Origin of the sequence: Kitasatospora sp. NPDC004615 (assembly GCF_042873545.1) — a bacterium.
GTDB lineage: Bacteria > Actinomycetota > Actinomycetes > Streptomycetales > Streptomycetaceae > Kitasatospora.
Map to the genome: position 1 here is coordinate 329,564 of NZ_JBIALQ010000003.1, position 55,206 is coordinate 384,769.

52 protein-coding genes, 2 tRNA genes and 3 pseudogenes (1 of these 57 running past the window's edge) are annotated in these 55,206 nt (G+C 72.9%); 23 read left to right on the forward strand and 34 right to left on the reverse strand.

The window, feature by feature from the left end; genetic code table 11:
• Positions 1-543: the 5' end (the start) of a hypothetical protein gene (locus ACFYS8_RS12620; protein ID WP_387639656.1), read on the reverse strand. 1,257 nt of this gene lie to the left of the window's left edge; 543 of the gene's 1,800 nt are visible here — the first part of the coding sequence; its start codon is at positions 541-543; its stop codon lies beyond the left edge, outside the window.
• Between the two features lie 140 nt (positions 544-683).
• Here ACFYS8_RS12620 and ACFYS8_RS12625 point away from each other — a divergent pair, with 140 nt between their 5' ends.
• Positions 684-1,463, forward strand: coding sequence for a WXG100 family type VII secretion target (locus ACFYS8_RS12625; RefSeq protein WP_387639659.1), 780 nt, complete (start codon positions 684-686; stop codon positions 1,461-1,463).
• Between the two features lie 13 nt (positions 1,464-1,476).
• On the opposite strand, the gene ACFYS8_RS12630 is transcribed toward ACFYS8_RS12625, so the two are convergent.
• Together ACFYS8_RS12630 and ACFYS8_RS12635 are read right to left on the reverse strand one after the other, a co-directional pair.
• Positions 1,477-2,055 (reverse strand): SUKH-4 family immunity protein, encoded by a 579-nt coding sequence (locus ACFYS8_RS12630; RefSeq protein WP_387639661.1) that lies wholly within the window; start codon positions 2,053-2,055, stop codon positions 1,477-1,479.
• 58 nt (positions 2,056-2,113) lie between these two features.
• Entirely contained in the window at positions 2,114-3,094 is a 981-nt protein-coding gene (locus ACFYS8_RS12635) for a nucleic acid/nucleotide deaminase domain-containing protein (RefSeq protein WP_387639664.1), read from the reverse strand.
• Between the two features lie 125 nt (positions 3,095-3,219).
• Here ACFYS8_RS12635 and ACFYS8_RS12640 point away from each other — a divergent pair, with 125 nt between their 5' ends.
• From ACFYS8_RS12640 to ACFYS8_RS12660, 5 genes are all read left to right on the forward strand, one after another.
• Complete coding sequence (locus ACFYS8_RS12640; protein WP_387639666.1) at positions 3,220-4,083, forward strand: nucleic acid/nucleotide deaminase domain-containing protein; 864 nt, start codon at positions 3,220-3,222, stop codon at positions 4,081-4,083.
• Positions 4,084-4,127: 44 nt separating this feature from the next.
• A complete protein-coding gene (locus ACFYS8_RS12645) occupies positions 4,128-4,841 on the forward strand; it encodes a hypothetical protein (protein WP_387639668.1) in 714 nt (237 codons plus the stop codon).
• A gap of 125 nt (positions 4,842-4,966) precedes the next feature.
• Entirely contained in the window at positions 4,967-5,812 is an 846-nt protein-coding gene (locus ACFYS8_RS12650; protein WP_387639670.1) for a DUF3152 domain-containing protein, read from the forward strand.
• A complete protein-coding gene (locus tag ACFYS8_RS12655; protein ID WP_387639673.1) occupies positions 5,812-6,090 on the forward strand; it encodes an SUKH-4 family immunity protein in 279 nt (92 codons plus the stop codon). The genes ACFYS8_RS12650 and ACFYS8_RS12655 overlap by 1 nt, the downstream gene beginning before the upstream one ends.
• A 36-nt stretch (positions 6,091-6,126) precedes the next feature.
• Positions 6,127-6,489 (forward strand): hypothetical protein, encoded by a 363-nt coding sequence (locus ACFYS8_RS12660; RefSeq protein ID WP_387639675.1) that lies wholly within the window; start codon positions 6,127-6,129, stop codon positions 6,487-6,489.
• A gap of 16 nt (positions 6,490-6,505) precedes the next feature.
• On the opposite strand, the gene ACFYS8_RS12665 is transcribed toward ACFYS8_RS12660, so the two are convergent.
• The 4 genes from ACFYS8_RS12665 to purS all read right to left on the reverse strand — a co-directional run bounded on the left by ACFYS8_RS12665 (position 6,506) and on the right by purS (position 10,618).
• The gene (locus ACFYS8_RS12665; RefSeq protein ID WP_387639678.1) at positions 6,506-7,318 is read right to left on the reverse strand and encodes a sterol carrier family protein; all 813 of its coding nucleotides are present in this window, start codon (positions 7,316-7,318) and stop codon (positions 6,506-6,508) included.
• A gap of 74 nt (positions 7,319-7,392) precedes the next feature.
• A complete protein-coding gene (purL, locus tag ACFYS8_RS12670) occupies positions 7,393-9,648 on the reverse strand; it encodes a phosphoribosylformylglycinamidine synthase subunit PurL (RefSeq protein WP_387639680.1) in 2,256 nt (751 codons plus the stop codon).
• Entirely contained in the window at positions 9,648-10,325 is a 678-nt protein-coding gene (gene purQ / locus ACFYS8_RS12675; protein ID WP_387639683.1) for a phosphoribosylformylglycinamidine synthase subunit PurQ, read from the reverse strand. Before purQ ends, purL begins: the two co-directional genes overlap by 1 nt.
• Positions 10,322-10,618, reverse strand: a complete 297-nt coding sequence (purS, locus tag ACFYS8_RS12680; protein ID WP_387639685.1) for a phosphoribosylformylglycinamidine synthase subunit PurS — start codon at positions 10,616-10,618, stop codon at positions 10,322-10,324. The genes purQ and purS overlap by 4 nt, the downstream gene beginning before the upstream one ends.
• Before the next feature lie 416 nt (positions 10,619-11,034).
• On the opposite strand from purS, the gene ACFYS8_RS12685 reads away from it, so the two are divergent.
• The 7 genes from ACFYS8_RS12685 to ACFYS8_RS12715 all read left to right on the forward strand — a co-directional run bounded on the left by ACFYS8_RS12685 (position 11,035) and on the right by ACFYS8_RS12715 (position 15,566).
• A complete protein-coding gene (locus tag ACFYS8_RS12685; RefSeq protein ID WP_073807183.1) occupies positions 11,035-11,352 on the forward strand; it encodes an Lsr2 family protein in 318 nt (105 codons plus the stop codon).
• A gap of 152 nt (positions 11,353-11,504) precedes the next feature.
• A tRNA-Gly gene (locus tag ACFYS8_RS12690) sits at positions 11,505-11,577 on the forward strand.
• A 38-nt stretch (positions 11,578-11,615) separates the two neighbouring features.
• Positions 11,616-11,691: transfer RNA gene (locus tag ACFYS8_RS12695), tRNA-Gly, on the forward strand.
• A gap of 185 nt (positions 11,692-11,876) precedes the next feature.
• Positions 11,877-12,854, forward strand: coding sequence for an ABC transporter ATP-binding protein (locus tag ACFYS8_RS12700; RefSeq protein WP_387639688.1), 978 nt, complete (start codon positions 11,877-11,879; stop codon positions 12,852-12,854).
• Positions 12,851-13,654, forward strand: a complete 804-nt coding sequence (locus ACFYS8_RS12705; protein ID WP_387639691.1) for an ABC transporter permease — start codon at positions 12,851-12,853, stop codon at positions 13,652-13,654. Before ACFYS8_RS12700 ends, ACFYS8_RS12705 begins: the two co-directional genes overlap by 4 nt.
• Before the next feature lie 125 nt (positions 13,655-13,779).
• On the forward strand, positions 13,780-14,955 hold the full coding sequence (locus tag ACFYS8_RS12710) for a sensor histidine kinase (protein ID WP_387639693.1): 1,176 nt from the start codon (positions 13,780-13,782) through the stop codon (positions 14,953-14,955).
• On the forward strand, positions 14,952-15,566 hold the full coding sequence (locus ACFYS8_RS12715) for a response regulator (protein WP_387639696.1): 615 nt from the start codon (positions 14,952-14,954) through the stop codon (positions 15,564-15,566). The genes ACFYS8_RS12710 and ACFYS8_RS12715 overlap by 4 nt, the downstream gene beginning before the upstream one ends.
• A gap of 27 nt (positions 15,567-15,593) precedes the next feature.
• Here ACFYS8_RS12715 and ACFYS8_RS12720 read toward each other — a convergent pair whose 3' ends face one another.
• The 4 genes from ACFYS8_RS12720 to purD form a co-directional block, all read right to left on the reverse strand.
• Positions 15,594-16,493 carry a phosphoribosylaminoimidazolesuccinocarboxamide synthase gene (locus ACFYS8_RS12720; RefSeq protein ID WP_387639698.1) on the reverse strand — a complete coding sequence of 300 codons (900 nt, stop codon included), beginning with the start codon at positions 16,491-16,493 and terminating at the stop codon, positions 15,594-15,596.
• A gap of 93 nt (positions 16,494-16,586) precedes the next feature.
• Positions 16,587-18,131 carry a N,N-dimethylformamidase beta subunit family domain-containing protein gene (locus ACFYS8_RS12725; protein ID WP_387639701.1) on the reverse strand — a complete coding sequence of 515 codons (1,545 nt, stop codon included), beginning with the start codon at positions 18,129-18,131 and terminating at the stop codon, positions 16,587-16,589.
• Between the two features lie 151 nt (positions 18,132-18,282).
• Positions 18,283-19,773: a hypothetical protein gene (locus ACFYS8_RS12730; RefSeq protein WP_387639703.1), complete on the reverse strand. Its 1,491-nt coding sequence runs from the start codon at positions 19,771-19,773 to the stop codon at positions 18,283-18,285.
• Positions 19,774-20,204: 431 nt separating this feature from the next.
• Complete coding sequence (gene purD / locus ACFYS8_RS12735; protein ID WP_387639706.1) at positions 20,205-21,449, reverse strand: phosphoribosylamine--glycine ligase; 1,245 nt, start codon at positions 21,447-21,449, stop codon at positions 20,205-20,207.
• A gap of 429 nt (positions 21,450-21,878) precedes the next feature.
• On the opposite strand from purD, the gene ACFYS8_RS12740 reads away from it, so the two are divergent.
• The gene (locus ACFYS8_RS12740; RefSeq protein ID WP_387639709.1) at positions 21,879-22,664 is read left to right on the forward strand and encodes an SLATT domain-containing protein; all 786 of its coding nucleotides are present in this window, start codon (positions 21,879-21,881) and stop codon (positions 22,662-22,664) included.
• A gap of 126 nt (positions 22,665-22,790) precedes the next feature.
• On the opposite strand, the gene ACFYS8_RS12745 is transcribed toward ACFYS8_RS12740, so the two are convergent.
• From ACFYS8_RS12745 to ACFYS8_RS12755, 3 genes are all read right to left on the reverse strand, one after another.
• A complete protein-coding gene (locus ACFYS8_RS12745; protein WP_387639712.1) occupies positions 22,791-23,441 on the reverse strand; it encodes a hypothetical protein in 651 nt (216 codons plus the stop codon).
• 43 nt (positions 23,442-23,484) lie between these two features.
• The gene (locus ACFYS8_RS12750) at positions 23,485-24,381 is read right to left on the reverse strand and encodes a GntR family transcriptional regulator (protein ID WP_387639714.1); all 897 of its coding nucleotides are present in this window, start codon (positions 24,379-24,381) and stop codon (positions 23,485-23,487) included.
• Between the two features lie 118 nt (positions 24,382-24,499).
• A complete protein-coding gene (locus tag ACFYS8_RS12755) occupies positions 24,500-25,297 on the reverse strand; it encodes a carbon-nitrogen family hydrolase (protein WP_387639717.1) in 798 nt (265 codons plus the stop codon).
• A 159-nt stretch (positions 25,298-25,456) separates the two neighbouring features.
• On the opposite strand from ACFYS8_RS12755, the gene ACFYS8_RS12760 reads away from it, so the two are divergent.
• A complete protein-coding gene (locus ACFYS8_RS12760; protein WP_387639720.1) occupies positions 25,457-26,284 on the forward strand; it encodes a maleylpyruvate isomerase family mycothiol-dependent enzyme in 828 nt (275 codons plus the stop codon).
• A gap of 31 nt (positions 26,285-26,315) precedes the next feature.
• Here the strand turns inward: ACFYS8_RS12760 and ACFYS8_RS12765 are convergent, their stop codons facing one another.
• Positions 26,316-27,659, reverse strand: a complete 1,344-nt coding sequence (locus tag ACFYS8_RS12765) for an MFS transporter (RefSeq protein ID WP_387639723.1) — start codon at positions 27,657-27,659, stop codon at positions 26,316-26,318.
• A gap of 81 nt (positions 27,660-27,740) precedes the next feature.
• Positions 27,741-28,940 (reverse strand): M64 family metallopeptidase, encoded by a 1,200-nt coding sequence (locus ACFYS8_RS12770; RefSeq protein WP_387640700.1) that lies wholly within the window; start codon positions 28,938-28,940, stop codon positions 27,741-27,743.
• A 288-nt stretch (positions 28,941-29,228) separates the two neighbouring features.
• Here ACFYS8_RS12770 and ACFYS8_RS12775 point away from each other — a divergent pair, with 288 nt between their 5' ends.
• Positions 29,229-29,522, forward strand: coding sequence for a helix-turn-helix domain-containing protein (locus tag ACFYS8_RS12775; protein ID WP_387639725.1), 294 nt, complete (start codon positions 29,229-29,231; stop codon positions 29,520-29,522).
• Between the two features lie 61 nt (positions 29,523-29,583).
• Here ACFYS8_RS12775 and ACFYS8_RS12780 read toward each other — a convergent pair whose 3' ends face one another.
• The 3 genes from ACFYS8_RS12780 to pdhA are packed head-to-tail and all read right to left on the reverse strand — an operon-like array spanning position 29,584 to position 33,156.
• Complete coding sequence (locus tag ACFYS8_RS12780) at positions 29,584-31,020, reverse strand: dihydrolipoamide acetyltransferase family protein (RefSeq protein WP_387639727.1); 1,437 nt, start codon at positions 31,018-31,020, stop codon at positions 29,584-29,586.
• 13 nt (positions 31,021-31,033) lie between these two features.
• The gene (locus ACFYS8_RS12785; protein WP_387639730.1) at positions 31,034-32,008 is read right to left on the reverse strand and encodes an alpha-ketoacid dehydrogenase subunit beta; all 975 of its coding nucleotides are present in this window, start codon (positions 32,006-32,008) and stop codon (positions 31,034-31,036) included.
• Positions 32,008-33,156 carry a pyruvate dehydrogenase (acetyl-transferring) E1 component subunit alpha gene (gene pdhA, locus ACFYS8_RS12790; protein ID WP_387639732.1) on the reverse strand — a complete coding sequence of 383 codons (1,149 nt, stop codon included), beginning with the start codon at positions 33,154-33,156 and terminating at the stop codon, positions 32,008-32,010. The genes ACFYS8_RS12785 and pdhA overlap by 1 nt, the downstream gene beginning before the upstream one ends.
• A 311-nt stretch (positions 33,157-33,467) precedes the next feature.
• On the opposite strand from pdhA, the gene ACFYS8_RS12795 reads away from it, so the two are divergent.
• Together ACFYS8_RS12795 and ACFYS8_RS12800 are read left to right on the forward strand one after the other, a co-directional pair.
• Complete coding sequence (locus ACFYS8_RS12795) at positions 33,468-34,127, forward strand: response regulator (protein WP_387640703.1); 660 nt, start codon at positions 33,468-33,470, stop codon at positions 34,125-34,127.
• Positions 34,128-34,185: 58 nt separating this feature from the next.
• On the forward strand, positions 34,186-35,274 hold the full coding sequence (locus ACFYS8_RS12800; RefSeq protein WP_387639734.1) for a phosphotransferase enzyme family protein: 1,089 nt from the start codon (positions 34,186-34,188) through the stop codon (positions 35,272-35,274).
• Positions 35,275-35,296: 22 nt separating this feature from the next.
• Here the strand turns inward: ACFYS8_RS12800 and ACFYS8_RS12805 are convergent, their stop codons facing one another.
• From ACFYS8_RS12805 to ACFYS8_RS12825, 5 genes and pseudogenes are all read right to left on the reverse strand, one after another.
• Positions 35,297-36,970 carry a protein kinase gene (locus ACFYS8_RS12805; RefSeq protein ID WP_387639737.1) on the reverse strand — a complete coding sequence of 558 codons (1,674 nt, stop codon included), beginning with the start codon at positions 36,968-36,970 and terminating at the stop codon, positions 35,297-35,299.
• 201 nt (positions 36,971-37,171) lie between these two features.
• Positions 37,172-38,506, reverse strand: a pseudogene (locus tag ACFYS8_RS12810) (protein kinase); the annotation flags it as partial.
• A gap of 89 nt (positions 38,507-38,595) precedes the next feature.
• A complete protein-coding gene (locus ACFYS8_RS12815; RefSeq protein ID WP_387639740.1) occupies positions 38,596-39,207 on the reverse strand; it encodes a bacterial proteasome activator family protein in 612 nt (203 codons plus the stop codon).
• 88 nt (positions 39,208-39,295) lie between these two features.
• Positions 39,296-40,369 (reverse strand): hypothetical protein, encoded by a 1,074-nt coding sequence (locus ACFYS8_RS12820; RefSeq protein ID WP_387639743.1) that lies wholly within the window; start codon positions 40,367-40,369, stop codon positions 39,296-39,298.
• A 118-nt stretch (positions 40,370-40,487) separates the two neighbouring features.
• Positions 40,488-41,456: an NAD(P)H-quinone oxidoreductase gene (locus tag ACFYS8_RS12825; RefSeq protein ID WP_387639745.1), complete on the reverse strand. Its 969-nt coding sequence runs from the start codon at positions 41,454-41,456 to the stop codon at positions 40,488-40,490.
• Between the two features lie 151 nt (positions 41,457-41,607).
• Here ACFYS8_RS12825 and ACFYS8_RS12830 point away from each other — a divergent pair, with 151 nt between their 5' ends.
• Positions 41,608-42,714: a potassium channel family protein gene (locus tag ACFYS8_RS12830; protein ID WP_387639748.1), complete on the forward strand. Its 1,107-nt coding sequence runs from the start codon at positions 41,608-41,610 to the stop codon at positions 42,712-42,714.
• A 44-nt stretch (positions 42,715-42,758) separates the two neighbouring features.
• On the opposite strand, the gene ACFYS8_RS12835 is transcribed toward ACFYS8_RS12830, so the two are convergent.
• The 4 genes and pseudogenes from ACFYS8_RS12835 to ACFYS8_RS12850 all read right to left on the reverse strand — a co-directional run bounded on the left by ACFYS8_RS12835 (position 42,759) and on the right by ACFYS8_RS12850 (position 46,004).
• Positions 42,759-43,961: a molybdopterin molybdotransferase MoeA gene (locus ACFYS8_RS12835; protein WP_387640705.1), complete on the reverse strand. Its 1,203-nt coding sequence runs from the start codon at positions 43,959-43,961 to the stop codon at positions 42,759-42,761.
• A gap of 23 nt (positions 43,962-43,984) precedes the next feature.
• Positions 43,985-44,242: pseudogene (locus ACFYS8_RS12840) on the reverse strand (DUF6457 domain-containing protein); the annotation flags it as partial.
• Between the two features lie 183 nt (positions 44,243-44,425).
• Positions 44,426-44,962, reverse strand: a pseudogene (locus ACFYS8_RS12845) (molybdenum cofactor guanylyltransferase); the annotation flags it as partial.
• A 52-nt stretch (positions 44,963-45,014) separates the two neighbouring features.
• Complete coding sequence (locus tag ACFYS8_RS12850) at positions 45,015-46,004, reverse strand: MBL fold metallo-hydrolase (protein ID WP_387639750.1); 990 nt, start codon at positions 46,002-46,004, stop codon at positions 45,015-45,017.
• Positions 46,005-46,217: 213 nt separating this feature from the next.
• Here ACFYS8_RS12850 and manA point away from each other — a divergent pair, with 213 nt between their 5' ends.
• On the forward strand, positions 46,218-47,411 hold the full coding sequence (manA, locus tag ACFYS8_RS12855; RefSeq protein ID WP_387640707.1) for a mannose-6-phosphate isomerase, class I: 1,194 nt from the start codon (positions 46,218-46,220) through the stop codon (positions 47,409-47,411).
• On the opposite strand, the gene ACFYS8_RS12860 is transcribed toward manA, so the two are convergent.
• Positions 47,408-47,968 (reverse strand): HD domain-containing protein, encoded by a 561-nt coding sequence (locus tag ACFYS8_RS12860; RefSeq protein WP_387639753.1) that lies wholly within the window; start codon positions 47,966-47,968, stop codon positions 47,408-47,410. The two genes, manA and ACFYS8_RS12860, sit on opposite strands and share 4 nt — an antisense overlap.
• 103 nt (positions 47,969-48,071) lie before the next feature.
• Between ACFYS8_RS12860 and ACFYS8_RS12865 the strand changes: the two genes are divergently transcribed.
• Positions 48,072-49,283: a GNAT family N-acetyltransferase gene (locus ACFYS8_RS12865; protein WP_387639755.1), complete on the forward strand. Its 1,212-nt coding sequence runs from the start codon at positions 48,072-48,074 to the stop codon at positions 49,281-49,283.
• Between the two features lie 34 nt (positions 49,284-49,317).
• On the opposite strand, the gene dnaB is transcribed toward ACFYS8_RS12865, so the two are convergent.
• Positions 49,318-50,826 (reverse strand): replicative DNA helicase, encoded by a 1,509-nt coding sequence (dnaB, locus tag ACFYS8_RS12870; protein ID WP_387640710.1) that lies wholly within the window; start codon positions 50,824-50,826, stop codon positions 49,318-49,320.
• 584 nt (positions 50,827-51,410) lie between these two features.
• On the opposite strand from dnaB, the gene ACFYS8_RS12875 reads away from it, so the two are divergent.
• Positions 51,411-52,757: an MATE family efflux transporter gene (locus ACFYS8_RS12875; RefSeq protein ID WP_387639758.1), complete on the forward strand. Its 1,347-nt coding sequence runs from the start codon at positions 51,411-51,413 to the stop codon at positions 52,755-52,757.
• A 99-nt stretch (positions 52,758-52,856) separates the two neighbouring features.
• On the opposite strand, the gene rplI is transcribed toward ACFYS8_RS12875, so the two are convergent.
• The 4 genes from rplI to rpsF form a co-directional block, all read right to left on the reverse strand.
• Positions 52,857-53,303, reverse strand: coding sequence for a 50S ribosomal protein L9 (gene rplI / locus ACFYS8_RS12880; RefSeq protein ID WP_387639760.1), 447 nt, complete (start codon positions 53,301-53,303; stop codon positions 52,857-52,859).
• 17 nt (positions 53,304-53,320) lie between these two features.
• Positions 53,321-53,557: a 30S ribosomal protein S18 gene (gene rpsR, locus ACFYS8_RS12885; RefSeq protein WP_030457605.1), complete on the reverse strand. Its 237-nt coding sequence runs from the start codon at positions 53,555-53,557 to the stop codon at positions 53,321-53,323.
• A 67-nt stretch (positions 53,558-53,624) separates the two neighbouring features.
• Complete coding sequence (locus ACFYS8_RS12890) at positions 53,625-54,221, reverse strand: single-stranded DNA-binding protein (RefSeq protein WP_387639762.1); 597 nt, start codon at positions 54,219-54,221, stop codon at positions 53,625-53,627.
• Between the two features lie 101 nt (positions 54,222-54,322).
• A complete protein-coding gene (gene rpsF, locus ACFYS8_RS12895) occupies positions 54,323-54,613 on the reverse strand; it encodes a 30S ribosomal protein S6 (protein ID WP_387639765.1) in 291 nt (96 codons plus the stop codon).
• Between the two features lie 234 nt (positions 54,614-54,847).
• Here rpsF and ACFYS8_RS12900 point away from each other — a divergent pair, with 234 nt between their 5' ends.
• Positions 54,848-55,153, forward strand: a complete 306-nt coding sequence (locus tag ACFYS8_RS12900; RefSeq protein ID WP_387639767.1) for a hypothetical protein — start codon at positions 54,848-54,850, stop codon at positions 55,151-55,153.
• The last annotated feature ends 53 nt before the right edge of the window (positions 55,154-55,206 follow it).

Here is a 55,206-nt window from a genome sequence, read left to right on the forward strand (position 1 = left end):
ATGGCCCTCGTGCTCGCACCAGGCGTCCCAGCGTTCGCGGTCGGTCCAGCGGGGGTCGTCCAGGTCGAGTTCGGCGGGCCCGGTGACCGCGGTGAACGCGAGCTCCGGGGTGGCCTCGACCACCAGCCGGACGTGCGGCAACCCCAGGAGCGGGTCGAGGAGTTCGGCCACCAGCCGGGCCGGGTCGAGGGCCTTGTCGAGCTCGGGGACGCAGATCACGGTGCGCCGCGGGTCGGCGGCCAGCCGGTCGAGCAGGTCCCCGGGGGTGCGGGCCGGCACGTCCAGCTGCTGTCCGAGCTGCCAGACCGCGGCCCGGACGCCGTACCCGTCGGCGGGCAGGAAGGCGTTGACCCGCCGTTCCACGGGGGTGTCGGGGGCGGTGGCGCCGGCGATCAGCCAGGCCAGCAGGTGGGTCCGGCCGCTGCCCGGCGACCCGGAGACCCGGCACAGGCGCGGCGCCCTCGGGTCCCCCAGCCAGCCGAGCAGGGCCGCTCCGGCGGCCCTGCGGCCGGCGCGCAGCGGCGGTATCCGGTGCTCGTCCATCCCCTGGCCCCCGTTCCGTTCGGTGTTCGGCACTGTCCTTGTCGGAGCCTACCCATCGGGAATCCCGCCGGGGCAAGGGAGTTGACCGACTCTCGGTGCAGCCTGAATAGTCGTTCCGGAAGACGGGGGAAGGAGAGCGCATGGGCGTCGTACTGCCGGGTGAACTCGCCTGGGTGCTCGACCTGATCGGCGTGAACTGGCCCAACGTGGACGAGGACGAGTACCGCGAGATGGCGGACGAGCTCCGCGAGCTCGCCTCCTCGCTCACCGAGGACCGGGACGTCCTGTCGAGCGTCGTCGGCAACCTGATGGGGATGAACCAGGGGCCGGCCGCGGAGGCGTTCCAGGCGAAGTTCGACAAGGTGGTCGGCACCCACCTGCCGCAGGTCAGCAAGGCGCTGGACCTGTTCGCCACCGGGCTGGACGGCGCCGCGCTGGTGATCACCGGCGCGAAAGTCGCCGCGATCGCCCAACTCATCATCATGGCGACCGAGTTGATCGCCGCGCAGGCGGCCGCGCCGTTCACCTTCGGGCTGTCCGAGGCGGGCGCGGTGGGCGCCACCCAGGCCACCCGGATCATCGTCAAACGCCTCCTCAAGGAGGCCGAGCAGCAGCTGCTGTCGCAGCTGATGTCGCTGGTCGAGGGCCCGGTGTTCGCGGCGCTCGGCGGCATGGCGCAGGACCTGGTGGTGCAGCTGACGATGAACGCGGTCGGCGCCCAGCACGGGATCGACCTGGGCCGCACGGCGCGGGCCGGCGAGGACGGCTTCAAGGACGGCGTGCAGCAGTCCGTCGACCAGGTGAAGGGCTACGCCGCCGACCCGCTGGGCTCCGCCGAGCAGTTCGGCCAGAACGTGGTCTCCGGCGCCGCCGCCAACCGCGGTGCGGCCCCGTCCGGCAACGCCCCGCGCGGACGCTGACCCCGACGGGCCGTCAGGAGCCGTACCGGATCTCGTCGAGCAGCAGCCGCCAGACGCCCTCCGGTTCGGCCATGGCGCGCGGCTCCAGGGCGGTCAGTTCGGCGGTGAGCCGCTCGACCGAGTCGCGCAGCTCCTCCGCCCCGCTGCCCTCGTCGTAGTGCGGCAGTTCGCGCTGGAAGGCCAGCAGGAAGGCCGCCAGCGAGGACAGGTCGGCGTGGTACGGGCGGTCCAGGCCGTCCTCGGCGATGTCCAGCGGGATGGCGTGGACGCCGCCGGTGGCGCCGTTCAACGCCAGTGTGCCGGTGGCGAGTTCACCGAGGATCAGCCAGGAGCCGACACCGGGGCCGAACAGCTCCAGGTACTCGTCCTCGGCCTCGCTCCAGTCGCCGAAGTGCTCGCGCAGCGGCACGGGCCCGGTGGCCAGGTGCTCCTCCGCCTCGAACACCGCGGTGCGGCCGGCCGGCAGGCCGACGGTGGTCAGGAAGTCCCGGGCGCCCGGGTCGGTCACCGACTCGGCGATCCGCTCCGCGGGGGGCCGGACCAGGCCGTCCGGCCCGAACTCCCGCTCCATCTCCGCGCGTGTCACTGCCACCCGGGGTCCTCCCGCCGTCCGCCACGGCCCCGCCCGGCCCGGTGCGGACCGGCGCGGCTCAGCCGTAGATCTGCTTGTGTCTGCGCTTCAGTCCTATCAGATAGCGGTTGTGCTGGATGTTGCCGTCGGAGGAGGACTTGCCGTCGTAGTCGAAGCTGTGGGTGACGTCGGTGGTGTTCGGGAAGTACTGCTTGAGCCAGGCCCCGCAGGTACTGCCGGTCGGACAGGGCTCGCGCTCGGTGTAGACGGCGTCGACGTTGCCCTGCAGGCCTTTGCGCAGGAAGGGCAGGCCGAGCACGATCTCGGAGTGGGAGCTGCGGGGAATGCTCTGGGCCACCACGATGACCGGGTTCCCGGTGCCGTTGTCGTAGTGGAAGGCCGCGTAGTTGGCGCTCGGGTTCTCCAGGACGCCGCCGCCGTACTGGTTGGTCGCCCGCCGGGCGCGCTGGGTGGCGCGGGCCAGTTCGGAGCTGCCGGTGTCGATCTTGGTCGACGGAACCAGCGGGCGGCCCGTCTTGGGGCGCCGCTTGGGGTTGAACGGGTAGTTCTTGCGGTCGTTGGGCGGGCCGACGGTGGTCAGGTTGCCCGGCCCGTGCGGGTTGGGATCGAGCAGGTCCCGGATGCCCGGCTCGTGACCGGCGATCGGCTTCGGGGCGCTCCCGTCGCTGTGCAGCCGGTGGAGCTGGCCGTCGGCGCTGAGCAGGTAGACCGGGGTGGTGTCGTGCTTGGCGGTGATCCGCTTGAACTCCTGGCCGAGGCGTTCCTCGTTCTCGCGGTGGTTCTTGTTCATCGTCAGCAGGCCCTTGGAGGCCTTGTCGGCGTGGTCCGCCAGGGCGTCCAGGGCCTTCTCGATGCTCTGCAGGGCGGTGGAGGCGGCCTTGGCCACCACCTCGCCCAGCTTGTCCCCACGGCCGGTCGAACTCGCCTTCGCATGGCCGTAGTTGACCTTGTGCTTCTTGGCGCTCAGCTTCGCGTGCAGTTGGTCGAACTCGGCCGCGGCCTTTTCCACGTTGTCGTAGTGGTGCGCGATGTCGTCCACGTCAACCCCCGTCCCGCCCAACGCAGTTGCCGCCCCCGATCGGGGCGCTCGCCGTATCATCGCACCGATCCGCCGCCTGCGGCCGGTCCGGCGCCGATCGAACGCCCCGCGCATACACTGCTGCCATGACCGCAGAACTCGCCCAGCGCCTGCTCGACCGCTTCGGCCCCGCCGGCCTCCGCCGCCCGGACGCTGCCGAGTTCGCCCGCGTGACCATCCCCGCCGCGGCGGCCGAACTGCTGGCCGCCACCGGCCTGCCGGTCCAGGTCGGCCCCTACTTCCGCACCTCCGCCGAGGACGCGCTCGCCCTCGGCGACCTCACCGCCGGCCAGGACCGGCCCGGCCCGCGCGACGGCGAGGAGCAGTGGGCCCGGCTCGGCACCGACGGCGGCTCCGAACTCTGCCTCGACCCGCAGGGCCGCGTCTGGTCGGTGTTCGTCGACTTCGAGGAGCCGCCCGTGCTGGTCAGCACCAGCCTGGAGGCGTTCCTCTCCTCGCTCGCCGAACTCGACCGCAGCCTAGCCGCGTTGGCCACCGCCGAACAGCCCGACCAGGTCTTCGCCGAGTTCACCACCGTGGAGAGCCGGCTGCGCGCCACCGACCTGCGCGCCTTCGAGGACGACGAACTGTGGTGGCCCCGGGTCCTGGAGGACGTCCGGCACACCCGCGGCGTGCCGAGCTACGCCTCCTTCAAGTACCTGGACGCCAAGGGCGAGCCGCAGATCATCACAGCCGGCGGCTCGCTCGCCCTGCACGCCGAGGAGGCGCTCTGGCATCGCGCCCGGGCCCTCGGCGTCCAGTCCGAGCAGGTCGTCGAGGTCTACACCGAGCTGCAGGCCTGCTTCATGCCCGGCCACTACTGCTCGGTGTGGATGGCCGAAACCTTCCCGCAGGCGGCGTTCACCCATAGCTACGACTACGGCGACACCGCCGCCGAGCGCGAGGCCGGTATCCGCGAACTCGCCGAGGCGCTGACCGCGCGCGACTGACGCGGCCTCAACTACCCTTCACGCCAAGGACGTAGCCTGGGCCGGTGACTGCTGACCGCATACCCGGCCCGGCCGCCCGCCGGCTGCTCGCGCTGCCCGCCGCCGTCGGCCTCGCCCTCGGCGCGGCCGCCTGCTCGGACGACAGCTCCGGCAGCGGCCTGTCGTACGCCAAGGTGCGCTCCACCGCCGAGCAGCTCCGCCAACAGCCGTCCACCACCTGCCCGTTCGGTCTGGACGAGCTGGCCGCCGCGCTCAGGAACGCCGGGATCGACCGCCCCGTCGCCCCGGGCGCCAAGGACACCAAGGCGGTCGAGGGCGAGCTCGGTGACGGCACCCCGCCCTACCCGTGGCCGTCCGGCACCAGCCCGTCGCCGACCACCGCCTCCGCGCCCGGCATGCCCCCGCACGCCTGGGTGACCTGCACCTGGACGGCCGGCAGCGCCACCGTCCGGCTCGACCTGGAGGCCGTACCGATCGACGACGTCGGTGTGAGCGTGATGCTGCCGACCCTCCAGCGGACCGGGCAGCTGACCGTCGACCAGCTCGGCGAAGTGGTCACCGGCCGGCCCGGGCCCGGCGACCGGCCGAAACTGCTGCCCGGCAGCGGGATCGCCGCCATCGCCCGGGTGCCGCTCAAGGGCGACGGCGACCTGGTACTGCTGCTCTCCCAGGGCGACGCGGACCCGGCCGACCCGGCCCTGACCGGGGAACCGCTGACCAAGGTGCTGGAGCAGCTCCAGGGCCGGATCCACAGCTGAGACCCGGCCCGGCGGAACCAACCGCAGCCAGGCCGCGTATGTTCACGATGCAGCAACAACCGTGCGAAACGGGCCACCGAACCGCACCGCACACCCGCAACTGTCGTCGTCCCGAGGGAAACCAGATGCCCGCAGCCCGCAGGTCACCCGGCAGGTCCGCCCGGCGCCGCGCCCGCTCGCGCCGCCGCCGGACGGCCCTGGCGCTGGGCGGCACCGCGGCGCTGGTCGTGCTCGGCGCGGCCGGATTCACCCTGCTCGGCCCGAGCGACGGCCAGCCGCAGGACGCCGGATCCACCACCCAGGCCCGGCCCGTCCCCCCGGTCAGCGACTCCCCCGAGCCCTCGAAGTCCGCGGAGAGCAGCGCGCCGCCGCAGACCGAGCCGCCCAAGAACGACTCGCAGGTCGTGCAGCACGGCAGCGGCAACTTCACCACCGCCACCGCCAGCAGCGGCGCGGTCGGCACCGGCGGCACCGTACGCCGCTACCAGGTCCAGGTCGAGGACGGCATCAACATCGACCCGAAGGCCGCCGCCGACGCGATCCACAAGGTGCTGGGCGACAAACGCAGCTGGATCTCCAACAAGCGCGACAGCTTCAAGCTGGTCTCCTCCGGCACCTACGACTTCACCGTCATGATCGCCTCGCCCGACACCACCGACAAGATCTGCGGCGCCGGCGGCCTGGACACCAAGGGCGAGGTGAACTGCGACGTCGGCAAGCAGGTGGTGGTCAACTCCAAGCGCTGGCTGACCGGTTCACCCCAGTTCGACGGCACCCTGGACGACTACCGCGCCCTGATCGTCAACCACGAGGTCGGCCACCGCATAGGCCACGGCCACGAGGGCTGCCCCGGCCCCGGCAAGCCCGCCCCCGCGATGATGCAACAGATCTACGGCCTGAACGGCTGCACCGCCAACGCCTGGCCCTACGACACCAAGGGCACCTACCTCAAGGGCCCGTCGGTGCCCTGATGCCCACCCCACCCGTCCGGCCCGTCACCCGCGCCGAGTTGGAGCAGGTCTACGGCGCCGACGGGCTCCGCCGCTACCCTGCGGCGGAGCTGCCCGCCGTCGTCACCGACCCCTCTGCCCGTGCCTTGCTCACCGACGTCGGCCTGCCCGACGGGCCCGGCGCGTTCCTCTTCTTCGGGCAGGTACCGACCCCGCTGGCGGAGTACGTCAGCGATCCGGCCGCGCTCTGGCCCGACCTGCCGGACGGCGGCGCCGGCCTGGTCGCCCTCGGGTACTAGGGCGCGACGTTCGCCCTCGACGGCGCCACCGGCGAGGTGTACGCCCTGATCCCCCACCAGCCGGCCACCGTCGACGGCCGGCCCGCCCACCGCGACCTGCACTCCCTGCTCCGCTGCCAGATCGCCTTCGGCGCCGACGAGCTGAGCCTGCTCGGCGACCTGATGGACCCAGACACCGTCGACTGGTGCCGGGCCCACATCGCCGGCTTCGCCGAGGCGTTCCCGCCCGAGGAACTCGACGAGGACGGATATCCGGTCGACGAGGAGCCGGACGGCACCGCACCGCATCCCGACGAGGTGATCGCCCGGCTCTCCGACAAGCTGCGGCAGATCGAGCCCGACCTGCTGCGCCACGCCGGCTGGGAGTCGATCGTCCAGCACTTCCGCTACGGCTACTGACGCCCGCCCGGCAGCCTCAGCCCAGCACCGGCAGGTAGCCGGACAGGTCGCTGCGCTCGCCGCTCGCGGTGAGGGTGGCGTCCAGGGCGTCGGGCCAGGCGAGGCGGCCGGTGGCGAGGCGGATCCAGCTGAGCGGGTCGGTCTCGACGACGTTCGGCGGGGTGCCGCGGGTGTGCCGGGGGCCCTCGACGGCCTGCACCACGGCGTGCGGGGGGATCCGCAATTCGACGGCGCCGCCCGGCACTTGGGCGGCGAAGGCGTCGGCGAGCAGCCGGGTGGCGGAGGCCAGCGCGAAGCGGTCGTGCGGGAAGGCGTCGATGCCCAGCGCGTCCGCCAGGTCGTCTGCGTGCACCACCGTCTCCACCAGGCGGGTGACCAGGAAGTCGGCCAGCAGCATCGGGCCGAAGCGCATCAGGATCACCCGGCGGGGGTCGCGGCCCTCGTCGCTGTCCAGGGTCTTCCACAACTCGCCGAACTGCCGGTCGAGTTCGCCGGACACCTGGGCGGCGTCCCCGGCGAACTGCTCGGCCACCAGCTCCACCGCCGTCGAGTTGATCGCGGCGGCCGCCGTGCGGGTCTTCGAGGCCCAGTACAGCGGCGTGATCGGGGCCTGCGGCGGCAGCGGGTCGTGCAGGTGCAGCGGCACCCAGCTGGCCACCATGCCGAGGTGGGCGACGAGTTCACGCACCCGCCAGCCGTCCAGCCGGGTCGGCAGGGCGAGCTGCTCGTCGTCCAGCGCGCGGACGGCGGCGGCGATCGCGTCGAGCTGCCCGGTGAGCGCGGCGCGCACCTTCACCGGGTCGTAGGTTCGGGGCTTCGCAGTGGGCATGCCCGCAGCGTACAAAAAGGCGGGCGGCCGGTCCGGAGAACTCCGAACCGACCGCCCGTCGAAACAACGCCGCGTCAGGCGAGCAGCGCCTCGATGACGCCGGTGTGGGCGTCGCGCAGCTCGGCCAGCGTGACGGTGAACTGACCCTGGACCTCCAGGGCGTCGCCGTCGACCACGCCGATGCGGGCGGCGGGCAGGCCGCGGGCGCCGCACATGTCGTTGAACCGGAGCTCCTCGCTGCGCGGGACGGCCACCACGGCGCGTCCGGCGGACTCGGAGAACAGGAACACGAACGGGTCGATGCCCTCGGGCACGACCACCCGGGCGCCGTTGCCGCCCTTGAGGCAGCTCTCCACCAGGGCCTGCGCGAGGCCGCCGTCGGAGAGGTCGTGGGCGGCGTCGATCATGCCGTCGCGGGAGGCGGCGATCAGGATGTCGCCCAGCAGGCGCTCGCGCTCCAGGTCCACCTTGGGCGGCAGGCCGCCGAGGTGGTTGTGCACGACCTGCGACCAGGCGGAGCCGCCCAGCTCGTCGGCGGTGTCGCCGAGCAGGTAGAGCAGCTGGCCCTCTTCGGCGAAGCCGACGGGGGTGCGCCGGGTGACGTCGTCGATGACGCCGAGCACCGCGACCACGGGGGTCGGGTGGATGGCGACGTCGCCGGTCTGGTTGTACAGCGAGACGTTGCCGCCGGTGACCGGGGTGCCGAGCACCAGGCAGGCGTCGGCCAGGCCGCGGGTGGCCTCGGCGAACTGCCACATCACGTCCGGGTCCTCGGGGGAGCCGAAGTTGAGGCAGTCGGAGATCGCGAGCGGCTTGGCGCCACCGGCCGCGACGTTGCGGTACGCCTCGGCCAGGGCCAGCTGGGCGCCGGTGTACGGGTCCAGCTTGGTGTAGCGGCCGTTGCCGTCGGTGGCGACCGAGACGCCGAGGTTGGTCTCCTCGTCGATCCGGATCATGCCGGAGTCCTCGGGGCTGGCGAGCACCGTGTTGCCCAGCACGTAACGGTCGTACTGGTTGGTGATCCACGCCTTGGAGGCCTGGTTCGGCGAACCCGCGACCTTCAGCAGCGCGTCCTTCAGCTCGGCGCCGTTCGCCGGGCGGGCGAGCCGCTCGGCGGTCGGGGCGTCGGCCTGCAGGGCGTCCTGCCAGGACGGGCGGGCGTACGGGCGCTGGTAGGTCGGACCCTCGTGGGCGACGGTGCGCGGCGGCACGTCGACCACCAGTTCGCCGTGCCAGAAGATCTCCAGGCGCTCGCCGTCGGTCACCTCACCGATGACGGTGGCGATGACGTCCCACTTCTCGCAGATCTCCAGGAAGCGGTCGACCTTGCCGGGCTCGACGATGGCGCACATGCGCTCCTGCGACTCGCTCATGAGGATTTCCTCCGGCGAGAGCGTGTGGTCGCGCAGCGGCACGGTGTCCAGCTCGATCCGCATGCCGCCGGTGCCGGCCGAGGCCAGCTCCGAGGTGGCGCAGGACAGGCCGGCGCCGCCGAGGTCCTGGATGCCCGCGACGAGGTCTTCCTTGAAGATCTCCAGGGTGCACTCGATGAGGAGCTTCTCCTGGAACGGGTCGCCGACCTGGACGGCGGGGCGCTTGGCCGGGCCGGTCGCGTCGAAGGTCTCCGAGGCGAGCACCGAGACGCCGCCGATGCCGTCGCCGCCGGTGCGGGCTCCGTACAGGATGACCTTGTTGCCGGGGCCGGAGGCCTTCGCGAGGTGGATGTCCTCGTGCTTCATCACGCCGACGCAGAGCGCGTTGACCAGCGGGTTGCCCTGGTAGCAGGAGTCGAAGACGACCTCGCCGCCGATGTTCGGCAGGCCCAGGCAGTTGCCGTAGCCACCGATGCCCGCGACGATCCCGGGCAGCACGCGCCGGGTGTCCGGGTGGTCGGCCGCACCGAAGCGCAGCGGGTCCATCACGGCGACCGGGCGGGCGCCCATCGCCAGGATGTCGCGCACGATGCCGCCGATGCCGGTGGCCGCGCCCTGGTAGGGCTCGATGTACGACGGGTGGTTGTGCGACTCGACCTTGAAGGTGACCGCGTAGCCCTGGCCGACGTCGACCACACCGGCGTTCTCGCCGATGCCGACGAGCATCGCGTCGTTCTCCGGGGCCTTCTCGCCGAACTGCTTGAGGTGGATCTTGGAGCTCTTGTACGAGCAGTGCTCCGACCACATCACCGAGTACATGGCCAGCTCGGCGCCGGTCGGACGGCGGCCCAGGATCTCGCGGATCCGGGCGTACTCGTCCTCCTTGAGGCCGAGTTCCGCCCAGGGCTGGCCCGCGTCCGGGGTCTGCTCGGCGTTCTTGACGGTATCGAGACTCATCAGGCGTTCACCAGCTGCTTCAGGACGGAAGTGAAGAAGCCCAGGCCCTCGGTGGTCGGACCGGTGAGCGGCTCCACGGCGTGCTCCGGGTGCGGCATCAGGCCGACGACATTGCCGGCGGCGTTGGTGATGCCGGCGATGTCGCGGTACGAACCGTTCGGGTTCACATCCAGGTACCGGGCCACGATGCGGCCCTCCGCCTCGAGTTCGTCCAGGACGTGCTCGTCGGCGACGAACCGGCCTTCGCCGTTCTTCAGCGGAACGACGATTTCCTGGCCGGCCGAGTAATCCCGGGTCCAGGCGGTGTCGGCGTTCTCGATGCGGAGCTTCTGGTCGCGGCAGATGAAGTGCAGCGAGTCGTTCCGGGTGAGCGCGCCGGGCAGCAGGTGCGATTCGCACAGCACCTGGAAGCCGTTGCAGATACCGAGGACCGGCATTCCGAGCTTCGCCTGCTCGATGATGGTGTCCATCACCGGGGAGAAGCGGGAGATGGCACCGCAGCGCAGATAGTCGCCGTAAGAGAATCCGCCCGGCAGGACGACGGCGTCGACCTGGTGGAGATCCTTGTCGCGGTGCCAGAGGGCGACCGGCTCGGCGCCGGCCAGGCGGACCGCGCGCTGGGCGTCGCGGTCGTCGAGGGAGCCGGGGAAAGTGACAACGCCAACGCGGGTGGTCACTTGGCGTCTCCGACGACGGAGGAGGAGGGGACCATTGTCGCGGTCTCCTCGACGCGGACGGTGAAGTCCTCGATCACGGTGTTGGCGAGGAAGGTCTCGGCAGCTTCACGGATGCGGGCGAGCGCGGCGTCATCGACCGGCCCTTCCAGCTCCAGTTCGAAACGCTTGCCCTGGCGAACGTCGGCGATCCCGGCGAATCCGAGACGCGGCAGTGCACGCTGCACCGCCTGTCCCTGCGGGTCGAGGATCTCCGGCTTGAGCATGACGTCGACTACGACGCGTGCCACTGGCACTCCCGGTGGTGATTGCGTGAAGGCGGGGGACCTTCAGCCTACCTGGGCCGGAAGGCCTTCTTGCGGCCTACCTGCGGCAACGCGCGTAGACCCATGCCCCTTACGAGCCAAGGCCTCCAAGCCTCTCCCCCGGGCACCCGGATCCCCGGCGGCACCCGATTTCGTCGGTTTAATCCCGTCTGTAACGGGGCTGTATCGGCATCCGAGGGAACCCCGTGAATATCCAGAAAAAAGGAATCCCGAACTCTTCGATTTCCACCCGTTCCGGGTGCAGAATAGGGCGACCGGCAGCCGAACGCGCCGCATCTCGGCGTGGGCTCCCCCTGCCCGCCGACGGATGCCGTGATCCCGGCCCAACGGACCGGCGGGGCATCCGAGACCTCCGCCGGCCGAATTGCCCGAGAGGATTGACACCCATGGCTCAGCGTGTAGTCGTCACGCTCTCCGACGACCTGGACGGCGGCGCCGCCGCGGAAACCGTCCACTTCGGCGTGGACGGGAAGTCGTACGAGATCGACCTGTCCGCCGACAACGCGGAAAAGCTTCGGGAGGCTCTCGCCCCGTTCGTCGCCGCCGGACGCCGGCAGAGCCGCAGCGGAAAGTCCTTCCGTCGTACCGCGCTCACCCCCGACCCGGCCGCGGTCCGCGCCTGGGCGCAGTCGAACGGCATGGAGCTGCCCGCCCGCGGCCGCATCCCGAAGCACGTGTACGAGGCGTTCTCCGAGAACAACTGACCCTCGCCGGCGGCCCGTTGCGGGCCGCCGGCCCCTTCCCCGGCCGCCCCGCCGGGGAAAGGTGGGGCAAGCAGGTCGATTGATGTTGTAGAGTTCTTCTCGTCGCCGCAACCGGGGAAACCCGAGCGGGGCGGCCGGTGCCCAGGCACCGTGCGGACGTGGCTCAGTTGGTAGAGCATCACCTTGCCAAGGTGAGGGTCGCGAGTTCGAATCTCGTCGTCCGCTCGCAGCTAGCGTTACAGGCTGTAACAATTCAATATCATGCGGACGTGGCTCAGTTGGTAGAGCATCACCTTGCCAAGGTGAGGGTCGCGAGTTCGAATCTCGTCGTCCGCTCCAGTTCCGAAGGCCCCCTCGATCGAGGGGGCCTTCGGCGTTTCCAGCCCCGACCGGCACCCCGACGGCAGGACGCCCGACGACAGCCGCACCCGATGACATTTGTCATCGCCGACCCGTGGAACTCCACCGGCACCCGGTGACGGCCCGCACTACTGGACGGCCCGGCCCGGCGGAAGGCTGGAGCCATGACCGACACCAGCCGTCCCCGCCCCGCCGTCGAGGCCCGCGGCCTGCACCGCCGCTACGGACCGTCCGGCGCCGCCGGGTTCGAGGCCGTCCGCGGCCTGGACCTCAGCGTCGCCCGCGGCGAACTCTTCGCGCTGCTCGGGACCAACGGCGCCGGCAAGACCTCCACCATGGAGGTGCTGGAGGGCCTGGCCGCGCCAAGCGCCGGCGAGGTCCGGGTGCTCGGCCTGGACCCGGCCCGGGAGCGGCCCGCGCTCCGGCCGAGGATCGGCATCATGCTGCAGGAGGGCGGCTTCCCCGGCGAACTGACCGTCGCCGAGACCGGCACCTGCTGGGCCGGAATGACCAGCGACGCCCGCACCGTGGACGAGGCGCTCGACCTGGTCGGCCTGCTGCCCCGGCGCTCGGTGCGGGTCAAGCAGCTGTCCGGCGGCGAACGCCGCCGCCTCGACCTGGCGATGGCCCTGCTCGGCAGGCCCGAGGTGCTGTTCCTGGACGAGCCCTCCACCGGCCTCGACCCGGAGGCCCGCGCCTCGGTCTGGCGGCTGATCCGCGAACTGCGCGAGGCCGGCACCACCGTCCTGCTCACCACGCACTACCTGGAAGAGGCCGAGGAACTCGCCGACCGGCTGGCGATCATGCACGGCGGCCGGGTGGTGGCCGGCGGCACCGTCGCCGAGGTGCTGGCCGACCACCCCGCCCGGATCGGCTTCGAACTGCCCGAACGCACCGGCCCGCACGCCGCACTCGCCCTGCCGTCCCTGCCCGGCGCCGACCTGCGGATCGACGGCCGCCGGATCACCCTGCGCACCACCGACCTCCAGGGCACCCTGACCGAGCTGCTCGGCTGGGCCGCCCACCACCAGGTCGTACTGGACCGGCTGGACGCCCGCAGCGCCTCGCTGGAAGAGGCCTTCCTCGCCATCGCCGCGTCCGACGCGGCCACCGCCCCGCCGCAGATCGGACGTGCCGCATGACCGCCGCGACCACCCCCGCCGGACGCCTGCTCGCCCTCGGCCGCGCCGAGGCCACCCTGCTGCGCCGCAACCGCACCGCGATGTTCATGGCCCTGGCGCTGCCGCTGATCCTGGTCACCACGCTCCGCGGGATGCTCGACCGCCTCTCCGAGCACTCCCCCGGCCTGGACGTGAACGGCAACCTGGTGGCCGGATCGATGGGGATCGTGCTGATGATCGTCATCTACTGCAACCTGACCTCCGCCTACACCGCCCGGCGCAGCGAACTGGTGCTGAAGCGGCTGCGCACCGGCGAGGGCACCGACGCCGAGATCCTGCTCGGCACCGCCGCCCCGTCGATCGCGCTGGCGCTCACCCAGTGCCTGCTGCTGGGCGTCGGCGGCGCACTGCTGCTCGGCCTGCCCGCCCCGGTGAACCCGGTGCTGATGCTGGCCGGACTGGCCCTGTCGGCGGCCCTGCTGACCGCACTGGCCGCGCTGTCCAGCGCCTTCACCAAGACCGTGGAGACCGCCGGCATCACCACCCTGCCGCTGCTGCTGGTGGCGCAGCTCGGCTCCGGCCTGATGGTCCCGCTGGAGTCGATGCCGGACTCGATGGCGAACATCTGCCGGCTGCTGCCGACCACCCCGGCGCTGGAGCTGCTGCGGATCGGCTGGTTCGGCACCGACGGCTCCGGCCCGGCGGAGGGCTTCGCGGGCACGTGGTCGCAGGGCGCGCTGCCGCTGCTGCTGGCCGTGGTGTGGACGGCTGCGGCCGCTTGGGCGGCCCGGCGCTGGTTCCGCTGGGAACCGCGCCGCTGAGCGGCCGCGGGCGGGCTGGCAGGATGCTGGGGAGTCGTCAGGAAGCGGGGTACCCAGCGGTGAACAGGCCGAGGCCGATCGGGCGGTGGCGGTCCCTGTCGAAACCGCAGCGCACCGAGTTGTACGTGCGCTGGTCGCTGTACCTGGTGTCGGTGATGCAGGTGCTGGCCGCGCTCCTCGTGGTCGGGTCGGTGAGCGCCCGGCGGGAGGTGCCGACCGGCCAGCTCCTGCTGGCGGTGCCGGGCGTGCTGCTGGCGGCGGCGCTGAACGTGGTGCTGTTCCGCACCGGGCTGAACGCCTACCTGGGCCGCCGCCCGCACCCGTACGGCTGGGTGACGCTGACCGGGGCGGTGGCGGTCGGAATGTCACTGGCGATGATGCTGCCCACCGCATCGATGACCGGCGACGACGCGATGGTGCCGGCCGCGATCGCGCCGATGACGGTGACGTTCTGGCTCGGCGCCTGCGTGCTCGCCCTGTCGGTGCGCGAGGCGCTGCTGACCGCGGCCGTCTCGCTGACGCTGCTCGCGGCGCCGCTGCTGCTGGCCGGCGCCCACCCGGCCGCGGTGGTCGGCCTGCTGGTGGGCTGCCTGGTCGGCGCCACGATGGCCGGCGCCACCGCCCGCTGCTCGTCCTGGACGGCGAAGGTGGTGTGGGAACTGGACGGGGCCCGGGAGGCCCAGGCCCGGCTCGCGGTCGCCGAGGAGCGGCTGCGGTTCTCCCGTGACCTGCACGACGTGCTGGGCCGCAACCTCGCCACCATCGCGCTGAAGAGCGAACTGGCGGTGCAGCTGGCCCGCCGCGGGCGCCCGGAGGCGGTGGACCAGATGACCGAGGTGCAGCGGATCGCGCAGGACTCGCAGCGCGAGGTCCGCGAGGTGGTGCGCGGCTACCGCACCGTCGAACTGCACACCGAACTGATCGGCGCGGCCTCGGTGCTGCGCGCCGCGAACGTCGACTGCCGGACCGAACTGGCGGGCACGGACGCGCTGCCTTCCGAGGCGCAGTCGGTGCTCGGCTGGGTGGTGCGGGAGGCCGCGACCAACGTGCTGCGGCACTCCGAGGCCGCCAACTGCTCGTTCCGGCTGCGGGTCTCGGGCGGCCTCGCGGTGCTGGAGGTGGAGAACGACGGGGTGCCCGCCGTCCCGCCGTCCCGCACCGACGGCGCGGGCAGCGGCCTGCGCGGTCTGAGCGAACGCCTGGCCGCCCACGGCGGCACCCTGACGGCTGCCGGACCCGGCCCCGGACGGTTCCGGGTGACCGCCGAACTACCGATGAAGGCAAGGGAGTCCGTGGCGTGAGCGACCGGGTGCGAGTACTGCTCGCCGACGACGAGCATCTGATCCGGGGAGCGCTGGCCGCACTGCTCGCGCTGGAGGACGACCTGGCGGTGGTCGCCGAGGCGGCGTCCGGCCCGGAGGCGCTGGCGATGGCCGCCGCACACCGCCCGGACGTGGCGGTGCTGGACCTGCAGATGCCGGGCCTGGACGGCCTGGAGGTGGCCGCGGAACTGCGGCACCGACTGCCGGACTGCCGGGTGATGATCGTGACCGGGCACGGCCGCCCCGGCTACCTGAAGCGGGCCCTGGAGGTCGGGGTGCGCGGCTTCCTGCCGAAGACCGTCTCCGCCTCCGACCTGGCGGGCATCATCCGCACCGTCCGGGCGGGCGGCCGCTACGTGGACCCGGAACTGGCCGCGGAGGCGATCAGCGCGGGCGACTCCCCGCTGACGCCGCGCGAGACGGACGTGCTGGAACTGGCCGCCGACGGCTCCTCGATAGCCGAGATCGCCGACCGGGCCTCGCTGTCGCAGGGCACGGTGCGCAACTACCTGTCCTCGGCGGCGGGCAAGCTGGGCGCGGAGAACCGGCACGCGGCGGTGCGGATCGCCCGCGAGCACGGCTGGCTGTGACGGCGCGTCACAGCCAGCCCTGGGGATCTACTTCCAGTCGAGACCGGTGAGCTTCTCGTACGCGTCGATGTAGCGCTGCCGGGTGTGCTCGACGATCTCGGCGGGCAGCGCCGGCGGCGGGTTGTCGCTCTTGCGGTCCCAGCCGGAGGCGGGCGAGGTCAGCCAGTCGCGGATGATCTGCTTGTCGAAGGACGGCTGGTCGCGGCCCGGCTGCCACTCGTCGGCCGGCCAGTAACGGGACGAGTCCGGGGTCAGCACCTCGTCGCCGATGACCAGTTCGCCGTCCAGCAGGCCGAACTCGAACTTGGTGTCGGCGAGGATCAGGCCCCGGTCACGGGCGATCTCCCGGGCCCGCGAGTACACGGCGAGAGTGGTCTGCCGCAGGGTGGCGGCCAGGTCGGCACCGACCCGGTGGGCGGTCTCCTCGTAGGAGACGTTCTCGTCGTGCTCGCCGACCTCGGCCTTCAGCGCCGGGGTGTAGATCGGGGCGGGCAGCTCCGAGCCGTTGTCCAGGCCCTCGGGCAGCGCGATGCCGCACACCGTGCGGGACACCCGGTACTCCTCCAGGCCGGAGCCCGCCAGGTAGCCGCGGGCCACGCACTCCACCGGCGCCATCTCCAGGCTGCGGCAGATCAGGGTGCGGCCGGCCCAGTCGGCGGGGGCGCCCTCGGGCAGCTCGGTGGAGATCACGTGGTTGGGCACCAGGTCGGCGATCCGCTCGAACCACCACAGCGAGAGCTGGGTGAGGATCCGGCCCTTGTCGGGGATCTCGTTGGGCAGCACCCAGTCGTAGGCGGAGGTGCGGTCGCTGGCCACCATCACCAGGTTGCCGTTCCCGTCCCGGTACAGGTCGCGCACCTTGCCGGTGTGCAGGTGGACCAGGCCGGGCACCTGGACCGGCTCGGGCTTGGTGACGAATCCGCTCACGGTCGTAAAGTCCTCACAGCTGGGGGGCTCTGCTGCGGGGAGTCTTTCATGCGTACGAGGCAGGGGGCGGGTGCGGCCCCGCTCAGCACCAGGTCAGGGACGGGTGCGGCCTTCCTTGCAGAGCCGGTCGAGCAGGTTGGCGGTGGCCTTCTGGATCCGTTCGTCGGTGTGCCCGGGCCGGTCCAGCGCGGGCGACCAGGCGAACGTCCCGGATGCGAAGACGTACGCGCCGCTGGGCGCCCGGTACAGCGAGGTCTCCTGGTGGGTGAGCCGGCCGGCGGCGTCCCGGTACGGGGAGTGCGCCAGCAGGGTGCGTTCGGTGCAGGCGGGCAGCGCGACCTTCGGGTAGTAGCGGTCGGCCTCCCCCGCGACCAGGCCGGGCAGCTCCTCGCCCTCCTCCAGGCCGGTGCCCTCCCACAGCCAGTGCGAGGTGTTCCGGGCCACCAGCGGCACCGGCGTGGGCACGCTGCCCGCGTACTGGATGCCCAGCAGGTGCTGCTCGGGCTCCCCCGCGTCGCGCCAGAGCGCGCTCGCCGAACCCGCCGGGCCGGCCGCGGGGTGGTCGGCACCGACCTTCTGCCGCTTGCGGCAGTTCAGCAGCCGGGACGGCTCGCCGTTCGGGCCGGCCGTCAGCTCGACCCGCCAGTACAGCGAATTGGCGGACAGGAACACCAGCGAGGTGCCGCCGTCCCGGGCCCGCTCGACGGCCCGCCGCATCGGCTCCGACCAGTACTCGTCGTGCCCGGGGAACACCATCGCCTTGTACCGCTCGGCGTTGACCAGCCCGGCGTGAAGGTCTGTGGCGGTGGCGTAGCCCAGGTCGTAGCCGTACCGCTCGGCCCAGCGGATGAAGTCGTACGCGTGCCCGACGTGCAGCGGCAGCCCGGCCCCGGCGTGCGGCCGGTCGAAGGAGACGGTGACCGCCGCCTCCTCCTCGCGCACCAGCCGCCCCGCCGCGTCCCAAGCGTGGTAGAGGCTGGCCCCGAGGTGCCCGTCCTCCGGGAACAGGTTGTACGCCTGCCAGGTCACGTCCGGCAGCACCAGCAGCAGCTCCGCCGCGTTGAAGTCCCGGACGGTGAACGGGATGTGGCTGCGGTGCCCGCCGTCGGCGGTGGTCAGCACCGCGACGTACGCGCCGGGCCGCCAGTCCTGCGGGACCTGCAACCGCCAGGACTGCCACCAGTGGTGGCAGGAGACGGTGCGGTCGGCGACCATCGGGGCGGGCTGGACGAGACCGGCGATCAGCGGGCTGGAGGACACCTGGCGGGCGCCGTCACCGCCGTCGTGGCCGATCCGGTAGACGTCGACCTGGAACTCCTGCGGCGGGTGGACCGTCACCCGGAGATCCACCGAACCGCCCGGCCGGACCACGCCCGAGGACGCGAACCCCTTGATCTGCTGCCGCACGTCGTCGGAGTTGCTCGGACCGCTCACCGCGGGCCGCGGCGGCCGGGCCGCGCCTTCCAGCGGCCGCTGCCCCGGGGCGTCCACGCTGACGTACCAGGGCACCGCGCCCTCGCCGTCCGCCAGGTAGTGGTCGGGGCTGCGCAGCCACGGCAGCGGGCCCTGGCCGAACGGATCGGACACCCCGTGCGCCAGCGTGCCGGACTCCCACCGGCGGTTGGATTCCGTTCCCACACGCCCTCCCCACCCTTGCGCATCCGCCGAGGGTGGCAATTGCCATGCGGATGTGCGTGCGGACCAGCACACCACAGGTTGCTGGCGCAGTGTCACCACACCGTAGCAATTTGTATCGGCGAAACCGGGTTTTCCGGGATCTTTCGGAAATTCATCCGGAAAGCCGCACCGGTCGCTCCAGTCGCACCCCGGCCCGCTCCAGCCAGGACCGCAGCGGGCCGTCCTGCCCGGCCTCCGCGGCGGCCGTCACCGCCGGGGACAGAGCGGCTCTCGGTGCCGCGCGGGACAGCAGGACCGGGCCGTCCAGCCAGTCCAGGCCCGGGCTCGCGGTGCCCGCGTCCACCGCGGCGCAGCAGACGGTGGCGGTGAGGTGCTCGACCAGCAGGTCGCGTCCGCTGCGCACGGGAGGCAAGGGGGGCGCGACCTCGGCGGCGCGCGCCACCCTTCCCGCCAGTGCGGCCGCCAGGGTCTCGGACTCCCCGGCCGCCAGCCGGGCGAGCAGTTTGTCCAGCGCGGGGCCGGTGTGCGGGTGGTCGTCGCCGAGGGCGCTCTGCAGGGCTGCGGCGCTCTCCCGCCAGCCGTGGTCGACCACCTGCTCCGGGTAGTCCTCCCAGTCCAGCGGCTGCCAGCCGCCGGGCGGCTCCTCGTGCAGCAGTTCGGCGGCCAGCCGGGACACCCGGGTGTCCACCAGGCCGGGCTCCTCCAGCAGGTCGCAGGCGGGGCGGTCGCCGAGCCGGCTCCCGTAGCCGTCGGCGAGCCGGTCGCGGCGGGAGAGCTCGGTGAGCGCGGCGACCACGCCGGCGTTCAGGTGCGAGGGGTGCCGGCCGAGCCGCCAGGCGGGCAGCGCGACCCGGGTGAGCAGCCGGTCCCAGCCCGCGTAGGCCAGGCCGACCTGCTCCTGGGCGGCGATCCGCAGCCCGTAGTCGACGGCCTTGGCCTGCTCGGAGGCCCAGGCGGCGACGGCGTGCTCCAGCTCGGCGGAGTGCTCGCGGCAGGCGCCCAGCAGGTGCCGGTCGACCCGGCCGACCAGCGCGGCGGGGCCGCGGTGCCGGTCGCCGAGCGCGGCGTCCAGGGTGCGCAGCCAGCGGCGGGCGGCGGCGATGTCCGGATCGGCGGCGGCCGCGGTGCCGGCCACCACGGGGGCCAGCAGGGCGCGCAGCTCGCCGGCCCGCATCCACCACAGGAACGGGGAGCCGATCACCAGCACCGGCGCGCCGGGCGCGGCCCGCCGGCCGGGCCGGTGCGGCTCCTCCAGCCAGCTGTCGCAGTCGGGGGTGAGCGCGATCGCGCCGGGCGCCGGAACGTCCAGCCGGTCGGCGAGCTCCTCGATCAGCCGGTAGAGCTCCGGCGCGTCCGCCCTGGTCAGCGGCACGGCGGGGGTGACCGGGGGGACGGCCCGGCGGTGCGCGCGGGCCACCATGGCGGCCAGCAGCAGCGTCAGCGCGGCGACCGCGCAGACCGCCCAGCGGATGCCGTCCCACAGGGGCGCGTCCGGCGACCCGGGGGCGCCTATCCGTCCGGTGAACCGCCCGGCCAGCAGCACCACCGCGCAGGCGGCGGGCAGCGCGGCGGCGGCCACGGCCCGTCCGCGCAGACGCAGGACGGCCCGGGCTCGTGCGCGTGCGGTGTCCACTGCAGCCATCGCCGCGGCACCCCCTTCGCAGCCGACTCGACTCGATCAATTCCGGTACGGGAAGCGGCGGGTGCCGAACCCGGTGGTACGACTCGCGTGGCGCTTTCCTGCCAGTCTCGACGCCCCGGTACGGGCGGGTGTTCCGGAACTTCCGGGAGACCACCCGTCCTGGTGACACCGCGGCGGGACCCGCCACCGCTCCCAGCATCCCCCGGGCGCGTCATGGCGACGAGCCGCGCCCGCGCCGGCGCCCCCGCCCCTGCACGATGCAGCGCACCCTACGGCGCTCGCTCCGGCCCCGTCAGCGGGATGACCAACAGATCACCCGAAGGACTGCTTTTTCGGCGTGCGGCCCGCTCCGCCCCGATCCCGGGAAACGCCGCGGGGCGCTGCGTCCGGACGGGTCGGTCCGGGCGCAGCGCCCCGCGGGTACTCCCTACTTACCGCGCGGCCTCGGCCGCGATGTCGGTGCGGTGCTGGGCGCCCTTGAAGGAGATCTTCGCCAGGCCCGCGTACGCCTTGGCCCGGGCCTCGGCGAGGTCCGCGCCGGTGGCGGTGACGGACAGCACCCGGCCGCCCGCGGTGAGCACCTCGCCGTCCGGGCCGCTCTTGGTACCGGCGTGCAGCACGAACGCGGTGCCGTCGGCCTCCGCCTCGTCCAGGCCCTCGATCGGGTCACCGGTGCGCGGGTTCGCCGGGTAGCCCTCGGACGCCAGCACCACGGTGACCGCGGCGTCCTCGTCCCAGCGCAGCGGCTCCAGCCCGGCCAGCGTGCCGTTGGCGGCGGCGAGCAGCACACCGGCCAGCGGGGTGCGCAGCCGGGCCAGCACGACCTGGGTCTCCGGGTCGCCGAAGCGGGCGTTGAACTCGATCACCCGGGTGCCGCGCGAGGTCAGCGCCAGGCCCGCGTACAGCAGACCGGAGAACGGGGTGCCGCGGCGGCGCAGTTCGTCGACGGTCGGCTGGAGAACCGTCTCCAGCACCTCCTCGACCAGGCCCTCGGGGGCCCACGGCAGCGGGGTGTAGGCGCCCATGCCACCGGTGTTGGGACCCTGGTCGCCGTCCAGCGCGCGCTTGAAGTCCTGCGCGGGCACCAGCGGCAGCACCGTGGTGCCGTCGGTGATCGCGAACAGCGACACCTCCGGGCCGTCCAGGTACTCCTCGATCACCACGCGGTCGCAGCCCTTGGCGTGCTCCAGCGCGGCGGCGCGGTCCTCGGTGACCACGACGCCCTTGCCGGCCGCCAGGCCGTCGTCCTTCACCACGTACGGGGCGCCGAACGCGTCCAGCGCCTCGGCGGCCTCCTGCTCGGTGGTGCACACGTAGGACCGCGCGGTCGGGACGCCGGCCCCGGCCATCACGTCCTTCGCGAAGGCCTTGGAGCCTTCCAGCTGCGCGGCCTCGGCACTCGGGCCGAACACCGGGATGCCGGCCGCCCGCAGCGGGTCGGCGACACCGGCCACCAGCGGAGCCTCCGGGCCGACCACCACCAGGTCGGCGCCCAGCTCACGGGCCAGCGCGGTGACCGCGGCGCCGTCCAGCTGGTCGACCGGGTGCAGGGTGGCCACCCGCGCGATCCCGGCGTTGCCCGGGGCACAGTGCAGCTCGGTGACGGCGGGATCTTGGGACAGGGAGCGGCACAGGGCGTGTTCGCGGGCGCCGCCGCCGATGACGAGGACCTTCACGAGTCGAGAGCCTAGTCGGTGGCCGGTTCCGCACCGTCGGCGGCACCGTCCGCGGCCCCGAATCCGGTGTGCCCGCCCACCAAAAGCAGCTGGCCTGTTCGAACAACCGCGCAGTCACACCGACCGCCCCCGTTCACCTCGCTCGGACGGGTGAAATCCGGCCGGGCAGCACAACCCTCCGACCTCGGCTTCCGGAGGTGAAATCACATAACGATCACTGCGGAAGCGCCCACACGGTCAGCCATTTGGCGGTAAGAAGTGCTGTTGGACAAGAACCCGGCCGCAGACCGGGCACGGCACCATGGGCGGCTCCGCCGAACTCGAGGTCCGCGCCGAAAACCCGATGTCCACGCCACTTCGATATTCCGAACCGTCAGTCCCGGTACCCGCCGGGCCTCCGCAGTCACCCCGCCACAGGGAGCGCCACAGGTGAGCCAGCCGGAAATGCAGCCCGAGGAGAGTCCTTGGGGCAAAGAGGTCGCCGACGACGACCAGAGCGCCCCCGGCTCCGGCGGACGGATCCCCACCCGCCGCCGCACCGACCTGAGCGCCCGTCAATTCCCGCTCGGCGACTGGGGCGAACCGGCCGAACGCCTCGAAGAGCTCTACCGCTGGTCGGAAGAACGCGCCGTCGAGGCCATCGAGTGGTACCGCCGCGACCGGGTCTGGAAGCGCCGCTGGGCCAGGCTGCTCCGCAAGGCCGCCGGCCTGTTCACCGTCGCCGGCGTCACCGCCCCGATCGTCTCCCTCACCGGCGTCCTCCCGCACGCCCTCGAATGGGGCTACGTCGGCCTCGCGCTCGCCGCCGCCTCGCTGGCCGCCGACCGCGCGTTCGGACTCACCTCCGGCTGGATGCGCGACGTCTCCACCTCGCAGGCACTCCAGCGCCGCCTGGAAGCCTTCCAGTTCGACTGGGCCTCGGAATGCGTCCGGGAAGTCCTCGGCCCCACCGAAGGCACCGCCGGCGAGGCCGCCGAACGCTGCCTCGGCGTGCTGCGGCGCTTCTGCGAGGACGTCTCCGAGATGGTCCGCACCGAGACCTCCGAGTGGATGCTCGAATTCCGCGCCGGCATGACCCAGCTGCCCACCCAGACCCCGGGCAGCTGGGGCGGCCGCAACGAGGTTGGCACCGGCGCACAGGTCCGCGTCCTGCCGCCGCCGGGCACCAGGCCCACCATGCCGCGACAGCGTCCCCCGGAGGGGCCCCTGCGCTGACCTTCGCGACAAGCGCGGGCCGATCCGCAAGGTCGCACGCACGTGCAAGTCATTGTCCTGCGGCGCGATCTTGCGGTCGTGTGCGTTCCCCTTCGCGCAGTTCCTCGCGCCCCTGGTGGCTCCCTCTCAGGCGAAGACGATCATCGAGGACTGGGAGACGCTGCGGGCCGCCGCCGAGTACAGGCCGGCCCAGGCGTGGCGCTCCCTTGCGAAGGGGTGCTGGAAGTCGTCGATCGGGGGGCCGAAGGGCTGTTCCAGTTGGGTGGGGCCCAGGGGGCGGGTGGGGGCCGGGGGGTTGAGCGGGTCGATGCCCAGCAGGGGGGCGACGGCCTGGAGTTCGCGGAGCAGGCCGTACGAGGAGCCCAACGGGCCGCCTGCGGCGAGGAGTTCGTCGGCGACCAGCGGGACGGCGAAGTCCACCGGGACGTATGCCCCGGCGTGGTCGAAGTGCCAGACCAGGTGCGACTGTTCGGCGGTGGCCTCGAACATCTCCAGGAGCTGTTCGTAGTCGCTGCCGAGTGCGTCCACCGGCGCCACCTCGAAGCCGGTGAGCCCCAGCAGGTAGGCGCGGCGCAGGAAGTGGAGCGAGTCGTAGTCGAACGCGGCTATCGTCTCGACGTCTCCGGAGAAGCCCGGTACGTAGGGGTTGACCGGGACGGGCGGCAGCCCGTGCTGGGCCAGCACTCCGTTGTAGCGGTCGAGGTCGTCCCGGAAGGGGTTTTCGGGGCTGTACGTGAGCACGTCCACGAGCGGGACGAGCCAGAGGTCGCAGGCCATGGGCCGGCTCATCCTCTCGGTGGCGGGGCAATGGGCCCCAACCCTACCGGCCCGTGGCGGGCTCGCCGCGCCCCGGGCGGAAGGACCGGGTGAACCGGCCGGGCGGGACGACCCGGGGCAGTGGGACCCGGCCCAATACGACGGCGCCGTGGGGCGGTTGGGGGGCGTCCTCGCCCTTCTCGGGGGCGGCTGACGGCGCGTCGGCCGGGGCCGGTTCGCGCAGCAGTCGCATGACGGAGACACCGTCGAGGGTCCGGTCGAGCAGCCTGGCGAGCAGTTCGATGGTGAACAGGTTGTAGTGGTTGACGAGCCGTCGGGCGCCGTCGTGGTCGCGGTCCTCGATCCGGTCGACGAGGTCGCCGTGCCGGTCCCAGCAGACGCCGGCCAGTTCGCCGGCGGCACGCAGGTGGGGAGCGGCGAACATCCAGGACTGGACGCGCAGCCAGCCGAGGTAGTCGGCGATCCGCTCGTTGCACAGGATGGCCGCGGCCTCCTGCCAGAACCGCAGGTCGCAGCCGACCAGGACGTCGAGGTGGCCGGCCCGGGCGGCGCGGGTGGCGGCGTCGGCGCGGCGGCGCAGCGAGACGGTCCGGGTCCAGTCGTAGGGGTGTTCCCGGTTGCCGAGGTGGCGCAGCGCGTTGTCGGTGAGCAGCGCCCGGGCTTCGAAGATCTCCAGGTAGTCGTCCCAGTCGAACTCGGGGACGGTGAAGCCGCGGTGGGGTTCGCTGACCAGCATTCCCTGGGCGGAGAGGTCGACCAGGGCTTCCCGGGCGGGGGTGGCGGAGACGCCGTAGATTTCGGCGATCTCCTTGACGGTGAAGTTACGGCCGGCGGGCAGCCGGCCGCACATCATCTCGTCGCGCAGGGCGTCGGCGATCTGTTCGCGGAGACTGTTGCGCCGGATCAGGGCGCGGCCGCTCCCGGCTCCCGCAGCGTTCATCGCCGCTCCCCCCTATCCGGGCCGTGCCGATCGCGGCCGGGCCCAGCTCCCCAAAACGGGCACAGATTACCCCGGAATGGTCAATCCGGACCAAGGTACGGCGATGTGCGGCGAAATGTCAGCGTTGTACGGGTGCCGGGATTCCGAGCAGCCGGTCCCGGTGGACGGGGAACTCGGCGCGGCTCCTGGCGACTTCGGCGGGGTCGAATTCGACGGTGAGCACCTGCTCGTCCGGTCCGGCCTCGGCGAGCACCCGGCCCCACGGGTCGACGACCAGGCTGCGGCCGGCCTGTTCGACGCCGCCGTGGGTGCCGGCGGTGTTGCAGGCCAGCACGTAGGCCTGTTCCTCGACGGCGCGGGCGCGGGCCAGCAGGTTCCAGTGCTCGGCACGCCGGGCGGGCCAGGCGGCGGGGATCACCAGCAGTTCGGCGTCGGCGTCCAGCAGCGCCCGGAACAGTTCGGGGAAGCGCAGGTCGTAGCAGGTGGCCAGGCCCAGGGTGGCGAAGCCGGCGTCCGCAGTGACGATCTCCTGGCCGGCGCCCATCACGACGGCCTCGCCGGCGTCGAAGCCGAAGCGGTGGATCTTGCGGTAGGTGCGGACCAGTTCGCCGTCGGGGGCGAACAGCAGCGAGGTGTTGTAGATCGGCCCGTCGGGGTCGCGTTCGACGATCGAGCCTGCGTGCAGCCAGCAGCCGACCGCCCGGGCGGCGGCGGACATCGTGTCGGCGGTGGGCCCGTCGAGCGGTTCGGCGCCGTCCGACCAGGCGTCGTAGGCGAAGCCGCCGACCGGCCACAACTCGGGCAGCACGACCAGGTCGGCGCCGTCCTGGGCGCGGACCAGCGCCGCGGCCCTGGCCCGCCGCTCGGCGGCCGGCTCGGCGTCCGAGACCGCGAGTTGGATCAATGAAGCGCGCACAGTACCACCGTCCACGACAAGAGTCCTACGATCGTCACCCGAAAGCGCTGCCCTGCTCTCACCCGGCAGCGTAACGTGCCGTATGCGCGTCCGTGCGGAGGTCTCGGCAGCCCGGGCGACGTGGGACGACGCAAGCCGACGGAGGGGCCGGAGATACCCGTGACGGACAACCAGACCGTGCAGGCGTACACCGATGCGTGGACGCAGTCGATCGAGTCCATATCCGAGCTGCTCGCCCCGTTGCCGACCGACGCGTGGAACCGGGCCACCGAGTGCCCGGGCTGGTCGGTGCGCGACGTGGTGTCGCACATCATCGGCGTCGAGTCGGAGATGCTCGGCGACCCGCGGCCGATCCACGCGCTGCCGCGCGACCTGCCGCACGTCCGCAACGATTTCACCCGCTACATGGAGCTGCCGGTCGACAAGCGCCGCTGCTGGACCGCCGTGGAGATCACCAGCGAGCTGGAGTACACGGTGATCCGCCGCTCCCGGGCGCTGCGCAACTCCCGCCACGGCGCGGAGGACCTGGTGCGCTGGCCGGCCGGCCCGCTGGCCCGGGAGCTCCCGTACGCGACGGTGCTGCGGCTGCGCGCCTTCGACGTCTGGGTGCACGAGCAGGACCTGCGCCGGGCGCTGCAGGAGCCCGGCAACCTGGACTCCCCGGCGGCCCTGGTGACGCGCGACCTGCTGATCGACTCGCTGCCGAAGCAGGTGGCCAAGGAGGCGGGCGCGCCGATCGGCAGCACCGTGGTGTTCGACGTGGCGGGCGCGATGCCGTTCCAGCGCACCGTACGGGTCGGTGCGCACGGCCGGGGCACCGTGGACGAGTCGGTGGAGCCGGCCCCGGACGTGCGGCTGGCGATGGACTGGCAGACCTTCGTCCGGCTGTGCTGCGGCCGGGTCCGCGCGGAGACGGCGCTGGTGAACGTGATCGGCGACCAGGAGCTGGGCATGCGGGTGCTCGCCCATCTGACGAGCACCCCCTGACCCGTACGACCCTGCCGGGCGGACAGGCCCCTCAGGCTGCGGCCAGCTTGCGCCGCAGCCGCAGGATCATCGCCGTCCCGAGCAGCAGCGGCACCAGCTGGAAGCAGAACGCCAGCTGGTAGGCGTGCGCGCCGTAGCTGTCGCTGCCCGGGTCGGCCAGCGCGTCCAGCAGGACGCCGATGCCCAGCAGGGTGATCATCGAGCCGATGAAGCCGCCCATGTTGGCGATGCCGGACGCGGTGCCCATCCGCTCCGGCGGGTTGTGCGCGCGGGCGTAGTCGAGGCCGATCAGCGAGGCCGGGCCGTTGCTGCCCATCACCAGCACCAGCACCACCAGCAGCCAGAGCGGCGGGTGGCCGTGCGGCCAGGCGAGGGTGACGGTCCAGCAGAGCGCCGTGGCGCCCAGCACCGTGAAGGTGACGGGCAGCCGCAGCGCGGCCGAGCGGGAGAGCAGCCGGCCGAACAGCAGGCCGAACGCCATGCTGCTGAGCACCAGCAGGCTGAGCAGGCCGCCCGCGCCGGCCCGGGACATGCCCTGGCCCTCGACCAGGTAGGGCAGCCCCCACAGCAGGCCGAACGCGTTCGCCGGGAACGCCGTGGTGAAGTGCACCCACAGGCCGAGCCGGGTGCCGGGCTCGGACCAGGCGGCCCGGATCAGCCGCCCGACCGGCAGCCGGCCGCCCTCCCGCGGCACCGGCGCGGGCACCCCGGGCGGAGCCTCCCGCAGCAGGGCCAGCACGGCGACGAAGACCAGCACGCCGGTCACCGCGATGGCGCCGAAGGTGGTGCGCCAGCCGGCCGTGTGCAGGGCCTGCGCGAGCACCACGGTGGTGAACAGGTTGCCGCCCATGCCGGCCAGGCCGGTGAGCTGGGCGACGAACGGGTTGCGGGCGGCCGGGAACCAGCGGATGGCGAGCCGCAGCACGCTGATGAAGGTCATCGCGTCGCCGCAGCCGATCACCGCGCGGGAGGCCAGCGCGGGCCCGAACGCGGTGGAGAACGCGAACGCCAACTGGCCGGCGCTCATCAGCGCCACGCCCAGCAGCAGCACCCGGCGCGGGCCGATCCGGTCGACCAGCAGGCCGACCGGGATCTGCATCCCGGCGTACACCAGGACCTGAAGGATCGAGAAGGTGGACAGGACGGAGGCGCCGATGCCGAACCGGGCGGCGGCGTCCAGGCCGGCCACGCCGAGGCTGGTGCGGTGCACCACGGCGAGGACGTAGACGCTGACGCCGACCGACCAGGCGAACCAGGCGGCGCGGCCGCCGGGCGGGTGCGGGAACGCGGACCGGGGGGCCGCTCGGGGGTCGGTGGCGGGACGGGGAGCGGGTACGGACAGGGACGGTGCGGTGGGGGCGGGGTCCACGCTCATAGTGGAACCAGGCTAGTCATCCCATCACCTGACCTTTTGGTCAGGGTACGAACCTGGCGGGAACCCGCCGCGCGGCTCCGCTCAGTCGGTGATCGTCCAGCTCACCGTCCGGGTCATGTACTGGGCGCGGAACGCCTCGTCGCGCACCCAGTCGGTGGTGTCCTGGACGGTCGCGGTGACGGTGTGCCGGTGACCGGGCGTCAGCGCGAGCGCGCCGGTGTCCAGCCAGGTGCCGTCCGCGGTGCCGGCGTCCACCGGCTTCCCGTCCAGCGACCAGGTGATCTGCAACTGGCGCGGGCCGGTCAGGGCCAGCGGCCGCACGTGCAGTTTGGGCCGGCCGGTCACCTGCCCGGCGGCCGGTTCGGGGTCGTCGGTGGGCTTCACCCGGCGGTACAGCTGCTCGATGATCGCCTCCCGGGACGGCAGGTTGTACGTCCCGCCGAGGGTGCGCATCACCGAGTCCTCGGTCGGCCGGTACAGCCCGTTCGCGCTGCGGAAGGCGCCCACCGGGCCGCCGCCGTCCGGGGAGACCGCGCCCAGCCAGCGCCACCACTTGACCTTCTCGCGCGCCATCTCCTCGGCGTCCACCGGGGAGAGGTTCGGGTAGTCCGGGTCGCTCGGGGCGGTGTCGTACTCGTCGCCCAGCAGGCCGACGGTGTGGCCGATCTCGTGCTGGATGATCCGCCCGGCGTCCGGGCTGCCGCCGGCCAGCGTGGTCACCCCGGTGCCGCCGGCCCCGCCGTACTCGGTCGAGTTGGCCAGCGCTATCAGGTACTGCGGGCCCTCGCCCTGCCCGGCCCAGCGGGCGGTGGCGTCCTCGTCCGCGCACAGCAGGCGGGCGGTGCCCTCGCACCAGAAGTGCATGCCCAGCGGGGTGACGGGCGACTTCCCGGCGCTCTCGCTCTCGGCTATCCCCGACACCGGGGACACCACATCCACCCGCCGTATGTTGAACAACCCCTGGTAGGTGCGGAACGGCTCGATGTCCAGCAGCGCGTGCCAGGCCCGGTCCGCCTGCTCGTGGAACAGCTGCAGCTGGGCCTCCGTGTAGCCGTCGCCCAGCAGCACCAGGGTGATCCGGTTGGCCGGATCGCCGGAGGTCCGCAGGTCCACGGCCGGCGCGCCGGGGGCCCGCAGGTCAGGACGGGCGGCAGGCGGGGCGGCCCGGTCCGGGCCCGGCAGCGGCGGGCCTATGACGGTGGACGGCGAGGGTAAGGCCAGCTCCACCACGACGGGCAGCACGGCGGCGGCGGCCAGCACCAGAGCGGCCGCGGAACGCATCACGGGGCCGGGAGCACCAGGCGGCATACGCGGGAATCCTCGCTGCGACGACACCCGGCCTGACTGCGCGGGTGGCTGGTCGCACAGACGTACCCATCGCGGTCCCCGGCCCGGCGCGGGCGGCGCGAAACTCCCTCGGGCGGCGTAATGCACGGCGCGCCCCGGGAGGGCCTCGAAAATCACCGGAGAATCACCGGACGAGAACGATCGGAGCAGTCAATTCCATATGCCCGCAGCGGAGTTGGAAACCGCGAACGATCCGCCGCCGGGCGGGATACCCTGCCGAACGTGAACCACCTGGGGGGAAAGGCGACGGACATGGAGATCGGGCCGGACACGGACCCACGCGGGGCATTCGGACAGGCCCTGCGGACACTTCGGCAGGGGGCCCGGCTCACCCAGCAGGAGCTGGCCGTCAAGGCGGGCCTGGGCATCCGCACGCTGTCCGACCTGGAACGCGGCACCGCCGGCCCGCGCCCGGCCACCGCCGCGCTGCTGTCCGCCGCGCTCGGCCTGGACCGGCCGGGCACCGAGGCCTTCCACACCCTGGCGCACGCCGCCTGGCGGACCGCCCGAGGGTAGGGTCCCTGAAAAACCGCCGGCCCCGCTCCGCGAACGGAACGGGGCCGGCGGCCGGGGCGGATCAGCCCCAGGTGATCAGGCGCTTCGGGTACTCCAGGATCGCGGCGACGTCCGCCAGCACCTTGGAGCCGAGCTCGCCGTCCACCATCCGGTGGTCGAAGGACAGCGCCAGCGTGGTGACCTGGCGCGGCACCACCTTGCCCTTGTGCACCCACGGCAGATCCCGCACCGCGCCGAAGGCCAGGATGGCGGCCTCGCCGGGGTTGAGGATCGGGGTGCCGGTGTCGACGCCGAACACGCCGACGTTGGTGATGGTGACGCTGCCGCCGGACATGTCCGCCGGGGAGGTCTTGCCCTGCCGCGCGGTCTCCACCAGCTCGCCGAGCGAGACGGCCAGCTGGGAGAGGGTCTTGGCGCCGGCGTCCTTGATGTTCGGGACGATCAGCCCGCGCGGGGTGGCCGCGGCGATGCCGAGGTTCACCGCGCCCCTGATCACGATCTCCTGGGCGGCCTCGTCCCAGCTGGCGTTGATCTCCGGGTGCCGCTTGATCGCGGTGAGCAGCGCCTTGGCGACCAGCAGCAGCGGGCTGACCCGCACCCCGGCGCCGAGTTCGCCGCTCTCCTTGAGCTTGCGCACCAGCTTCATCGTCCGGGTCACGTCGACCTGGACGAACTCGGTGACGTGCGGCGCGGTGAACGCCGAGGCCACCATCGCCTGCGCGGTGGCCTTGCGGACGCCCTTGACCGGGACCCGGACGTCCCCGGCGGCGCCGGCCACCGGAGTCACCGGAAGCCCAGCCTGCTCGGCGACCGACTCGGTCACCGGCGCGGCGGCCGGCTCGACGACCGTCTGGGCGGCGGTGGCGGCGGCGTGCACGTCCTCGCGGGTGACCACGCCGTTCGGGCCGGTGGGCCGCACGGTGCGCAGGTCGATGCCGAGGTCCTTGGCGAGCTTGCGCACCGGCGGCTTGGCCAGCGGGCGCTCGCCCTCCGCCACGAGGACCGCCGGAGCGACCGGGGCGGCCGGAGCGACGGGCGCGGGGGCAGCAACCGGAGCGGGGGCCGCGACGGGAGCCGCCGGGGCGGCGGCAGGCGCCGCGCCGTTGGTGCGGCGGGCCCGGCGCTGCACCGAACCGGTGCGCGGGCCGTAGCCGACCAGCACCTCGCGGCGCTCGGGCTCGGTCTCCGCGGCGGGCGCGGCAGCGGCGGCCGGAGCGGGAGCGGCCTCGGCCGGGGCGGCCCCGGCGACGGCCACCGCGATGATCGCGGTGCCGACGTCGACGGTGGCGCCCGCCGGGAAGTGCAGCGCCTCGACCACGCCGGTGAACGGGATCGGCAGCTCGACCGCGGCCTTGGCGGTCTCCACCTCGCAGACGACCTGCCCGTCGGTGACGGTGTCGCCCGGCTTGACGTACCAGGTGAGGATCTCGGCCTCGGTGAGTCCCTCGCCCACGTCGGGCATCTTGAACTCGCGGAGCGCGGTGGTTCCGTTGGTCATCTTCGTTCCCCGCTCAGTACGCGAGCGCGCGGTCGACGGCGTCGAGCACACGGTCGAGGTCGGGCAGGTAGGTCTCCTCGACCCGCGACGGCGGGTACGGGGCGTGGTAGCCGCCGACCCGCAGGATCGGCGCCTCCAGGTGGTAGAAGCAGCGCTCGGTGAGCCGGGCGGCGAGCTCCGCGCCCAGGCCGAGGAAGACCGGGGCCTCGTGCACGACGATGCCGCGGCCGGTGCGCTTGAGGGACTCCTCCAGGGTGGGGAAGTCGATCGGCGACAGCGAGCGCAGGTCGACGACCTCCAGCTGGCGGCCGTCCTCCTCGGCGGCCTTCGCGGCCTCCTGGCAGACCTTCACCATCGGCCCGTAGGCGATCAGCGTGGCGTCGGTGCCGGGCCGGACGATGCGCGCCGAGTGCAGCGGCAGCATCGGGTCCTCGCCGACCTCGCCCTTGTCCCAGTAGCGGCGCTTGGGCTCCAGGAAGATCACCGGGTCGTCCGACTCGATGGCCTGGCGCAGCATCCAGTGCGCGTCGTGCGCGTTGGACGGGCTGACCACCCGCAGGCCGGCGGTGTGCGCGAAGTACGCCTCGTGCGACTCGCTGTGGTGTTCCACCGCGCCGATGCCGCCGCCGAACGGGATGCGGACGGTGACCGGCATCTTGACGTGGCCGAGCGCGCGGGCGTGCATCTTGGCGAGCTGGGAGACGATCTGGTCGAAGGCCGGGTACACGAAGCCGTCGAACTGGATCTCCACCACCGGGCGGTAGCCGCGCAGCGCGAGGCCGATGGCGGTGCCCACGATGCCGGACTCGGCGAGCGGGGTGTCGATCACCCGGTCGTCGCCGAAGTCCTTCTGCAGGCCGTCGGTAATTCGGAAGACGCCGCCGAGCTTTCCGATGTCCTCGCCCATCAGGACGGTCTTCGGGTCGCTCTCCAGCGACTTGCGGAGCGCGTCGTTGAGCGCCTTGGCAATGCTGAGCTGACCGGCCATCAGTGGTGCTCCCCACCCTCGAAGGAGGCGGCGTACGCCTCGTACTCGGCGCGTTCCTCGTCCACCAGCGGGTGCTGCTCGGTGTAGACGTGGTCGAAGATCAGGGTCGGGTCCGGGTCCGGCATCGAGCGGACGCCCTCACGGACGCGCAGGCCCAGCTTCTCGCTCTCGGCCTCGACCTCGGCGAAGAACGCCTCGTCGGCGAGGCCCTCCTTCTCCAGGTGGGCCTTCAGCCGCAGGATCGGGTCCTTGGCCTTCCAGGACTCGGTCTCCTCGGTCTGCCGGTAGCGGGTCGGGTCGTCGGAGGTGGTGTGCGCGCCCATCCGGTAGGTGAACGCCTCGACCAGCACCGGGCCCTGGCCGGTACGGGCGTGGTCCAGCGCCCAGCGGGTGACCGCGAGGCAGGCCAGCACGTCGTTGCCGTCGACCCGGACGCCGGGGAAGCCGAAGCCGGAGGCGCGGCGGTACAGCGGGATGCGGGTCTGCACGGTGGTGGGCTCGGAGATCGCCCACTGGTTGTTCTGGCAGAAGAACACCACCGGCGAGTTGTAGACCGAGGCGAAGGTGAAGGCCTCGTTGACGTCGCCCTGGCTGGAGGCGCCGTCGCCGAAGTAGGCGATCACCGCGTCGTCCGCGCCGTCCTTGGTGATGCCCATCGCGTAGCCGGTGGCGTGCAGGGTCTGCGCGCCGATCACGATGGTGTAGAGGTGGAAGTTCTTCTCGTTCGGGTCCCAGCCGCCGTTGTTCACGCCGCGGAACATGCCGAGCAGGTTCAGCGGGTCGACGTCGCGGCACCAGGCCACGCCGTGCTCACGGTAGGTGGGGAAGGCGTAGTCGCCGGGACGCATCGCCCGGCCGGAGCCGACCTGGGCGGCTTCCTGGCCCAGCAGCGAGGCCCACAGGCCGAGTTCGCCCTGCCGCTGGAGTGAGGTGGCCTCGGCGTCGAAACGCCGCACCAGTACCAGGTCCCGGTAGAGCGCCCGCAGCTCCTCGGGTGTCACGGTGAGCGGGAAGTCCGGGTGCTCGACCCGGTCGCCCTCCGGGGTGAGCAGCTGGACGAGCTCCGGTGCTGCGGAGCCGGCACTGGCTTTGTCAGGGACGCCGGGGGCGGCCTTCTTGCGCGCCCTCGCCGTGCTTTTGACGGTCACGTTCACTCCCTCGGTCTGTCCGGCCGCCCGGGGTCGCCAGGTGGCCGGTCCGGTCGCCCTCCCGGCTCGCGCGCGTGGGTGTGCGCGCAGTACGGGCAGGCGGTGTTCCCTTTCCGACGGCGTCCCTCACGAGAACGTTACCCAGCGGCACCCCTTGGCGCTCTTGCGCTAGGACGTCCTAGTTGTTCTCCGGTGGGGAAACCGCCGATGTGACACGGCTAACCTCCCGGTCAGGACACCAGCGCACGGTATCCGGGCGCGGCCCGCTGCGAAAGGGGGTAACGCCCATCGATTTGTGCGAGGCTTTACAAATGACCGATAACGGACATATCAGGGCGTTTCTCCTCGATGATCACGAAGTGGTCCGTCGAGGCGTGCACGAGCTCCTCTCGATCGAGGGCGACATCGAGGTGGTCGGCGAGGCCGGCACGGCCGCCGAGGCGCTCAACCGGATTCCGGTGGTCCACCCCGATGTGGCGGTGCTGGATGTCCGACTTCCCGACGGAAACGGGGTCGAGGTGTGCCGGGAGATCCGCTCCCGGTACCCGTCGGTGAAATGCCTGATGCTCACCTCCTTCTCCGACGACGAGGCGCTGTTCGACTCGATCATGGCGGGGGCCTCCGGATATGTCCTGAAAGCGATCCGCGGCACCGACCTGCTCTCCGCGGTCCGCGACGTCGCGGCCGGCAAATCCCTGCTCGACCCGGTCGCCACCAGCCGGGTGCTGGCCCGGCTGCGCGACGGTGGCGAGAAGGAGGACGAACGAATCGCGCAGTTGACGAAACAGGAGCGCCGCATCCTCGATCTGATCGGCGAGGGGATGACGAATCGGCAGATCGGCAATGAGCTGCACCTGGCCGAGAAAACCGTAAAAAACTACGTCAGCAGCCTGCTGGCGAAGATGGGCATGGAGCGCCGGACCCAGGTCGCCGCGTACGTCGCGCGCCGCCGGACGGACCCGCAGCACTGAGATCACGCCGAACACGGTGTGTCAAGTCGCTATCACGCCGAGTAATACGCTCTGCTCCGTGACGTACGGTCAGACCATCTCCCTCGCGCCGGCCCGCCCGGACGCCACCGCCCCTCCCATCGGCACTCTCAGCCCCCCGGTGGCGCACGCCGCCGTGGCCGGGGTCCTGCGCTCCTACCGCACCGCGCCGCCCGGCGCGGTGGTGCCGGTGGCGGAAGGACTGCTCAACCGCGGCTACCGGATCGCGACCGCCGACGGCGCCGAATACTTCCTGAAGTGCTACGTCGACCGGGCCACCGCCCACAAGCCCGCGATCCTCCGCCAGCACCGCGCCACCGCCGGCCTGGCCGCGCTCGGCCTCCCGGTACCGCCGCCGCTCACCAACCGGGACGGCCGGACCGTCACCGCGTACGGCGGCCGGCTGTTCGCGCTCTACCCGTGGGTGCCCGGCAGCCACCGGCACGGCACCGAACTCGCCCCCGCCCGGTGCGGCGAACTCGGCACCCTGCTGGGAGCACTGCACGGCGCACTCCACGAGGTCTGCGCCCCCCTGCGGCAGCCGGACCGGGTGCTCAGCGCCGAGGTCCAGGAGACCGAGCGGATCGTCCTCGAGCTGCGCGACCAGGCCCGCGCCCACCGCCCCTACGGGCCGTTCGACCGGCTCGCCGAGCAGCGCCTGACCGAGCGGCTGGACCTGCTCGCCACGCACCGGCACCGCCGCCCCGGCCCGACCGCCGCACCGCCCACCGGCTGGACCCACGGCGACTTCCACGGCCTGAACCTGCTCTACCGGGGCGACGCCGTCAGCGCCGTCCTGGACTGGGACAAGCTCGCCCCGCACCCGGTCGCCGAGGAGGCGGTACGGGCCGCCACGCTGCTGTTCAACGACCGCACCACCGGCGTCCTCGACCTGGTCCGGGTCCGGCACTGGGCCCGCGCCTACCGGGCCACCGGCGCCGCGGACGCCGAACAGGTCGCCGCCGCGGTCCACCGGGTCTGGTGGGAGCGGCTGAACGACCTGTGGATGCTGCAGTGGCACTACCAGCGCCGCGACCACCGGGCCGACCCGCTCTTCCCGGCCTCCGCCGGGCAGCTCACCTGGTGGTGCCAGGACTACGAGCAGGTCATGGACGCGTTCGCCAACTGACCTGCCGCGCCCCGTCCTCCGCTCAGCCCGTCAGCTGCGCCCCGGCGCCCGGGCTGGTGCTCGGCTTGGGCACCGGCGGGGCGCTGGAGCTCGGGCTGGCCGGCGGCGAGCTCTTGTCGCCGGACGCACTCGCCGAGGGCGACGGCTTCGTCGAGTGCGAGGGGCTGGCCGAGGCGGACGCGGACGCGCTGGCGGAGGCGGAGGCGCTGGCCGACGGCGACCAGCTCGGCTGCTCGGTCTGGCGGCCGGTGCCCTGGCTGCGGGTCGGCGGGGCGCTGGTGGGGTGCTCCGACTGCTCACCGGGGGACGGGGTGCTGGTGGAGTGCACCGGCGTCTTCGAGTCCTGGTCTGTGGACTTATGGTTGCCCCCGTTCGCGGTCAGCGCCAGCGCCACCCCGATGGTGGCGGCCAGCACCAGGGCGACCGCGCCCAGTACCAGGCCCCACGGGTTGCGGCGGCGCCGCTCCTCCACGTCCTCGCCGCCGTGGTCCCCGCCGCCGACGGCCGGGTACGCGCGGGCGGGCGTCTGGTAGCCCGAGGCCATCGGGTACGGCAGCGCCTCGGTCCGGGTGGCAGGGTCGCCGAGGGCGCCGAGCACCGTGGTCGGCGCGGACGAGCCGCCCGGCGGGGTGCTGTCCCAGCCGTCGGCCCCGAGGACCGCCGTCTCGGCCGCCGGGTAGCCCCCGGCGGCCGCGCCGTGCAGCTGCCGCAGCGCGTGCTGCACGTGGGCGCGGAACTCGTCGGCGCTCTGGAACCGGTCGTCCGGGTTCTTCTCCAGCGCCCGCAGCACCAGCGCGTCCAGCTGCGGCGGCACCCGGTCGTTCACCCGGGACGGCGGCACCGGCGCGTCCTGGACGTGCTGGTACACCACCGACAGCGGGGTCTCGCCGACGAACGGCGGCCGCAGGGTGAGCAGTTCGTACAGCATGCAGCCGGCCGCGTACAGGTCGGAGCGGTGGTCGACGGCCTTGCCGAGGGCCTGCTCCGGCGACAGGTACTGCGGGGTGCCCATCACCATGCCGGTCTGCGTCATGGTGGTGGCCGCGCCGGTCAGCGCGCGGGCGATGCCGAAGTCCATCACCTTGACGGCGCCGCCGTTGGTGATGATGACGTTGGCGGGCTTGATGTCCCGGTGCACGATCCCGTGCTGGTGGCTGTACGCCAGCGCCTCCAGCACTCCGGCGGTGATGATCAGCGCCTGGTCGACCGGCGGCGCCTCCTCGTCCACCAGCAGCTCGCGCACCGTGCGGCCCTCGACCAGCTCCATCACGATGTACGGGGTGGACTCCCCGCCGTGGTGCTCCTCGCCGGTGTCGTAGACCGCCACGATCGAGTGGTGGTTGAGCGCGGCCACCGAGTGTGCCTCACGGGTGAAGCGCAGCCGGGCGGTGTCGTCCTCGGCGAGTTCGGAGCGCAGCAGCTTGACCGCCACGGTGCGACCCAGCCGGAGGTCCTGGGCGGCGAGCACCTCGGCCATGCCGCCGCGGCCCAGCCGGCCGGTCAGCCGGTAGCGGCCGTCACCGACGGTGGAGAGGGGAAGCGCGCCGCCCCGCCCGGAGGTGGCCGACCCGACCGGCAGTGCCTCGGTCGGTCCGGTGATCTCGGCGGCCCGGCCGTCGTCCTCGTCCCGCGCGTACTGCGCCGGAACGTCCCGCTGGTCCGCCCGGCCGTCGTCCGGTCGTTCGCTCTGACCCATCGCTCCTCGCCCCGGGCATTCGCTCGGCGCGCGTTCGCCCTGTCGGTTCCGTCCTCAGAACGCTACCGTCTCGCGCGCGCCGACGTGGCACGGGAGGGCCGGTGCGGGGCTCACAGCGAACTCTGCGAGCCCGCTCCGAAGGGGAGTTCGAGCACGGAGCAGGGCCCGGGATCAGTAGGTCGAGGTGCTCGCTCCGGCCGCCGCGATCGACACGATGATGATCGCAAGGATGATCACACCGACAATCACACCGACCACGATCAGCGCGGTCGAACAGCCGTTGCTGTTGTTCGCCGGCGGCGGGTACGCCATCGGCCCCGTTGTCATTGGCCCCGTCATCATCGGACCCGGCATCGGCGGCCCGGGCATCGGTTGCGGGAACGGCGGCGGCGTGGTCTGCGGGAAACCCTGCTGGAAGTGCGGTTGCGGGAACGGCTGCGGCGTCTGCGGCGCCTGCGGGAACGGCGGCGGGGTCTGCGGGAACGGCTGCGGCGTCTGCCCGTACGGCGGCGGCGTCTGCGGCCCGGGCACCGGCTGGTACGGCTGCGGCGGCGGAGTGCCACCGTTCACCGGCGGGAAGTTGGTCAGCGACGGCGCGGCATGCACCGACCGCGGCCCCTCGCCGATCACCAGCGGAGTCGACGCCTGCAACGGCGTACCGCCCTGCTCCCCCGCCGCGACCCGCTCGACCTCCTCGCGCATCGCCTCCGCCGACGGGAACCGGTGCGCCGGGTCCTTGCGCAGCGCCTGCGCCACCAGCCCGTCCACCGCGGGCGTGACCGCCCCGTTCAGCGTGGACGGCGCCGGCGGGGTCTCCTGCACGTGCTTGTACGCGATCGAGAACGCCGAATCGCCGTCGAACGGCAGCTGCCCGCTGAGCAGCTCGAACAGCATGCAGCCCACCGAGTACAGGTCGGACCGGGCGTCCACGCTCTTGCCGAGCGCCTGCTCCGGCGACAGGTACTGCGGGGTACCGACCACCATGCCGGTCTGCGTCATCGACGTCACCCCGGACTGCAGGGCGCGCGCGATGCCGAAGTCCATCACCTTGACGACGCCCTTGGTGGACACCATCACGTTCGCCGGCTTGATGTCGCGGTGCACCAGCCCCTGGTCGTGCGAGGCCTCCAGCGCCGACAGCACCGCCGCGGTGATCTTCAGCGCCTGCTCGGTCGGCATCGCGCCGCGGGTGGTCACCTGCTCGTCCAGCACGTCCTTCAGCGAACGGCCCTCGACGAACTCCATGACGATGTACGGCGTCGCCGTCCCGTCCGGACCGACGTCCTCACCGGAGTCGAACACCGAGACGATGTTGGTGTGCTGAAGCCGGGCCACCGCCTGCGCCTCGCGCCGGAACCGCTCCTTGAACGAGGCCTCCCGGCCCAGCTCGGTGTGCAGCGTCTTCACCGCGACCTGACGGTCCAGCACCGTGTCGTACGCCAGATGAACGGCCGCCATGCCGCCCTGCCCGAGCAACCGCTGCAGCACATACCGGCCGTGGCCGAGCGAGTGGCCCTCGGTGGTGCCCTCAGTCATGGTCCCAGCTCCCCCTCGGCGCGCCGTACTTCCGGACAGGGGCCAGGGTAGCGGTTCGGGGCCGCGCCGCAGCGCGGCCCCCGAGACCGCTACAGGTAGGGGCCGGAACGCATACCGCGGCCGGGGACCGGCTCGTCCAAGTCCCCCTCCGCACCGTGCAGTCCCGGCGGAAGCGCCCGCCGCATCTGCTCCAGCTGCGCCCGCGCAGCCATCTGCTGGGCGAACAACGCGGTCTGGATGCCGTGGAACAGGCCCTCCAACCAGCCCACCAACTGCGCCTGGGCGATGCGCAGTTCGGCCTCGGTCGGGATGACGTCGTCGGCGAACGGCAGCGACAGCCGCTCCAGCTCCTCGACCAACTCCGGCGCCAGGCCCAGCTCCAGCTCCTTGATCGAGCTGGCGTGAATGTCCTTCAGCCGGGCCCGGCTCGCCTCGTCCAGAGGCGCCGCCCGCACCTCCTCCAGCAACTGCTTGATCATGCTGCCGATCCGCATCACCTTCGCCGGCTGCTCGACCATCTCGGTCACCGGCAGCTCACGCGGCTCGTCGTCGTCGTCGCTCCGGCCGAGCCCGCCGACCGGCGCGGTGCCCACCGCCATGCCGTCCGGTCCGACGATCAGCACCTTCGGACTGTCCTCGGACTTCCCGCTCGACGCCTGGTGAGGCTCCTGCTGCGACCGCTCGTTCATCGGGTTGGTCATAGCTCCTTCATATGCTTCGTCCACCGCGGAGGTCAACGCGCCTGGTATCCGGATCGTCCCACCCGGCGGCTACCCGCGTCGCACGGCATCACCGCCGGCGCAGCTTCATTCCGACCAGGCCGAGGCCCAGTCCGATCATGCCCAGTCCGACGCCCAGCGGCAGCTGATTCGCGGACTGATCCCCCGACCCGAGCGGCCCCACCGGCACCACCGGGCCCACCGGCGGCGCCCCGCCCGCGACCACCGAACCGTCCGCGCCCGCCCCGGCGCCCGGCTCCGCCGGGGGCTCGAGCACGTCCTCATCGCGCCCCCCGGCCCCGTCCGCCCCGCCCTGCGCACCCGCCCCGGGGGCGGCCTGCTGCCCACCGTCCCCGCCCGGCGGGTCCGTCGACGGGTCTGGCTGCTTCGCGGCAGGGGTCGGGGCCTGGACCGGGGCTTGGGTCGGGGCTCGGCCCGGGGCTTGGGTCGCAGCCTTGGACGGGGTCGAAGCCGGGGCGTGGGCCGGGACCGGGGCCGGGGCCGGGGCCGGGGGCATCACCGGCCGGTGGTGGTGCGCCCACCCGGGCCGGCCCGGCTCCGGGCTGCTCGTCAGGGCACCGGGAGGCTCCTCGCGCGACGGCGACGGGGGCTCGGCCGAAGGTTCCGCAGACGGCGACGGCTCTGCGGCGGCGGACGGCGCCGCGGCGGGCATCGGTGTGCGGGACGGCGCGGCCGGTCCAACGGGGACGGGGGTGCGGCTCGGAGCGGGGCTCGGCGAGGCGGCGATCCGGGTCGCGCTCGGGACGGCGGGCACCGGCACCGGGACCGGAACCGGCACGGGGACGGCCGGGGCCGACGGGGCGGTCGCGGATATCGCGCCGTCGGTCGGCGCCGCCGGCCGCACGGACTGCCCGGCCGCGACGGCCCGGGCGATCCGCTCCGCCGCCTGCCCGCGCGCGGCGTCGAACTCCGCCTGCGCCTGCTCCCTCGCGGCGTCCAGCCGCGCCTGGGTCTGCTCGCGGGCATCACGGGCATCGGCCGCCGGATCGACGGCGAAGACGGGAGCGGCCAGCAGCAGCGGCAGCGCCAGACCGGTCAGCGCCGCTCTGCGGAGCAGCACGCCGGGGCGGGCGGTGGGGGTGCGGCGCGGGGCCGGGGGCACGAGGCGGCGGCGAGCGAGCATCGAAAGCAGGTCCTCCCGACGGCCGTCCGCACCGAGGTGCGGACGGAGGCGGAACAGCTTCCCACCAGACTCACACACCCGGACATTACGGGCATTTCCGCCGCCTCGGGCCCCGGGATCACACCTCCAGGACGACCTTTCCGACCTGGGTACCGGCCTCGACCACGCGGTGCGCCTCGGCGGCGTCGGTGATCGGCAGAACCCGGTCCACCACGGGCCGGACCACGCCCGCCTCGACCAGCGGCCAGACGTGCTCGCGCACCGCCGCGACGATCGCCGCCTTCTCGGCGAGCGGCCGCCCGCGCAGGTTGGTGGCGATCACGGCGGCGCGCTTCGACAGCAGGGTGGCCAGGTTGAGCTCGGCCTTGATGCCGCCCTGCATGCCGATCACCACCAGCCGGCCGTTGACCGCGAGGGCGTCCACGTTCCGCTGCAGGTACTTTGCGCCCATGATGTCGAGGATGACGTCGGCCCCGCCGAGCGCGGCGATCTCGGCGACGAAGTCCTGCTTGTTGTAGTCGATCAGCACGTCCGCGCCGAGTTCGGCGCACCTGGCGAGCTTCTCCGGGCTGCCGGCGGTGACCGCGACCCGGGCACCGACCGCCTTGGCCAGCTGGATCGCCATGGTGCCGATGCCGCTCGCCCCGCCGTGCAGCAGCACCGTCTCGGCGGGGCGCAGGTGCGCGACCTGGAAGACGTTCGACCACACCGTGCAGGCCACCTCGGGCAGCGCGGCAGCCTCCACCAGCGTCAACCCCTTCGGAACCGGCAGCAGTTGACCGACCGGCACGGCAACCTGCCGGGCGTAACCGCCGCCGGCCAGCAGCGCGCACACCTCGTCGCCGACCGACCAGCCGGCCACGCCGGGGCCGAGCGCGGCGATCCGGCCCGAGCACTCCAGCCCCGGGTAGGGCGAACTGCCGGGCGGCGGATCATAGAAGCCCTGACGCTGCAGCAGATCGGCCCGGTTGACCGCGGTGGCGGCAACCTCGACCAGCACTTCGCCGGCCGCCGGAACGGGATCGGGCACCTCGGCCCAGACCAGCTGTTCGGGACCACCGGGCTCGGGAATCGTGATGGCTCGCATGGCCGCCACGCTACGCCTCCGCCTTTGGGGCACCCCTTCCCCCCGCCGTCAACCGGCAGTCCGTCAAGGGCCGGCACCGGCACTGGACAGGGTGGCGACACTCCGCCCCCGGGGTCGGTCGGTGACGTCCGCACCCCTCATTCTTGTGCCTGTGTCGAACTCCAACCCGCCCACCGACCCGGGTGCCCGGCCGTCCCGTCTGACGCTCAGTCGTTTCCGCGACCAGGGCGCCGAAGACACCGACCCCGCCCGCCGGATCGCCCTGCCCGCCCGCCGCACCCGCCCGCCGACGCGGCAGGTCGGCCGCCGCCTGCTGCTGGCCCTGGGCGTGCTGGTGGCGACCACGCTGATCGTCTACGCCGACCGCGGCGGCTACAACGACAACGCGAACAGCTCGGTCAGCTTCCTCGACGCGGCGTACTACGCCACCGTCACCCTCTCCACCACCGGCTACGGCGACATCACCCCGGTGAGCGACAGCGCCCGGCTGGTGAACATCTTCGTGATCACGCCACTGCGCGTGGTCTTCCTGATCATCCTGGTCGGCACGACTCTCGAAGTGCTCACCGAACGCACCCGCCTGCAGTGGCGGATCGAACGCTGGAGGCACACCGTGCGGGACCACACCGTCGTCATCGGCTACGGCACCAAGGGCCGCAGCGCCGTGGACACCCTGCTCGGACAGGGCGTCCCGAAGGACTCCATCGTGGTGGTCGACCCGCAGGCCCGGGCCATCGACCAGGCCACCCACGACGGCCTGGTCGGCGTGCTCGGCGACGCCACCCGCACCGCGACCCTGATGCGCGCCGAACTGCCCCGCGCCGCCCAGGTGGTGGTCGCCCCCGAACGCGACGACACCGCCGCACTCATCACCCTGACCGCCCGCCAGCTCAACCGCGGCGCCACCGTGGTCGCCGCCGTCCGCGAGGACGAGAACGCCCCCCTCCTCCGCCAGAGCGGCGCCGACGTCGTGGTCACCTCCTCCAGCTCGGCCGGCCGCCTGCTCGGCATGTCGATGCTCAGCCCCAACGCGGGCGCCGTCATGGAGGACCTGCTCACCTACGGCAACGGCCTGGACGTCGCCGAACGCCCCGTCACCAAGGCCGAAGCCGGCCTGAGCCCCCGCGAACTCCCCGACCTGGTGGTGGCCGTGGTCCGCGGCCGCCGGGTCCTCAACTACACCGAACCGGAGGCGGCCGTCCTCCAGCTCACCGACCGCCTGATCGTCATCAAGCCGGGCGCCCCCGTCCCGTCCTGACCCACCCGGTTCCACGGTTCCACGTGAAACATCCGCCCGGCCGGTCAGGGCAACGGCAGCACCTCGGCGTGCTCCCCCGCCGCCAGGCCGCCGGGCGGGACCACGGCCAGGGCTTCCGCCCGGGCCAGGCCGCGCAGCATCGCCGGGCCGTCGTGCGGCAGTGGGGCGAGGCCGGACGGGGTGTGCCGGACGGGGTGCAGGCGGGTGTCCGTCGGGTGTCCGGGGAGCGCGGCGGCCAGCGGGCCGGTCGAGACGGCGGCAGTTCGTCCGGACAGGGCGTACAGCAGCGGCAGCGCGAGCGTGACGGTGCCCGCGACGGCCGCCAGCGGATTGCCCGGCAGGCCCACCAGGTGTCGACCGCCCGGCAGCGCCCCCAGCAGCATGGGATGCCCGGGCCGCACCGCCACCCCGTCCACCAGCAGGTGGCCGCCGGTGGCCTCGAGCGCGGCGTGCAGGAAGTCCACCGGCCCGGCGGCCGTCCCGCCGGTGGTGAGCACCAGGTCGGCCGGCGAGTGCCGGACCGCGTCCCGCAGCAGCCCGAAGTCGTCCCGGACGTGGCGGCTTCCCAGCAGTTCGGCCCCGGCGGCGGCCAGCCAGGGCGGCAGCAGCGGACCCAGCGCGTCCCGCACCCGGCCCGGCGCGGGCAGCCCCGCCGTCAGCAACTCGTCGCCCAGCACCAGCAGTTCGACGGTCGGACGGCGGCGCACTGCCAGCAGGTCGTGCCCGGACGCGGCCGCCAGGCCGAGCACCGCCGGCGTCACCGGCAGCCCGGCGGGCAGCAGTTCCTCGCCCCGCCGGCACTCCTGCCCGCGCGGCCGGACGTCCTGGCCCGGGCCGACCTCGCCGCGCAACTGGGCCGTGCCGTCCGGGAGTTCGGCCACCCGCCCGCGCTCGCGGCGGAGCACCCCGGTGGCGCCGGACGGCAGCTGGGCGCCGGTGGCGATCACCACCGCCGCGCCGTCCGCCAGTGGGGCGCAGTCCTGGCCCGCCAGCACCCGGCCGGACAGCCGCCACGGCCCCGGCCCGGCCACCGCCCAGCCGTCCATCGCCGACGTGTCGAACGCGGGCAGGTCGGTGAGCGCGGCCAGCGGCTCGGCGAGGGTCCGCCCGGCCGCGACCGCCAGCGGCACCCGCTCCACCGGCAGCGGACGCGCCGCCGCCCACGCGGTACGCCGGGCCACCGGCCACGGGCACCCGCGCAAGGTGGCCGCACCCGGCGACAGCACCGGTTCGCCGACCGGATCCACCGTCCCGCTGCCCGCCCCGCCGTTCACCGCTCCGCCGGACCGTCCGTCTCGGCGGCCCAGCGCTCCGCCAGGGCCGTCGCCTTCGCCGACGCCTCGGCCACCGCCGCCGCCCCACCACCCTTCAGCGCCGCCGCGTACCCCACCAGGAACGCCGTCAACGGCGCCGCCGGGCGCTCCACCCCGTGCGCCACCACCCGGGTCATGTCCAACAGGCCCCGGACGTCCACCGCAAGGTCCAGCCCCAGCTCGGCCGCGGCCGCAGCCATCCACTCGTCCAATGTGCGCTCCATGACGCCCATGCTGCCCGATCCCGGCTGCCGCAGGCCGCTTCCCCCGGCAGCGCCACGCAGCGCACCTCCCGCCGCACCGACGACACCCGGTGCGCTGCGGCGGGCCCCCGCACCTCGCCCGGGACATGCCCCGGGTGCGCCGAGCGCCCGCCGGCCTCAGCGTTCCCCCGCCGCCCGCTGCCGGGCCGCCGCCAGCTCCTGCGGGGTGTCGCAGTCGAAGGACGCGCCCGCCGGGTCGGGCACCCGCACCAGGCGCAGGCCGCCGGTCAGGGCGCGCAGGGGGCGACCGGCCGGGTCGGGCAGTGCGGCAAGCGTGCGCCGCAGCGCGGCGGTGCGGTAGGCGGCGGCCAGCGGCTGGTCGCGGCCCTCGGCGTCCACCAGCAGGGCCCCGTCGGCGTCACCGACGGCGGCCAGCAGCCGCTCCACCGTCGTGGTGTCCAGGAACGGCAGGTCGGCGGCCAGCAGCAGCACCAGTGGCGACGTCACCTCGGGCACTGCGGTGGCCACCGCCGCCAGCGGGCCGCCGCCGGGCGGGTCCTCGCGCAGCCAGTGCACGCCGGGGTGCTCGGTGGGCCGCGACGGGCCGACCACCAGAACGTGCCGGGCCCCCGCGCAGGCCGTCAGCACCCGGTCCAGCAACGGGCGGCCGCCGACCGTGAGGGCCGGCTTGTCCACGCCGCCGAGCCGCCGGCCCGCACCGCCTGCCGCCACCACCGCGTCGTACACCGCGTCGTCCTGCGTCACCCGGGCAGTATCGCCGCTGTCACCGCTCGTCGTCGCCCTCGGAGCCCGCGGCGCCCTCGGGGCCCGCATCGTCCTCGTCGCTCTCCTCGACGATCTCCGCGTCGATGATGCCGTTCTCCTCCTGCCCGACCTCCGGCACCGCCGCGTCGACGCGGCCGACGTTCGCCGCCGCGCCGAGTTCCAGGATGGCCGGCAGGGTCAGGCCGCCGTAGCGCTCGTTCACCGCGTTGGCCAGTGCCTCCGCGTCCCGGGGGTGGTCGGCCAGGGCCTCGTCGAAGTCGCGCAGGTAGGTGGCGGTGAAGCCGAGTACCCGGTGTGCCGCGTCGTCCATGCCGGGGGCGCGGTGTCCGGCGATCACCCGGTCCACGGCCAGGTCGGCGATCCGGTTGAGGTTGTGCGACCACTGGCCGCGTGCCGCCGGGTCGGTGTCGGCCGTCCACACGTGGGTGCCGTTGTAGACGAAGTCGCCCGCGATGACGGTGTGGATGCTCGGCAGGTAGACCGCCGTGGAGCCGGCGCAGTCGGCCTGACCGAGCGGCAGCACCCGGATCAGCTGACCGTCGATCATCAGCGGCTGCGGCAGCAACGGGGCGGGCAGCAGCGGCTGGTCGGGGATGTCGTCGCCGTAGACCGGCTTCCACTGCGCGACCTTCGCCGCGGCGGTCCGCGCGATGCCGTCCACCACCGAGGGCGCGGCCAGCAGCCGCGCGGCGGGGAACAGCCGGAGCACCTCGTCCGCGCCGAAGTAGTGGTCGGGGTGCTGGTGGGTGATGACGATCGCCAGCAGCTGCCGGCCCTTGCCGGCGATCCACTCCGCGAGTTGCCGGCCCGCGCTGCGGGTCAGCTGGGCGTCCACCAGGATCGCCGTGTGCTCGCCCATGATCAGGCTGGAGGTGGCGAAGAACGCGCTCTCCGGGCCGGTGAACACCTCGACCTCCAGCGGACGGAAGGACGGCGCGGCACCCGCCCCACGGCCCTCAGCGTTCTCGTCGGGCGGTGACGCGGTCACGGTTGCTCCCCTGGTCGGTGTTCGGTGGCGGGACCGATCGGCCCCGGTTACCGTCCACCCTCTCCCGGAACCCCCCTCCGACGCCGGGTAGGCACGCCCAGCAGAGTGATCACCTGGCACCATCGGACGGCCAACTGCGTCAGCTATTGTCGGTGGTCCTCGCGCACCGGCCACCGCAGCGCACGCATGTCCGCACGCATCTTGGAGTACTTGATGGACCGGCTCGACAACACCGTCCGCGACTACGCCTGGGGTTCGGCCACCGCCATCCCCGAACTGCTCGGCCGACCCGCCACCGGTGAGCCGCAGGCCGAACTGTGGATGGGCGCCCACCCCGGCGCGCCCTCGGTGATCGACCGCGGCAACGGCCCGGTGCCGCTCGACCGGGTGATCGCCGCCGACCCGGCGGCCGAGCTGGGCGCCGCCGCCGTCGCGCAGTTCGGGCCGACGCTGCCGTTCCTGCTGAAGGTGCTGGCCGCCGCCACCCCGCTGTCCATCCAGGCCCACCCCACCCGCGCCGAGGCCCGGGCCGGCCACGCCGACGAGGAGCAGCGCGGCGTCCCCGCGAACGCGCCGCACCGCAACTACAAGGACGACAACCACAAGCCCGAACTGATCTGCGCGCTCAGCGAGTTCGAGGGCCTGTGCGGTTTCCGGGCGCCCGCCGACGCGGCCGACCTGATGGCCTCGCTGGAGGTGCCTGGGCTGGAGCCGCTGATCGACCTGCTGCGCACCAAGCCGGAGGCCGAGGCGCTGTCCGGCGCGCTCGCCGAGGCGCTCGCGCTGACGGACGAGCAGGGCCGGGCCACCGTGGACGCCGTGGCCCGCGCCGTCACCGCCGCCGCCCCGTCCGACCCGACGGGCGCGATGGCCGGCTACGCCTTCGCCGCCGCCGAGTACCCCGGCGACCGCGGCCTGGTCGCCGCCCTGCTGCTCAACTACGTCCGCCTGCAGCCCGGCGAGGCGCTCTACCTCGGCGCCGGCCTGCCGCACGCGTACCTGCGCGGTACCGGCGTGGAGATCATGGCCAACTCCGACAACGTGCTGCGCTGCGGGTTCACCCCGAAGCACGTGGACGTTCCCGAGCTGATGAAGGTGGTGGGCTTCGAGAGCGGCAGCCCCGAGATCCTCCGCCCCGAGCCCGGCGCGGACGGCGAGCGGCTCTACCCGGTGCCGATCGACGAGTTCCGGCTCTCCCGCTACGACCTCGCCGAGCAGCCCGCCGTGCTGCCCGGCGACGCCCCGCAGATCCTGCTCTGCACTGCCGGCACCGTCGAACTCGCCTCCGGCGCACAGACGTTGACGCTCCACCAGGGCGAGTCGGCGTTCCTGCCGGCGAACGGCGCCGAGACCACGCTGACCGGCCCGGGCGCGAGCGTCTTCCGCAGCACCGTCACGCTGGCCTAGGCCGTCGGGAAGAGCGCCTGGTGGGCCAGGCGCTCTTCCGCACCGTCGCCGATCGCGGTGAGCAGTTCGTCCAGTGCGAGGAACTGCTCCCACCGCTCGCCACCGCCGGCCCGGACCAGGGCGGCGACCAGCAGGTCCTCCAGGTCCGGGACGCGCCTGTTCTTCCACACCTTGTCGGCCAGGGACACCAGCAGGTCCTCAACTCCGCTGTCCGGGCCCCACGTTGCGTGGCCGGCCGCGAAGCGGGCCAGCTCCGGGGCGACACCCGCCGCCAGCAGCAGCTCCCGTCCGGCCGGCTCGTGCGCCGATCCTGGGCCGGACAGCTCCGCGCGGTGCAGGGCCTTCCCGATGTCGTGGGTGGCCGCGCCGAACAGCACCGCCGCCCGGTTGAACTCCAGCCCCGGGCAGTGCTCCGCCGACCAGTCCACCAGCCGCACCGCCACGTCGTGCACCAGCCGCAGGTGCGCCACCAGCCGCGGCGGCGCGGCCAACTCGGCCAGCAGCAGCGACACTTCGTCCGGCAGCGGGCACAGTCGCAGTTCGTCGTCGTCGCTCACGGCGGGCGAGGCTACCAGCCGCAAATTCGCTTGACCCAGCAGTGGGCCGCCGCTTGCACTTGGGCGGGCATCTGGCCGACAAGCGCGGGGAGGCAGCACAGCCATGGAGATTCGTTCCACCACCGAGAAGGACCTCGACGTCTTCGTCGACACCGTTTTCGCCGCGTTCGGGAAGCACCCGACCACACCGGCCGAGGACGGCACCGGCGTCTGGTGGTCGGCACTCGAACCCGAGCGCGGGCTGCTCGCCGTCACCGAGGAGGGGCGGCCGGTCGGCACCTCGTGCGCGTACTCCTTCGAGCTGACGCTGCCCGGCGGGGCGACCGTGCCGGTGGCCGGCATCAGCTGCGTCGGCGTGCTGCCCACGCACCGGAGGCAGGGCGTGCTCACCGCGATGAAGCGCCGCCAGCTGGCCGACCTGCGCGAACGCGGGGAGATCATGTCGGTGCTGCTGGCCTCCGAGGCGGTGATCTACCGGCGGTTCGGCTACGGCCCGGCCACCTACACCCGGCGGCTGACCGTACCCCGGCACCGCGCCGCGCTCACCCCGCCGCGGGCCGGCCAGGAGCCCCCCGGCACCGTCGAACTGCTCCGGCTCAGCGACTGCCGCGAGCTGGTGGAACAGATCTACGACCGCTACCGCCGCACCCAGCCCGGCGCGATCTCCCGCCCGCCCCGCTGGTGGGCCCGGAAGGCGGGCCACGCCCCGACCGGCCCGGACCAGCGCTATATCGCCCTGCACCGGGACGCCGACGGCACCCCGGACGGGTACGCCAGCTACTCCCTCGACGACTCGCTCGCCATGCTGGTCGACGAGACCATCGCACTCGACGACGCCGCGTTCACCGCGCTGGCCCGCTGCCTGCTCGGCCACGACCTGGTCACCGACGTCGCCTTCCGGCACTTCCCGCCCGGCCACCCGCTGCGCTGGCAGCTGACCGACTTCAACGCCGGCACGATCAGCGGGGACACCGACTGGCTCTGGGTCCGGCTGCTCGACATCCCGCGCGCCCTCACCGCCCGCGCATGGTCCGCGGACGGCGAACTCGTCCTCGACGTCGACGACCCGTTCCTCGGCGAACACACCCGCCACCTGCTGACCGTCCGCGACGGCCGCGCCGAATGCACCCCCACCGACCGCGAGCCCGACCTCTCCATGGACATCAGCGACCTCGGCTCGATCTACCTCGGCGGCACCACCCCCACCACCCTCACCCGAGCCGGCCACATCCGCGCCCACCACCCGACCGCCGCCACCCAGGCCGACGCCATGTTCCGCGCCGAACGCGAACCGCACTGCCTGCACTGGTTCTGACGGCGCGCCGCCCCGGGCAGGCCCCGACCGCCCGTCAGGTCACGTCGCGGGTCATGTCCACGAAGCGCGAGTAGTGGCCCTGGAAGGCGACGGTGATGGTGGCGGTCGGGCCGTTACGGTGCTTGGCGACGATCAGGTCCGCCTCGCCGGCCCGGGGGGACTCCTTCTCGTAGGCGTCCTCGCGGTGCAGCAGGATGACCATGTCGGCGTCCTGCTCGATCGAGCCGGACTCACGCAGGTCGGAGACCATCGGCTTCTTGTCGGTGCGCTGTTCGGGGCCACGGTTCAGCTGGGACAGCGCGATCACCGGGATCTCCAGCTCCTTCGCCAGCAGCTTCAGGTTTCGGGACATGTCCGAGACCTCCTGCTGGCGGCTCTCGGCCCGCCGCGAGCCGCCGGCCTGCATCAGCTGGAGGTAGTCGATGACCACCAGGCGCAGGTCGTTGCGCTGCTTCAGCCGGCGGCACTTGGCCCGGATCTCCATCATCGACAGGTTCGGCGAGTCGTCGATGTACAGCGGCGCCGCGCTCACCTCGGGCATCCGCCGCGCCACCCGCGTCCAGTCGTCGTCCGTCATATTGCCGGACCGCATGTGGTGCAGGGCCACCCGCGCCTCCGCCGACAGCAGACGCATGGCGATCTCGTTGCGGCCCATTTCGAGCGAGAAGATCACGCTCGGCAGGTTGTTGTGGATCGAGCAGGCGCGGGCGAAGTCCAGCGCGAGGGTGGACTTACCCATGGCGGGGCGGGCCGCGATGACGATCATCTGGCCGGGGTGGAGGCCGTTGGTGAGCTGGTCGAAGTCGGCGAAGCCGGTGGGGACGCCGGACATCTGGCCGGACCGGGAGCCGATCGCCTCGATCTCGTCGAGGGCGCCCTCCATGATGTCGGCCAGCGGGGCGTAGTCCTCGTTGGTGCGCTGCTCGGTGACGGCGTAGATCTCGGCCTGGGCCTGGTTGACGATGTCGTCGACGTCGCCCTCGGCGGCGTAGCCCATGCCGGCGATCCGGGTGCCGGCCTCGACCAGACGACGCAGCACGGCGCGCTCGTGGACGATCTCGGCGTAGTACTCCGCGTTGGCCGCGGTCGGGACGGAGTTGACCAGGGTGTGCAGGTAGGACGCGCCGCCGACACGGACCAGCTCGCCGCGTTTGGTGAGCTCGCCGGCCACGGTGATCGGGTCGGCGGGCTCGCCGCGGGCGTAGAGGTCGAGGATCGCGCCGTGGATCAGCTCGTGGGCGGGCCGGTAGTAGTCGGCGGGCTTGAGCACCTCGACGACGTCGGCGATGGCGTCCTTGGAGAGCAGCATGCCGCCGAGCACGGACTGCTCCGCCGCCAGGTCCTGCGGGGGGACGCGCTCGAAGCCCTCGGCGCCGCCGAGGGCGGCCTCGCCGTCGCGGTCGCGCCGCTCGCCCTTGCCGGGGAAGCGGTCGCCCTTGCCGCCGCCGTCCCGGCGCTGGAAGCCCCCGCCGCCGCCCTGCCCGCCGGAGCCGCCGCCGGCGTTGTTCGAACGGCGGGTGGCGGGCAGGCGGTCGCCCGGCATGTCGGGGAAGGCGTCGAGCGGGAAGGCGTCGTCGGACGGCTGCCAGTCGTCCTCCGGGGGCGGAGGGGCGTCGTGGTCGTCGTACTGGGGGCCGGTCACGCGTGTTCCCCGATCAGCGGTTGGTGCGAGTTGGTGCGGGCCTGTCCGGTGCTGGCGCCCTGTCCTTCATACGCCACCGAGCGTCTTTCATATGCCACCGAGCCGACAGTTCCGGCTGTGTGCGGGGCGGTGTCGCACGGCCACCGGGGTCTGGTCCGGAGCCACGGTACGGGGGGCCGGGCGGTTCCTCCAAGACGGTTATCCACAGGGCATGTGGACAACTCTCCGCAGCCTGTGGAGAACCCCCGGAAAGCTGTGCACAACCCTGTGGACACCGCTGTGGATAACCACACGATCGCCCCGGTGTCAACTCGCTGACCTGCGATTACCTCGTCCACTGCCTGTGCATGAGAAATTCTTCACACAGCCGGGGACAAGACCGCCCAGCTGTTCGATCTGCCGTTCGATCCGCCGTCCGTCCACAGGTCCGGTAAGAGACAAAACCCACTAGCGATCATTACCTGTGGATGAGTAGGGTGGACACCATGCCAGCGACGCCCACCCGTCCCGCTCCCGCGGCCGAACCCCGCCGCCACGACCGCGAGATACTCGCCCTCGCCGTCCCGGCGTTCGGCGCGCTGGTCGCCGAACCGCTCTTCCTGATGGCCGACTCGGCGATCGTCGGCCACCTCGGCACCGCCCAGCTGGCCGGCCTCGGCATCGCCTCCGCCGCGCTCACCACCGCCGCCGGAATCTTCGTCTTCCTGGCCTACGCCACCACCGCCGCGGTCGCCCGCCGGATCGGCGCCGGCGACCGCCGGGCCGCCGTCCAGCAGGGCATCGACGGGATCTGGCTGGCCCTGATCCTCTCCGCCGGCATGGTCGTGCTCACGCTGGCCCTCGCCCCGCAGGCCGCCCAACTGCTCGGGGCCTCCCCCACCGCCCTCCCGTACGCCGTCACCTACCTGCGGATCAGCGCCCTCGGCGTGCCCGCGATGCTGCTGGTGCTGGCCGCCACCGGCGTGCTGCGCGGCTTCCAGGACACCCGCACCCCGCTGCTGGTGGCGATCGGCGGGTTCGGCGCCAACCTGCTGCTCAACCTGGTCCTGGTGTACGGCGCCGGCCTCGGGGTGGCCGGCTCCGCCTGGGGCACCGTGATCGCGCAGAACGCGATGGCCGCCGTGTACGTGGCCGTGGTGGTCCGCGGTGCCCGCCGGGAAGGTGCCGGGCTGCGGCCCGACCTGGCCGGCATCAAGGCCTCCGCCCGGGCCGGCGGCCCGCTGATGGTGCGCACCCTGAGCCTGCGCGCCGCCCTGCTGCTGGCCACCGCGGTGGCCGCGCGCCTGGGCGACGGCGAGATCGCGGCCCACCAGATCACCATGACCATCTGGTCGTTCATGGCCTTCGCGCTGGACGCCGTGGCGATCGCCGGGCAGGCCATCATCGGCCGCTACCTGGGCGCCGGCGACCTGCCGGGCACCCGGGCGGCGACCCGCCGGATGATCGAGTGGGGCGTCGGCGCGGGCCTGGTGCTGGGCCTGCTGATGGTGCTGGCCCGGCCGCTGTACATCCCGCTGTTCACCGACGACCCGACGGTCCGGGCGCAGCTGTCCACCGTGCTGCTGCTGGCGGCGCTGACCCAGCCGATCGGCGGCGTGGTGTTCGTGCTGGACGGCGTGCTGATGGGCGCCGGCGACGGCCGCTTCCTTGCCTGGGGGATGCTGGCCGCCCTGCTGCTCTTCGCCCCCGCCGCCCTCGCGGTACCGGCGCTGGGCCTGGGCCTGGCCGGGCTGTGGTGGGCGATGAACCTGTTCATGCTGGGCCGGGCCGCCGTCCTGACCGGCCGGCTCCGCACCGGCCGCTGGATGGTGACCGGCGCCGTCCGGGCGTGAACCCACGCAGGCACGACGAAGGCGCAGGCCTTCACACGCACGACGAAGGGGCCGGACTCCGAGTGGAGTCCGGCCCCTTCGTCAGCTGTGCAGCCGAGATCAGGCAGCGACGACGGCGACGTCGAGGTTGGCCTGAACGTCCGAGTGCAGCTTGACCGAGACCTTGTGGGTGCCCACGGTCTTGATCGGCGAGCCGATCGCGACGGCGCGCTTGTCCACGGCCGGGCCGTTGGCGGCCTTGATGGCCTCCACGACGTCAGCCTGGGTCACCGAGCCGAACAGGCGGCCGGCCTCGCCGGAGCGAACGGCCAGCTTGACCTGCAGGCCCTCGAGCTTGGCCTTGACCTCGTTGGCGGCCTCGAGGGTCTGGATGGCGTGGATCTTCCGGGCGCGACGGATGGCGTCGACGTCCTTCTGACCGCCCTTGGTCCAGCGGATGGCGAAGCCACGCGGGACCAGGAAGTTGCGGGCGTAGCCGTCCTTGACCTCGACGACCTCGCCGGCGCTGCCGAGGCCGGGGACCTCGTGAGTGAGGATGATCTTCATTGTTCGGTCACCCTCTCTTAGCGCGTGGTGGAGGTGTAGGGCAGCAGGGCCATCTCACGGCTGTTCTTCACGGCCGTGGCGACGTCACGCTGGTGCTGGGTGCAGTTGCCGGTGACCCGGCGGGCACGGATCTTGCCGCGGTCGGAAATGAACTTCCGCAGCAGGTTCGTGTCCTTGTAGTCCACGTAAGTGGCCTTGTCCTTGCAGAAGACGCAAACCTTCTTCTTCGGCTTGCGAGCAGGCGGCTTCGCCATTGTGTGCTCCGTTAAGTACGAGATCTGTCAGCGTTTGCGGACCCGCGAGGGGTCCGGCCCGCACCGCTTAGAACGGGGGCTCTTCCGAGTAGCCGCCGCCGGAGTTTCCACCCCAGCTGCCGCCACCCTGGTTGGGCGAGGAGGGCGCGCTGGACGCCCACGGGTCGTCGGACGGACCCTGGTTGCCGCCGCCGGGGTTTCCACCCCAGCTGCCGCCACCCTGGTTGCCGCCGCCGTACCCGCCGCCGCCCTGCTGGCCGCCGCCACCACCGAAGCCACCGCCGCCGGGACCGCCGGAGCGGTTGGCGCGGGTGACCTTGGCGGTCGCCGAGCGCAGGCTCGGGCCGACCTCATCGACCTCGACCTCGAAGACCGTCCGCTTCTCGCCTTCCTTGGTCTCGTAAGACCGCTGGCGCAGTCGGCCCTGCACGATCACGCGCATGCCGCGCTGCAGCGACTCGGCCACGTTCTCCGCCGGCTGACGCCAGACGTTGCACGTGAGGAAGAGGCTTTCGCCGTCCTTCCACTCGTTCGTCTGACGGTCGAAGGTCCGCGGAGTCGACGCGATGCGGAACTTGGCCACTGCGGCGCCCGAAGGAGTGAAACGCAGCTCGGGGTCGTCGACGAGGTTGCCGACGAGGGTGATGACGGTCTCGCCTGCCATGTGGTGATGACCTCTCGGAAAGAAGTTCTGCGGTGCTCGTCAGCGGTGTTCCACGTGGAACACCGGACGCGAGCCCTCCGGCGCGAACGCCGGAAGTGGGCTCAGTGGGTGTCCGGGCGCAGGACCTTGGTCCGCAGAACCGACTCGCTCAGGCTGAGCTGGCGGTCGAGCTCCTTGACGACCTCGGGCGTGGCCGAGAGGTCGATGACCGAGTAGATGCCCTCGGACTGCTTGTTGATCTCGTACGCCAGGCGACGACGGCCCCAGGTGTCGATCTTCTCAACCTTGCCGCCGCCGGTGCGGACGACGTTGAGGAAGTTCTCGATCAGGGGGGAGACAGCGCGCTCCTCGACCGACGGGTCGAGGATGACCATCACCTCGTAGTGACGCATGTGTAACCCACCTCCTTTGGACTCAACGGCCACGGTCTCTCCGTGGCAGGAGGGTTGTGCGCGTCGGCACTGCCGCTGGGCATGCAGGCACGCCCTACACCAGTGCAGAGGGGCAAGCCTACCGGGTGAGCCGACCGACGGACAAAACGCCTGGTGTCCGCGGTTGTCATTTCGACCATATCGGTATCAATCTGGACAGAACGAACGTTCCCTCCACCACAGGAGGTGGGTCCTATGGCGCAGAACGTCCACCGGCCGCAGTTCACCCTGAACACCGACGGGAACCCGCATCCGCGGGAGAACGCCCTGGTAGGGGTGACGCTGCTGCTCGGCGCGGTCGCCTTCGTCACCTCGTTCTTCCACAACCTGCACCTGCTCAGCTCGTGGGCCGGACTGGTCGGCGTCATCACCGGAATGATCGGCCTGTTCGTCTCCGTCACCACCGCCGAGCGCTTCGTGGTGGTGATCGGCACCGGCGCCGCCGCGTTCGGCCTGTTCCTGGGCGTGGCGCACGGCGGACTCTTCGGGGGCGTGTGGTGACGCCCGCGCGCGGCAGAGCAGGGTGAACCTGGCAAAAGCGTGCAACCCCCAAG

Coding starts and splice junctions, on each gene's coding strand:
- ACFYS8_RS12625 (WP_387639659.1), top strand. CDS start 684: ATGGGCGTCGTACTGCCGGGTGAACTCGCCTGGGTGCTCGACCTGATC.
- ACFYS8_RS12805 (WP_387639737.1), bottom strand. CDS start 36,970: ATGGGTCAGAGCGAACGACCGGACGACGGCCGGGCGGACCAGCGGGAC.
- ACFYS8_RS12865 (WP_387639755.1), top strand. CDS start 48,072: ATGGAGATTCGTTCCACCACCGAGAAGGACCTCGACGTCTTCGTCGAC.
- ACFYS8_RS12650 (WP_387639670.1), top strand. CDS start 4,967: ATGCCCGCAGCCCGCAGGTCACCCGGCAGGTCCGCCCGGCGCCGCGCC.
- ACFYS8_RS12750 (WP_387639714.1), bottom strand. CDS start 24,381: ATGAACGCTGCGGGAGCCGGGAGCGGCCGCGCCCTGATCCGGCGCAAC.
- ACFYS8_RS12665 (WP_387639678.1), bottom strand. CDS start 7,318: ATGCCCACTGCGAAGCCCCGAACCTACGACCCGGTGAAGGTGCGCGCC.
- ACFYS8_RS12655 (WP_387639673.1), top strand. CDS start 5,812: ATGCCCACCCCACCCGTCCGGCCCGTCACCCGCGCCGAGTTGGAGCAG.
- ACFYS8_RS12825 (WP_387639745.1), bottom strand. CDS start 41,456: ATGCGAGCCATCACGATTCCCGAGCCCGGTGGTCCCGAACAGCTGGTC.
- rplI (WP_387639760.1), bottom strand. CDS start 53,303: ATGAAGATCATCCTCACTCACGAGGTCCCCGGCCTCGGCAGCGCCGGC.
- ACFYS8_RS12820 (WP_387639743.1), bottom strand. CDS start 40,369: ATGCTCGCTCGCCGCCGCCTCGTGCCCCCGGCCCCGCGCCGCACCCCC.
- manA (WP_387640707.1), top strand. CDS start 46,218: ATGGACCGGCTCGACAACACCGTCCGCGACTACGCCTGGGGTTCGGCC.
- purL (WP_387639680.1), bottom strand. CDS start 9,648: ATGAGTCTCGATACCGTCAAGAACGCCGAGCAGACCCCGGACGCGGGC.
- ACFYS8_RS12875 (WP_387639758.1), top strand. CDS start 51,411: ATGCCAGCGACGCCCACCCGTCCCGCTCCCGCGGCCGAACCCCGCCGC.
- ACFYS8_RS12705 (WP_387639691.1), top strand. CDS start 12,851: ATGACCGCCGCGACCACCCCCGCCGGACGCCTGCTCGCCCTCGGCCGC.
- ACFYS8_RS12770 (WP_387640700.1), bottom strand. CDS start 28,940: ATGCGTTCCGCGGCCGCTCTGGTGCTGGCCGCCGCCGCCGTGCTGCCC.
- ACFYS8_RS12745 (WP_387639712.1), bottom strand. CDS start 23,441: ATGGCCTGCGACCTCTGGCTCGTCCCGCTCGTGGACGTGCTCACGTAC.
- ACFYS8_RS12640 (WP_387639666.1), top strand. CDS start 3,220: ATGACCGCAGAACTCGCCCAGCGCCTGCTCGACCGCTTCGGCCCCGCC.
- ACFYS8_RS12730 (WP_387639703.1), bottom strand. CDS start 19,773: ATGGCTGCAGTGGACACCGCACGCGCACGAGCCCGGGCCGTCCTGCGT.
- ACFYS8_RS12890 (WP_387639762.1), bottom strand. CDS start 54,221: ATGGCAGGCGAGACCGTCATCACCCTCGTCGGCAACCTCGTCGACGAC.
- ACFYS8_RS12795 (WP_387640703.1), top strand. CDS start 33,468: ATGACCGATAACGGACATATCAGGGCGTTTCTCCTCGATGATCACGAA.
- ACFYS8_RS12765 (WP_387639723.1), bottom strand. CDS start 27,659: ATGAGCGTGGACCCCGCCCCCACCGCACCGTCCCTGTCCGTACCCGCT.
- ACFYS8_RS12900 (WP_387639767.1), top strand. CDS start 54,848: ATGGCGCAGAACGTCCACCGGCCGCAGTTCACCCTGAACACCGACGGG.
- ACFYS8_RS12700 (WP_387639688.1), top strand. CDS start 11,877: ATGACCGACACCAGCCGTCCCCGCCCCGCCGTCGAGGCCCGCGGCCTG.
- ACFYS8_RS12780 (WP_387639727.1), bottom strand. CDS start 31,020: ATGACCAACGGAACCACCGCGCTCCGCGAGTTCAAGATGCCCGACGTG.
- ACFYS8_RS12785 (WP_387639730.1), bottom strand. CDS start 32,008: ATGGCCGGTCAGCTCAGCATTGCCAAGGCGCTCAACGACGCGCTCCGC.
- dnaB (WP_387640710.1), bottom strand. CDS start 50,826: ATGCCGGGCGACCGCCTGCCCGCCACCCGCCGTTCGAACAACGCCGGC.
- ACFYS8_RS12685 (WP_073807183.1), top strand. CDS start 11,035: ATGGCTCAGCGTGTAGTCGTCACGCTCTCCGACGACCTGGACGGCGGC.
- rpsF (WP_387639765.1), bottom strand. CDS start 54,613: ATGCGTCACTACGAGGTGATGGTCATCCTCGACCCGTCGGTCGAGGAG.
- ACFYS8_RS12815 (WP_387639740.1), bottom strand. CDS start 39,207: ATGACCAACCCGATGAACGAGCGGTCGCAGCAGGAGCCTCACCAGGCG.
- rpsR (WP_030457605.1), bottom strand. CDS start 53,557: ATGGCGAAGCCGCCTGCTCGCAAGCCGAAGAAGAAGGTTTGCGTCTTC.